This window comes from Streptomyces sp. TOM-9 (assembly GCF_056858595.1).
In genome coordinates this window covers 5917872-5975542 of the sequence record NZ_JBXEQB010000001.1, presented here as the reverse complement: position 1 = coordinate 5975542, position 57671 = coordinate 5917872, and the positions used below count along the sequence as shown (strand labels likewise).

Genomic DNA, 57671 nt, shown 5'->3' with positions numbered 1-57671 from the left:
GGCGCCCGCCCCCGTCGAGGGCACCGGCAAGGAACCCTCCGAACTCGTCGGGCGCTCCCCGGGCCGGCTCGCCTGGCTGCGCTTCCGCCGCGACCGCACCGGAATGGTCTGCGCGGGCGTCGTGCTCTTCTACCTCGTCGTGGCGCTGGCAGCGCCGCTGATCTCCAAGGTGTACGGCAAGAACCCGTACGAGCTGTACGGCCAGGACCTCGGCCTGCTGAACAGCTACGGGATCCCGCTCAAGCCCAACGGCGGCATCGACGGCGACTTCTGGTTCGGGCTCGAACCCCAGCTCGGCCGCGACGTGTTCACCCTGCTGATCTACGGGATCCGCACCTCGCTGGGCATCGCCCTCGCCGTGACCACGGTCTCCGTCGTCGTCGGCGTGCTCATCGGGCTCGTCCAGGGCTACCTCGGCGGGCGCACCGACTACCTCATGGGCCGGTTCTCGGACCTGATGCTGTCCTTTCCGCAGCAGCTCTTCTTCATCGCCTTCACGCCGGTGATCGTGGCCCTGTTCGTCTCCCCCCGCGACGAGGAACCGACCTACGTGCGCATCGCGGCACTGGTCATCGTCCAGTTCGTCCTCGGCTGGATGAGCGTGGGCCGGCTGGTGCGCGCCCAGGTGCTGAGCCTGCGCGAGCGCGAGTTCATCGAGGCCGCGCGGATCAGCGGCGCCTCCTCCGCGCGGATCATCCGCAAGGAACTGCTGCCGAACATCTGGTCCACCATTCTGGTCCAGTCGACGCTGCTGCTCCCCGTGAACGTCACCGCCGAGGCGGGCCTTTCCTATCTCGGTGTCGGAATCCTGCCGCCCACCCCGGACTGGGGGCTGATGTTCCAGCAGGCCGCGGCGTACTACGAGTCCGACGTCACCTTCATGTTCTTCCCCGGCATCGCGATGGTGATCTTCGTGGTCGCCTTCAACCTGCTCGGGGATTCGGTCCGGGACGCACTCGATCCCAAGACCGTGCGCTAGGTGTCCAAGCCGCCGCGCCGGGCCCCTGTGGGGGGAGACCGGGCACGTCGGTATCCGCAGTTCGGTTCACTGACAGGCAGGGATCAATGAGAATTCGCAAGGCGCGTTACGCCTCCGCGTTCCTGGCGTTGGGGGCTCTGACGCTGTCCGCCGCGTGCAGCAGCGGTGGCGGCGGGGGGACGGGCACCGGCGGCGGCGAGGGCAAGCAGGCCACCGTGCAGAACTTCGGCATCGGCACGGCCGCCGACTCCAAGGGCCCCGCCCCGGAGGTCCCCGGGGCCAAGAAGGGCGGCACGGCGTACGACCTCGACCAGGCGGGCTTCGACTACCTGGACCCCGGCCAGCAGTACGTCAGTGACCAGTTGTCGGTGCAGTTGCTCTACAACCGCTCGCTCACCGGCTACAAGATCGACGCCAAGACCGGCAAGACGATCCTGGTCGGCGACCTCGCCACCGACACCGGCAAGTCCTCCGACGGCGCGAAGACCTGGACCTTCACCCTCAAGGAGGGCCTGAAGTTCGAGGACGGCACGCCGGTCACCTCCAAGGACGTCAAGTACGGCATCGAGCGGCTCTTCGCCGACTACCAGACACAGGGCCCGCAGTACATCCAGAAGTGGCTCTACGGCGCCGACTACCGCAAGGCGTACACCGGCCCCTACGAGGGCAAGGAGATCCCCGCCGACAAGATCGACACGCCGGACGACAAGACCATCGTCTTCCACTTCCTGGAGGCGCACGCCGACGCGCCCTACGCGGCCGCGATGCCGAACATCTCGCCGGTGCCGAAGGCCAAGGACGACAAGCAGAAGTACAACAACCACCCCGTCGCCACCGGCCCGTACAAGATCGCCAGCTACAAGCCGGGCAAGGAGCTGGTCTTCGAGCGCAACACCAACTGGGACCCGAAGAGCGACCCGATCCGCAACGCCTACCCGGACAGCTGGAACTTCCAGCTGGGCATCGCCGAGCCGGGCCTGACCAACCGGCTCGCCGCCGAGGACGGCAACGACAAGTACGCGGTGAACCTGTCCGGTTCCTCCGACCCGTCGAAGATGCAGACGCTGACGACGGACGCGCAGTACAAGTCGCGGACGGTGAACCAGTACCAGCCGTACGTCGAGGTCATCAACATCAACACCAAGCGGATCACCGATCCCAAGGTCCGTCAGGCGATCATGTACGCCTTCCCGATGACCCAGGTCCAGCAGGCCTTCGGCGGCGGCGCCCAGGGCGAGCTCGGCACCACCCTGCTCAGCCCGACGGTCGCCGGCTGGAAGAAGTACGACCCCTTCGGCAAGCTCGACAAGCCCACCGGTGACATCGAGAAGGCCAAGGAGCTGCTCAAGGAGGCCGGCGTCACCGGCAAGGTCAAGCTCTCCTACGCCTACGCCAACACCCCGCGCTGGCAGAACGTGTCGCTGACCATCGAGAAGGCCCTGGAGAAGGCCGGCTTCGACGTCCAGCGCAAGGCCATCGACCCGACCTCGTACTACACGGTCGTCGGCAAGCTCGACACTCCGTACGACATCTACCGCACCGGCTGGGGCGCGGACTGGCCCAGCGCCTCGACCGTGGTCCCGCCGACCATGGACGGCCGCAACCTCGCCGACGGCACCAACAACTACTCCTTCCTCAACGACGACCACGTCAACTCCGAGATCGACCGCATCCTGGCGATCACGGACATCGGGAAGCAGAACGACGAGTGGCGGACCCTGTCCGAGTCCGTGCTGAAGAACGACACGTCGCAGATCCCGTTCATCTTCGACAAGTACTTCAACATCCACGGCTCGGGCCTCGGCGGCGTCACCTACAACGAGGTCTACGGGACCATCAACCCCAACACGATCTTCGTCAAGCAGTAGTCCCCGCGCAGACACGCCGGTCCCGGCCTCTCCCCGGGCCGGGACCGGCGCCCCGACGGAACCGACGGAGAGCCTGACCCATGCTGCGTTTCCTGGTACGCCGTGTGCTGGGCGCGCTGGTCATCCTGCTGCTGATCAGCGCCATCACGTACTTCCTCTTCTTCTTCCTGCCGTCCGACCCGGCGCTGCTGTCCTGCGGCAAGAACTGCAGTCCGCAGAACGTGGCCCTGATCCGCAAGAACCTCGGCCTGGACCTGCCGATCTGGACCCAGTACTGGCACTTCATGGTCGGCATCTTCGCCGGCCGCGACATGCCCATCGGCCACTGCCCGGCGCCGTGCTTCGGCTACTCCTTCGCCGACCAGCAGCTCGTCTGGGACACGATCGCCGACCGCTACCCGACCACGCTGTCACTGGCGATCGGCGGTGCCACCGCCTTCCTGGTCATCGGCGTCGGTCTCGGCCTCATCTCGGCCTGGCAGCAGGGCAAGGCCTTCGACCGGATCGCCAGCGGCGTCTCGCTGGTCGGCAACTCCGTGCAGATCTACTTCCTCGGCCCGATCGCCATCGGCCTGTTCGCCAGCAGCTGGCACGTGCTGGACCGCGGCCACGACCCCGACTGGTCGCACGACCCGTGGGGTTCGGTGCAGGGGCTGATCCTGCCCTGCATGGTGATGTCGGTGATCTTCTGGTCCAACTACAGCCGCCAGACACGCTCGCTGATGGTGGAGCAGATGTCCGAGGACCACATCCGGGCCGCCCGCGCCAAGGGCATGTCCTCCCGCTACGTGTTCCTGCGGTACGCGCTGCGCGGGGCCGCCGCCTCCATCATCACCATCTTCGGCATCGACCTGAGCTCGGTCCTCGGCGGCGCGATCATCACCGAGGTCACCTTCGGACTGCACGGCCTCGGCCTGCTGTCCGTGCAGGCCGTGCTCCGCAGCGACCTGCCGCTGGAGATGGCCGTGATGCTGATCGGCGCCACGATCATCGTCGTCTGCAACATCGTCGTCGACGCCGCCTACGCCCTCATCGACCCGCGGATCAGGCTTTCGTGAGCCGGGACGCTCGCCGGCACGCAGAGGAGAAGCACCGTTGAACATCCTCACCAAGACCGAGGCGGGGCCGCCCGGGCCCGGGGACCCCGCGCCGTCCGGGCCGTTCCTGTCGGTCCGTGACCTGTACGTGCAGTTCGCCACCGAGGACGGCGTGGTCAAGGCCGTCGACGGACTCTCCTTCGACCTGGAGCGCGGCAGGACCCTGGGCATCGTCGGCGAGTCCGGCTCCGGCAAGTCGGTCACCAACCTGGCGGTCCTCGGTCTGCACAACCCCCGCAACACCACCATCCGCGGCGAGATCGTGCTGGACGGGCAGGAGCTGACGGGCGCCCCCGAACGGACCCTGGAACGACTGCGCGGCCGGAAGATGGCGATGATCTTCCAGGACTCGCTGACCGCGCTCTCCCCGTACTACACGGTCGGCCGGCAGATCGCCGAGCCGTACATGAAGCACATGGGCGCGTCCAAGAAGGCCGCCCGGGAGCGGGCGGTCGAGATGCTCGCCCGGGTGGGCATCCCGCAGCCGCGGCTGCGGGTGGACGACTTCCCGCACCAGTTCTCCGGGGGCATGCGGCAGCGCGCGATGATCGCGATGGCGCTGGTCTGCGACCCGGCGCTGGTCATCGCGGACGAGCCGACGACCGCCCTGGACGTCACCGTGCAGGCACAGATCCTCGACCTGCTGAAGGACCTGCAGCGGGAGACGGGCACGGCGATCGTCATCATCACCCACGACCTGGGCGTGGTGGCCAACACGGCGGACAACGTGATGGTGATGTACGCGGGGCGCTGCGTGGAGCGCGGCACCGTGCGCGAGATCCTGAAGACGCCCGAGCACCCCTACTCGTGGGGCCTGCTGGCCTCGATCCCTCGGCTGTCGGCGCCGGTGGACCTGCCCCTGTCCCCGATCCCCGGCACCCCGCCCAGCCTGCTCAACCCCCCCTCGGGGTGTCCCTTCCATCCGCGGTGCACCTTCACCGAGGAGGTCGGCGGCGGGCGCTGCGCCGCCGAGCGGCCCGGCATCCCCGAGGGCGAGCGGCGCGGCTCCGCCTGCCACCTGGGCCAGGACCGGAAGCGGGAGATCTTCGCCGGGCAGATCCGGCCGCGGCTGGGCGGAGGTGTGCGGTGAGCGTTCCCCAGCAGAACGACGCGCCGAGGGAGACCATGACCCCGCTGCTCGAAGTGACCGGCCTGCGCAAGTACTTCCCCGTGCGGAGCGGCTTCCTGGTCAAGCGCCACGTGGCGGACGTGCGGGCCGTGGACGGGATCGACCTCGCCGTCGCCGAGGGCGAGAGCCTGGGCCTGGTCGGCGAGTCGGGCTGCGGCAAGTCCACCACCGGGCGGCTGGTGACCCGGCTGCTGGAGCCCACCGCGGGACGGATCGACTACCGGGGCCGGGACATCACGCACGCCTCGCGCAAGGAGCTGGCCCCGATCCGCTCCGAGATCCAGATGATCTTCCAGGATCCGTACGCCTCGCTCAACCCGCGGCAGACCGTCGGGCACATCGTGTCGGCGCCGCTGGAGATCAACGGGATCAACCCGCCGGGCGGCCGCGAGAAGCGGGTCCGCGAGCTGCTGGAGACCGTGGGCCTCAACCCCGAGCACTACAACCGCTTCCCGCACGAGTTCTCCGGGGGCCAGCGGCAGCGCATCGGGGTGGCCCGGGCACTGGCGCTGGGGCCCAAGCTCATCGTGGCGGACGAGCCGGTGTCGGCGCTGGACGTGTCGATCCAGGCCCAGGTGGTCAACCTGCTGCAGCGCCTGCAGCGGGAACTGGGGATCGCCTTCCTCTTCATCGCCCACGACCTCGCGGTGGTGCGGCACTTCTCGCAGCGCGTGGCCGTGATGTACCTCGGGCGGATCGTGGAGGTCGGCGACCGCCGGGACATCTACGAACGGCCCCGCCACCCGTACACCCACGCCCTGCTGTCCGCCTCCCCCGAGCCGGACCCGGACGAGCGGGAGGCGAACGAGCGGATCCGGCTCGCCGGCGACGTGCCCTCGCCCGTCTCCCCGCCGTCCGGCTGCCGCTTCCGCACGCGATGCTGGAAGGCACAGGACAGGTGCGCGACCGAGGAACCGCCCCTGGTACGCCTGGAGGGGAACCGGGAGGGGCACCTGAGCGCGTGCCACTTCCCCGAGGAACCGACGACCGCGGCACGCGGCGAGGACGTCGTCCTCGACCCCGCGCTCGCCGCGCTCGAGGAGACGCCCGCCGACAGGACCCCTTGACCCGGGCCGACTGACGTCTCCGTTCGGAGCCCGGCCCGCGCCCACACCCCTGCACCACCGGGCGCGGGTCGTGCCTTTCCGTGGCTCGGTTCGCCTCCGGTGCGCCCCAGCCGACGTTGGGGGCACCCCCAGCCGCCGGGCTGGGGGAAGTCGACCATGCTCGGTCCCTCGTTCCTCGGGACCTCCGCGTGCTCTCCCTTTCGGCACCGGCCGCGCCCCTTCGGCTCACTCGCCGGCCGTGCCTTTCCGTGACTCACCCGCCGGCGGCTCGGGCGGCACCACCGTCTTCTCCTCGGCGAAGTGGCACGCGCTGTCGTGCGCCGCCGGGGAGTCCACACCGCGGAACACCGCGGGCACCGCCAGTTCCGGCACCTCCAGCGTGCAGCGCTCCTGCGCCTTCCAGCACCGGGTGCGGAAGCGGCAGCCGGACGGCGGGTTGGCCGGCGACGGGACGTCACCGCTGAGGATGATGCGCTCGCGGTGCTCGCGCGCCCCGGGGTCGGGCACCGGCACCGCCGACAGCAGCGCCTGGGTGTACGGGTGGGTGGGGTGTTCGTAGATCTGGGTGCCGTCGCCGGTCTCCACGATCCGCCCGAGGTACATCACCGCCACCCGGTCCGAGATGTGGCGGACGATCGACAGGTCGTGCGCGATGAAGACGTAGGAGAGGTCGAACTCGTCCTGCAGCCTCTCCATCAGGTTGATGACTTGCGCCTGAACCGAGACGTCCAGCGCCGAGACGGGCTCGTCGGCGACGATCACCTCGGGCCGCAGCGCCAGGCCGCGGGCGATGCCGATGCGCTGCCGCTGGCCGCCGGAGAACTGGTGCGGATAGCGGTTGATGTACTCCGGGTTCAGGCCGACGACGTCCAGCAGCTCCTGCACCCGGCGGCGCCGGTCGCCCTTCGGGGCCACCTCGGGGTGGATCTCGTACGGCTCGCCGATGATGTCGCCGACGGTCATCCGCGGATTGAGCGAGGTGTACGGGTCCTGGAACACCATCTGGATGTTCCGGCGCACGGCCTTCAGGGCCCTGCCCGACAGCTTGGTGATGTCCTGCCCCTTGTAGAGGATCTGCCCTCGGGTGGCCCGTTCCAGGTGGACCAGCAGCCGGGCCACGGTGGACTTGCCGCACCCGGACTCGCCGACGACGCCCAGGGTCTCGCCCCGGTACAGGTCGAGGTCGACGCCGTCGACCGCCTTCACCGCGCCGATCTGCCGTTTGAGGAGGATCCCCTGGGTGAGTGGGAAGTGCTTGTACAGCCCGCGCACCTGGAGCACGGGCTCACCGCTGGTGCTCACCGAGGCACTCCCTCCAGAAGTGGCAGGCGCTGCCCCGCCGCGCGCTGATCCGGTACAGCTCCGGCTCGTCGGTGGCACACACCTCCTGGGCCAGGGGGCAGCGCGGATGGAAGGCGCAGCCGGTGGGGATGCGCAGCAGGTTCGGGGGCAGGCCCTTGATCGCGTAGAGCTCCTGGCCCTTCTGATCCAGGCGCGGGATCGACTCCAGCAGGCCCTTGGTGTACGGGTGCGCGGGCCGCCGGTAGATCTCGTGGACCGGCGCGGTCTCCACGATCCGGCCCGCGTACATCACCGCGATGTGGTCGGCGACGTCGGCGACCACGCCGAGGTCGTGGGTGATCAGGATCAGGCCCATGCCGTACTCGCGCTGCAGCTCGGCCAGGAGCTCCATGACCTGCGCCTGCACGGTGACGTCCAGGGCAGTGGTGGGCTCGTCCGCGATGATCAGCTCGGGCTCCAGGGCGAGCGCCATCGCGATCATGATGCGCTGGCGCATGCCGCCGGAGAACTGGTGCGGGTACTGCCCGACGCGTTCGCGCGCCGCGGGGATCCGCACCCGGTCCATCAGCTCCACCGCCCTGGCCCGGGCGTCCTTGCGGGACATCCCCCGGTGGACCCGGAACATCTCGCCGAGCTGCTCGCCGACGGTCAGGACGGGGTTGAGGGCGGACAGCGCGTCCTGGAAGATCATCGCCATCCTGGCCCCGCGCACCTTGCGGCGCTCCTCGGCGCCCATGGTGAGCAGGTCCTCGCCGCGGAAGAGGATCTCGCCGCGGGTGACGAACCCGGGCGGCGAGTCGAGGATGCCCATGACGGCCTGCGCGGTCACGGACTTGCCGGAGCCGGACTCGCCCAGCACGGCGAGCGTCTGACGGGGACGCACCGCGTAGGAGACCCCGTTGACGGCCCGCGCGACGCCGTCCCGGGTGCGGAACTCCACGTGCAGGTCGCGTACGTCGAGCAGGGGCGGCTCGTCCCGGGCCGCGGCGGCCATCGTTCCTCCGTCCATCAGCGCAGCTTGGGGTCGAGGGCGTCGCGCACCGCGTCACCGAGCATGATGAAGGCCAGCACCGTCACGCTCAGCGCCCCGGCCGGCCAGAGCAGCATGTGCGGTGCGTTGCGGATCTGGGTGGAGGCCTGGGAGATGTCGATGCCCCAGGAGACGGTGGGCGGTTTCAGCCCGACGCCGAGGTAGGACAGGGTGGCCTCCAGGGAGATGTACGTGCCGAGCGCGATGGTCGCCACGACGATGACGGGCGCGACGGCGTTGGGCGCGATGTGCCGCAGCAGCAGACGGGTGGTGCCGGCGCCGAGGGCGCGGGCGGCCTGGACGTAGTCGTTCTGCTTGGCGGTGATCACCGAGCCGCGGGCGATGCGGCCGATCTGCGGCCAGCCGAGCAGCACGATGAAGCCCACCACCGGCCAGACGGTGGTGCTGGTGACGACGGACAGGAAGACCAGGCCGCCGAGGACGATCGGGATGCCGAAGAAGATGTCGCTCACCCGGGACAGCACCGCGTCGGCCCAGCCGCCGTGGTAACCGGCGAGGCCACCGAGCAGCGCGCCGAGCAGGGCCGCTCCGAGGGTGGCGCAGACGCCCACGGTGACCGAGGCGCGCGCCCCGTGGACGACCCGGGTGTAGACGTCGCACCCCTGGGTGTCGAAGCCGAAGGGGTGGCCGGGGGCGGAGCCCTTCTGGGAGTTGTCCAGGTTGCAGCTGAGCGGGTTGCCGGGGGCGATGAGCTGCGGCCAGACGGAGATGACGACGAGGAAGAGGATCACCAGCGCGGCGATCACGAAGACCGGGTTGCGCCGCAGGTCCCGCCAGGCGTCCGACCACAGGCTGCGCGGCCGGTCCGCCCCGGGGAGGGCGGCCGGGGCGGGCCCTGCCGTACCGGGGCCGGGCGCCCGCTCCAGGGTGCGTGCCTCGTCCTGCCCCAGGCCCATGGCGGCTCCCGTCCCGCCGGCCGGCTCCATGGCCTCGTCGGGGTGGTTGCGCGGCTCAGGCATAGCGGATCCTCGGGTCGAGGACGGCGTAGAGCAGGTCGACCAGCAGGTTCGCGAGGAGGAAGACGATGACCAGGATGGTCACGAAGCCCACCACGGTGGCCGAGTCGAGCCGCAGGATGCCCTGGTAGAGCTGGTAGCCCACGCCGTGGATGTTGAAGATGCGCTCGGTGACGATGGCCCCGCCCATCAGTGCCCCGATGTCGGTGCCGATGAAGGTGACCACCGGGATGAGGGAGTTGCGCAGCAGGTGACGGGTGATCACCCGGCGGCGCGGCAGCCCCTTGGCGACGGCGGTCCTGACGTAGTCGGCGTGGACGTTCTCCACGACGGAGGTGCGGGTGAGCCGGGTGACGTAGGCGAGCGAGGTCAGGGCCAGCACGAACGCCGGCACGATCAGTTCGTCGAACCGGGCCTCGGAGGAGACCGAGGGCGCGATGAGGTTCCACTTGACACCGAGCAGGTACTGCAGCACGTAGCCGGTGACGAAGGTCGGCACGGAGATGACGACGAGGGTGCCGAGCAGCGTCGCGGTGTCGGCGGGACGGCCGCGGCGCAGCCCGGTGAGGACGCCGAGGGTGATGCCGATGACGATCTCGAAGAGGATGGCGAGGACCGTCAGCCGCAGCGTGACCGGGAGGGCGGTGGCCAGCAGCTCGGTGACCGGCTGGCCGTTCCACGCGACCCCGAAGTCGCCGCGGAAGATCTGCCCCATGTAGTGCAGGTACTGCTGCCACAGCGGGTGGTCCAGGTACAGGTCGTGGCGGATCTGCGCGGCCGTGGCGGGGTCGCAGGCGCGGTCCCCGCACCGGGCCTGGACCGGGTCGCCGAGCGCGTACACCATGACGAAGATCAGCACGGTGGTGCCGACGAAGACCGGGATCATCTGCAGCAGACGGCGGATGACGTACCGTCCCATGGGCGTCAGCTGACCTTGATCTGGTTGTAGACGGGGACGCTGAAGGGGTTGAGGGCGACGGCGGAGAGCCGCCCGGACCAGCCCGCGCTGCCGTTCTGGTACCACAGGGCGATCGCCGGGACCTGCTGCGGCAGGATCCGCTCGGCCTGCTGGAAGGTGTCGACGGCCTTGGCGGTGTCGCTCTCGGCGTTCGCCCGGTCGACGAGCTCGTCGAACTCCGGGTCGCTGAAGTGCGCGTCGTTGGACGAGGCGCCGGTGTAGTACAGCGGCTGCAGGAAGTTCTGGATCAGCGGGTAGTCCATCTGCCACCCCGCCCGGAACGGGTTCTTCATCTGCTTGTTGACGATCTGGTTGCGGAAGTCGGCGAAGGTGCCGACGGGGTCGCCGACACAGGCGCCGTCCTTGCCCAGCGCGTTGTTGATGCTGTTGCAGACCGCGTCGACCCAGTCCTTGTGGGAGCCGCTGTCCGCGTTGTAGGTGATCCTCATGGTGCCTCCGGGGAGGCCGCCGCCCTCCTTGACCAGCTGCCTGGCCCGGGCGGGGTCGTAGTCGCACGTGCGGCCGCAGAGGGTGTCGTCGAAGCCGCCCTCCGCGCCGAGCACGGGTGAGGTCCAGTCCCGCGCCGGGATACGGGTGTTCTGGAAGATCTGCCGGGTGATCTGCTTGCGGTTGATCGCCATGGAGATTCCCTGGCGGAGCTTCTCGGAGTTCTCGCCCGACCAGGCCTTGTCGTAGAGCGGGAAGGCGAGGGTCTGGATGATGCCGGCCGGGGTGTTGAGGTAGCGGCCGTCCAGGTCGCCCTTCACGTTCTTCAACTGGGAGGCGGGGACGTCGTCGACCAGGTCGAGGTTGCCGGCCTGCAGGTCGGTGTAGGCGGTGATGTTGTCCGTGTAGACCTTGAGGTCCACGCCGCCGTTGACGGCCGCGTCGCCGCCCTTGTACCCGTCCCAGGTGCGCAGGTGCATGCCCTGGCCCTTGGTGTAGGACTCCACGCGGTACGGGCCGTTGCCGATCGGCTTGCGCAGCCAGGCGGCGTGGTCGGTGAAGAAGGCCCGGGGCAGCGGCATGAAGGCGGCGTAGCCGAGGGTGTCCGGCCAGGTGGAGAACTTCTGGTTGAGCTTGACGGTGAAGTTCAGGTCGTCCTGCCTGGTCAGGCCGGAGAGCTTCCCGGCGGCCGGCCTGCCGGACTCCGGGTGGACCTTGTCGTAGCCCTCGACGTACCGGAAGAAGGAGGCGTTGATCTGCTTGTTCGTCACCAGCGCCCCGTAGTTCCAGGCGTCGATGAACGAACCGGAGGTGACCTTCTCGCCGTTGCTGAAGGTCCAGCCGTCCTTGAGCCTGATCCTGAACGTCCGCTGGTCGGTGGTGGTGATCGCGTCGGCGATGACGTTCTCGGCGGCCGCCGTCCTCGGGTTGTACTTCTTCAGGCCGCGGAAGATCATGTCCAGCACCTTGCCGCCCTGCACCTCATTGGTGTTGGCGGGCTCCAGCGGATTCTGCGGATCGGTCCACGAGGCGCTGAACACCCCGGAGGCGCCGGTCGATCCGCCGCCCGCGCCCCCACCCCCGCAGCCGGTGGCCACCAGGGCGGCCACGGCCGCGCCCGCGGCCCACCTCGCCGCGCTCCGTCGCATCGGATGCCTCCTCGGGGAGCTCTCTACGCCATGAAGGACACGAGACTCACCATGACATCGCAAACCCGTACATATTGCACAGCGGCTCACCGGCCCGGGGGTTCCCGAGGCGGGACAGAGGGTTTTCCCTATGCGCCGGCCCGTCAATGAGGGTTATCCCGATAGTCGGGTTAAATTTCGACCAAAAAAATAAAGGATCCATCACGACGAACCGGCGCTCGTTGACGCGGCCATAATTCGGTTGCGAAAGTCCCATCAACCCTTCAAGCCCGGGTGGAATGCGCACGACCTGCGCAGACGGCCCGGGTGCAAATGTTTCGGCCGTGCTACACAACTATGTCAGACGCGGCCGGCGAAGAAAGTTCAACCTTGTTATTTGTTCGAAACGAACCGACTGAGAGTGTGAGCCGTGGGCCGTTACCTGCTGCGCCGACTGATCAACCACGTGGCGCTGGTTCTCATCGCGGCTTCCCTCACGTACTTCCTGGCGGCGATCAGCCTCAACCCGCGGGCCAACTTCGCAGGCCGCAACCCCCCGGTGGCCGCGTCCTCGGTGACGGCCACCCTGAACGACTACAACCTCAACCCCGACACCCCGGTCGTGGTCCGCTTCGCCCACTGGGCGAACGGCGTGGCCCACGGGGACCTCGGACGGACCGTCACCGGCGGTGAGGTCAACGACGAGTTCGGCCGGCGCGTCGGGGTGAGCACGCGCCTGCTGCTGATCGCCACCATCCTGGGGTCCATCGGCGGCGTCCTGGTGGGCGCCTGGGGGGCCATCAGGCAGTACCGGACATCGGACCGGGTCACCACACTGGCCTCGTTCTTCGTGCTGGCCATGCCGGTGTTCGTGATCGCGGTGACCTTCAAGCTCTGGGCGATCGACATCAACGACGCCGTGGGCCACAAGGTCATCGAATACACCGGCGAGTATGATCCCGGCCTGACCGGGACAGGGGAGATCCTCGCCAGCCGGCTGCAGCACCTGCTGCTGCCCAGCCTGACCCTGATCGTCATCCAGGTCGCCCTCTACAGCCGCTACCAGCGCAGCACCATGCTGGACGTCCTCGGGAGCGACTTCCTGCGCACCGCCCGGGCCAAGGGCCTGTCGCGGCGGGCGGCGCTGATGAAGCACGGCCTGCGCACCGCGGTCCTCCCGGTGGTCCCGCTGCTGGTCTACAACGTCGTCCTGCTCTTCACCGGCGCGACCTTCACGGAGAAGATCTTCGGCTGGCACGGCATGGGCGAGTGGCTGGTCAACTCCATCAGCACGAACGACGTCAACGCGGTCGCCGCCGTCGGCATGTTCACGGCGTTCGTGGTCCTGATCGCCGGCCTGCTGTCCGATGTGCTCTACGCGGCGCTCGATCCCCGCGTACGGGTGCGCTGAGACCCACCGCACCCCTCCGCCGCCCCGAAACCGCGTTCCCAGGAGCCTCCACCCATGGCCGTCCAGACCCCCTCCGTACAGCCTCCGGCGCAAGTGCCCGCCGCCGCGCCGGGCGACCAGCCCGCCAAGCGACGCGCGAGCAGCCGGCTCCGGCTCACCGCCGTCCGCTTCGCGCGCAACCGCATGGCCCTGTTCGGCCTGGTCATGCTGGTCCTGCTCTTCCTGATGGCGTACGTCTCACCGCTGTTCTACAAGTGGGACTACACCGAACTCGACTTCACCGCCTTCCAGAAGCCGCCGTCGGCGAGCCACTGGTTCGGCACCGACCAGACCGGCTCCGACCTCTTCGCACTCACCGCGCGCGGTATGCAGAAGTCGCTGGTCATCGGCATCCTGACCGGTCTCATCTGCACGTTCGTCGCCGCCGCGGTCGGCGCCAGCGCAGGCTACTTCGGCGGCTGGACGGACCGTTCCCTGATGTGGGTGGTCGACCTGCTGCTGGTCATGCCCAGCTTCCTGATCATCGCGGTGCTGTCGCCCCTGTTCCAGGGCACCACCTGGCTGGTGTTCGTGGTGCTGCTCGCGGCCTTCAGCTGGATGATCACGGGCCGGGTGGTCCGCAGCATGACGCTGACCCTGAAGGACCGTGAATTCGTCAAGGCCGCCAAGTACATGGGCGTGCCCGCGCCGGTCATCATCTTCCGGCACATCCTGCCGTCGATGGCCTCGATGCTGATCATCGACGGGACGATCCAGGTCGGCGCGGCGATCATCGGCGAGACCAGCCTGTCGTACTTCGGCTTCGGCGTGCAGTCCCCCGACGTCTCGCTGGGCACGGTCATCGCCACCGGCACCCCGGCGGCCCCGTCCTTCCCGTGGCTGTTCTACTTCCCGGCCGGCTGCCTGGTGCTGATCTGCCTGTCCATCGCCTTCATCGGCGACGGCCTGCGCGACGCCCTCGACCCCAACTCCAGCGGCGCCAAGGCCCGCGCACCCCGCACCACCAAGAAGAGCACGTCCAAGGAAGGACGCACGTCGTGAGCGAGACGCCCCCCGCCCTTGAGGTCACCGACCTCCACGTCTCCTTCCCGAGCGAGGCCGGGCCGGTCAGGGCCGTGCGCGGCGTGTCCTTCTCCGTGCGTCCCGGCGAGGTCCTCGGCATCGTCGGCGAGTCCGGTTCCGGCAAGTCCGTCTCCTCCCTCGCGGTCCTCGGACTGCTCCCGGAGACCGCCGACATCAAGGGCTCGGTCAAGCTGCACGGCCGCGAGCTGCTGGAGCTGGACGACCGGGACATGACCGAGATCCGCGGCAAGGACATCGCGATGGTCTTCCAGGACCCGCTGTCCGCGCTGACCCCGGTCTACTCCGTCGGCAACCAGATCGTCGAGGCGCTGCGGATCCACCAGGACCTGGACAAGGACACCGCCCGCAAGCGCGCGATCGAGCTGCTGGACCTGGTGGGCATCCCGGACCCGGCGCGGCGCGCCGACGCCTTCCCGCACGAGTTCTCCGGCGGCATGCGCCAGCGCGCGATGATCGCCATGGCGATCGCCAACGACCCCGAGGTGATCATCGCCGACGAGCCGACGACCGCCCTGGACGTGACCATCCAGGCGCAGATCCTCGACGTCCTGAAGAAGGCCCAGGAGGTCACCGGCGCCGCCATCGTCATGATCACCCACGACCTGGGCGTGGTCGCCGGCTTCGCCGACCGGGTCCAGGTGATGTACGCGGGCCGCCCGGTGGAGACCGGGACCGTGGACGACGTCTACTACACCCCGCGCATGCCGTACACCATCGGTCTGCTCGGCTCGATCCCCCGGCTCGACGACGGCGGGCGGCACGCGCTGACCCCGATCGACGGCAACCCGCCCTCGCTGGTGGACCTGCCGACCGGCTGCCCCTTCGCGGCCCGCTGCCCCATCGCCATCGACGTGTGCCGGCGCATCGAGCCCGAGCTGACGGTGCGCGAGGGGGGCAACCACCCCACGGCCTGCCACCGCAGCCACGAGCTGGTGGCGGGCGGCTCCCTCGACCCCGCGACCATCTACCCGGTACCGCCCGTGCCCGAGGCCCCGGCCGACTCCGTGCCCCGCGCGGACCGCGCCCCGGTGCTGGAGGTCGACGGGCTGGTCAAGCACTTCCCGCTGCTCCACGGCGCGGTCATCAAGCGCAAGGTCGGCGAGGTCCGCGCGGTCGACGGCATCAGCTTCGACATCCGCGAGGGCGAGACGCTCGGCCTGGTGGGCGAGTCGGGCTGCGGCAAGACCACGACACTGCTGGAGATCCTCGACCTGCCCTCCGGGCAGTCCGGCACGGTCACCGTCTTCGGCAAGGACATCCGGGGCCTGAAGGGCGCCGACCGCAAGGCGCTCCGCCGCGACCTCCAGGTGGTCTTCCAGGACCCGATGGCCGCGCTCGACCCGCGGATGCCGGTCGGCGACATCCTCGCCGAGCCCATGAAGACCCACGGCTGGTCCCGGGACCGCATCGCCGCCCGGGTGCCGGAACTGCTGAACCAGGTCGGCCTCGACCCGGACCACGTGGACCGTTTCCCGGCGGAGTTCTCCGGCGGGCAGCGGCAGCGCATCAGCATCGCGCGGGCGCTGGCGCTGGAGCCCAAGCTGGTCGTCCTGGACGAGCCGGTCTCGGCCCTGGACGTGTCCATCCAGGCCGGTGTGCTCAACCTGCTGGACGAGCTCAAGGCGCGCATGAACCTGAGCTACCTCTTCGTGGCGCACGACCTGTCCGTCGTGCGGCACATCGCCGACCGGATCGCGGTGATGTACCTCGGCCGGATCGTCGAACTCGGTTCCGCCGAGGCCGTCTTCGAAGCACCCTCCCACCCGTACACCCAGGCGCTGCTCTCCGCGGTGCCGCTGCCCGATCCCCGCAAGGAGCGCGATCGCAGGCGCATCCTGCTCACCGGTGACCTTCCCAGCCCCGCGGACGTGCCGACCGGCTGCCGATTCCGCAACCGCTGCCCGAAGTTCGCCTCCCTCGACGAGTCCGACCGCGGCCGGTGCCGCGAGGAGGACCCGGCACCGACCGGACTGGCGGGCGACCACACCGCGGCCTGCCACTTTGCCGCCGCCGTCACCGTCGTGTGATTTCCCACCCCGTAAGAGGAGAGAGAGTCCGTTGAACAGAACACGTATGTCCGTCGCCGTGGTGGCGCTGGCCACGGCGAGCGCGCTGACCCTGACCGCGTGCGGCGGCGGGGACGGGAAGAGCGACGCCGCGTCCAAGAAGAACTCGGTGCCCAAGTCGAGCGTCAACAACATCAAGGCCACCGACCGCGACCAGCTCAAGCAGGGTGGCACCCTGAACTGGCCGCTGGGCGAGATCGCCGAGAACTTCAACTACAACCAGATCGACGGCACCCTGGCCGACGGCTACGACGTCGAGCGCGCCGTGATGCCGATCATCATGATGTCGGACGCCACCGGCACGGTCACCCCGAACCCGGACTACCTGACCTCCGCCGAGGTCGCCGACACCGCCGGCAAGCAGGTCGTCACGTACAAGATCAACCCCAAGGCCAAGTGGTCCGACGGCACCCCGCTGTCCTGGAAGGACTTCGAGGCCAGCTGGAAGGCGCTGAACGGCAAGGACGCCAAGTACAAGATCTCCTCCAGCACCGGCTACGAGCTGATCAGCAGCGTCGCCAAGGGCGCCAACGACCAGGAGGCCGTGGTCACCTTCTCCAGCCCCTACGGTGACTGGAAGGGCCTGTTCAGCCCGCTCTACCCGGCCAAGGTCGTCGGCACCGCCGACGGCTTCAACACCGGCTACCTGGGCAAGTTCCCGGTCACCGCGGGCGCCTTCAAGTTCCAGGGCATCGACAAGACCACCAAGACCCTGACCGTCGTGCGTGACGACAGCTGGTGGGGCAACAAGGCCATTCTGGACAAGATCATCTACCGCGCGCTGGACTCGGACGCCACCGCCGGCGCCTTCGCCAACGGCGAGGTCGACTTCTTCAACGTCGGCCCCGACTCGGCTGCCTACAAGCAGGCCAAGGAGGTCAAGGGCGCCGACATCCGCAAGGCGGCCGGCCCCAACTACCGCCACGTCACCTTCAACGGCGCCCGCGGTGCGCTGAAGGAGGTCAAGGTCCGCCAGGCCATCATGTCCGCCCTGAACCGGCAGGCCATCGCCGAGTCCGACCTGCAGGGTCTGGACTGGGACGCCAAGCCGCTGAACAACCACTTCTTCGTCACCAACCAGAAGGGCTACAAGGACAACTCCGCCGGCATCGGCACCTTCGACCAGGCCAAGGCCAAGAGCCTGCTGGACGAGGCCGGCTGGAAGCAGAGCGGCGAGTTCCGCACCAAGGGCGGCAAGACCCTGGAGCTGGACTTCGTCATCCCGGCGAACGTCAGCACCTCCGCCAACGAGGGCAAGCTGATGCAGCCGATGCTCAAGGCGGTCGGCATCAAGCTGAACATCAAGTCGGTGCCGCTGCAGGAGTTCTTCGACAAGTACGTCAACACCGGCAGCTTCGACCTGACGGCCTTCTCCTGGCTCGGCACGTCCTTCCCGGTGTCGTCGACCAAGTCGATCTACGCCAAGCCCGTGGGTGACAACATCCAGCAGAACTACACCGGCGTCGGCAGCGACGAGCTGGACGCGGCCATGAACAAGGCCGCCGCCGACACCGACCCGGCCCAGGCGATCGACGACGCCAACGCCGCGGACCTGCTGATCTGGCAGCAGGCCAACCTGCTGCCGCTGTACCAGCGTCCCGACATCTACGCGGTGAAGAAGGACCTGGCCAACATCGGCGCCTACGGCTTCCAGGACCTGCGCTACGAGAACATCGGCTACCTGAAGTAAGCCGCGCCGGCTCCCGGCACCGCGTCCGCCCCGTCACCGCACCTCGGTGGCGGGGCGGACCGCTTTATATGCGTGGCCGAAGCGGGCGCCGCCATGGGACCGTTGACGGCCCCGCAGGCCGCGGCCGGGTCTCCCGGCAGGACAGGATCCCCGCCATGCCCCTCGCGCGCTCCCGGCCCTTCGCCGACGTCTTCGCCCATTTCGGGGTGGCCGAGGGCGACCGTCCCGCCCGCTCGGTCCACCCGCACTCGCCGGTCTTCCGCTGCCGTGTGGCCGGTACGGAAGCGGCACTGAAGAAGGCCGCCTCGCCGCAGACCGCGGCGGCGGCCGTCGCCGGCTGGACGCGCGCGCTGGCGGCCCGGGGCGTCCCGGTGGTCACCCCGCTCGACGGGCCGGCCGCGAACCCGGCCCGGATCGGCGAGGGGGACTGGGTCGCCTACCCCTGGGTGGAGGGCAGGCCCTACCGCGGTACGGAGGCGGACATCGAGGCCGCGGGCGACCTGCTGGGACGGCTGCACGCCCACAGCGCCGACGGCCCCGCCGCGGTCCCCGCCTTCACCTGGCCCGACCACGAAGCGGCGGACCTCGAAGCCGAGCTCGACGCGCTGCGCCCCGCCCTGGCCCGCCACGCCCCGGCGGTCCGGGAGGCCGCGACGGCCCGGCTGGAGCCGTGGTCGCGGACCCTGATGACGCACCTGCTGCCCGCCCTGCGCGACGCGGGCCTGCCCCGTGTCGTCGCGTCGATGGACTTCAAGGCGAACAACCTGGTCTACGCCGAGGGCGGCCCGGTCCTGATCGACCCGGAGAACGCCGAGTACGCGCCCCGGCTGCTCGACCTCGCGCTGGCGCTGCTGCTCTTCCACACCGAGTCCCCGGGCGCCCCGCCGCGGCCGTTCACACCCCGTGAATGGGCCGTCTTCCACGACGCCTACCGCCGCCACTGCACGCTGACCGCTGCCGAGGTGGCCCTGTGGCCGGTGGCCGTGCGCTACATGCAGGTCGAGTGGGGCATCTGGACGCTCCTGGACGCCACGGAGAACGACGACTGGGCCGACCCGCACCAGGGGGCCTTCCTCACCGCTCTCGCGCTCGCCGGGCCGGACGGCCGCCCCGTACGGCCGTGAACGCCCGAGGGGCGCCCGCACGGCGATCGTGCAGGCGCCCCTCGTGGGTGGTGCGGGTGGTGCTCAGTTCACCGCGTGGACGACGTCCTTCTCCTCGGCGAAGTGGCACGCCGACTCGTGCGCGGCCGGGGTGTCCTCGCCCTTGAAGCGCTGCGGGATGGCCAGCAGCGGCTCCTCGGTGGCACACCGGTCCTGTGCCTTCCAGCACCGGGTGCGGAAACGGCAGCCGGACGGCGGGTTGGCCGGCGACGGGACGTCACCGCTGAGGATGATGCGCTCGCGGTGCTCGCGCGCCTCCGGGTCCGGCACCGGCACGGCCGAGAGCAGCGCCTGGGTGTACGGGTGGGTCGGGTGGTCGTAGATCTCGGTGTCGGTACCGATCTCGGCCATCTTGCCCAGGTACATCACGCCGACGCGGTCGGAGATGTGGCGGACGATCGACAGGTCGTGCGCGATGAAGATGTAGGAGAGGTTGAACTCGTCCTGCAGCTTCTCCATCAGGTTGATGACCTGCGCCTGCACGGAGACGTCCAGCGCCGAGACCGGCTCGTCGCAGATGATGATCTCCGGGTTGAGCGCCAGGCCGCGGGCGATGCCGATGCGCTGCCGCTGGCCGCCGGAGAACTGGTGCGGGTACCGGTTGATGTACTCCGGGTTCAGGCCGACGACGTCCAGCAGCTCCTGCACCTTGCGGCGCCGGTCGCCCTTCGGTGCCACCTCGGGGTGGATGTCGAAGGTCTCGCCGATGATGTCGCCGACCGTCATGCGCGGGTTCAGCGAGGTGTACGGGTCCTGGAACACCATCTGGATGTTCCGTCGCACGGCCTTCAGGGCGCGGCGGGACAGCTTGGTGATGTCCTGCCCCTTGTAGAAGACCTCGCCGGCGGTGGCCCGCTCCAGGTTCATCAGCAGCTTGGCGACGGTGGACTTGCCGCAGCCGGACTCGCCGACGATGCCCAGGGTCTCGCCCTGGTACAGGTCGAAGGAGATCCCGTCGACGGCCTTGACGGCGCCGATCTGCTTCTTGAAGAGGATGCCCTGGGTCAGCGGGAAGTGCTTGACCAGGTTGCGCACCTGGAGGATCGGCTCGCCGCGCTTGACCGGCTGGGCGATCGCGGCCTCGACCGCCGCCACCTCGTCGGAGACGGCCTCGTCGTTCTTGGTGACGTCAGCCATGGATCGTCTCCTTCCAGAAGTGGCACGCACTGCCGCGGCCCGGCAGCTCGCTGCCGTCCTGCTCGGTCACCCGGTGCAGCGTGGGGATCTCGGTGCGGCAGATGTCCTGCGCCATCTCGCAGCGCGGGTTGAACGCGCAGCCGGTGGGGATGCGCAGCAGGTTCGGGGGCAGGCCCTTGATCGCGTAGAGCTCCTGGCCCTTCTGGTCCAGGCGCGGGATCGACTCCAGCAGGCCCTTGGTGTACGGGTGCGCGGGCCGCTTGTAGATCTCGTGGACCGGCGCGGTCTCGACGATCCGGCCCGCGTACATCACCGCGATCTTGTCCGCGACGTCGGCGACCACGCCGAGGTCGTGGGTGATCAGGATCAGGCCCATGTTGTACTCGCGCTGCAGTTCCGCGAGCAGGTCCATGACCTGGGCCTGCACCGTCACGTCGAGCGCGGTGGTGGGCTCGTCCGCGATGATCAGCTCGGGCTCCAGGGCCAGCGCCATCGCGATCATGATGCGCTGGCGCATACCGCCGGAGAACTGGTGCGGGTAGTCGTTGACCCGCTCCTTCGCCGCCGGGATGCGGACCCGGTCCATCATCTCGATGGCCTTGGCCTTGGCTTCCTTCTTGGACAGGCCCTGGTGGACCCGGAACATCTCGCCGAGCTGGTAGCCGACGGTGAGCACCGGGTTCAGCGAGGACAGCGCGTCCTGGAAGATCATCGCGATCTTGCGACCACGGATCTTCCGGCGCTGCTCGCCGGACATCTTGAGCATGTCCTGGCCCTGGAAGAGGATCTCGCCCTGCGGGATCCGCCCGGGGGGCATGTCCAGGATGCCCATGATCGCCTGCGCGGTCACGGACTTGCCGGAGCCGGACTCGCCCAGCACCGCCAGCGTCTCACCGGCCGACACCGTGTAGTTCACACCGTTGACGGCCTTGGCGATGCCGTCACGGGTGTGGAACTCCACGTGCAGGTCGCGCACTTCCAGCAGCGGAGCGGCGGCATCCCCGGTACGGGGTGCGGGCACGTCCGCGGTCTTGTCGATGGTGGTCACGTACGCCTCCCTCAGCGCAGCTTGGGGTCGAGGGCGTTGCGGACCGCATCGCCGAGCATGATGAACGCCAGGACCGTGATGCTCAGCATGATCGACGGGTACAGCATGATGTGCTGAGCCGTACGGATCTGCGCGGCACCGCCGGAGATGTCCTGACCCCAGGAGACCACGGACGTGGGCAGGCCCAGTCCGAGGTAGGACAGAGTGGCCTCGGCCGAGATGTAGCCGCCGAGCGCGATGGTGGCGACGACGATCACCGGGGCGACCGCGTTCGGCAGGATGTGCTTGAACAGGATCCGTGTGGTGCTCGCGCCCAGAGCCTGGGCGGCGTGCACGTAATCCGCCTGCTTGATGGTGATCACCGAACCGCGCATGACACGGGCGATCTGCGTCCAGCCGAGGAAGGCCAGCGCACCCGACACCACCCAGACCGTGCGGTCGGTGAAGGAGTTCAGGACGACCAGCGTGCCGAGCAGGAACGGGACCGCGAAGAAGATGTCGGTGATCCGGGACAGGATCGTGTCGACCATGCCGCCGAAGTAACCGGCGATCATGCCGACCAGGCCGCCCAGCACGGTGACCAGGACGGTCACGCTGACGCCGACCGTGATCGAGGCCCGGGTCCCGTAGATCACACGGGCGAAGACGCTGCGGCCCTGCCCGTCGTAGCCGAGCCACTCCGCGGAGAACACGTGCCCGTACTCGGGCTTGCCCAGGTAGTGGTTCCGCAGGTCGGCGTAGGTCGGCGAGGCGCTGGTGAACAGGCCCGGGAAGACCGAGATCACCAGCAGGAGCAGGATCAGGATCCCGGAGACCACGAAGTAGGGGTTGCGGCGCAGGTCCCGCCAGGCGTCGCCCCACAGGCTGCGCGCCTTCTCCGCCGTGGGCGCCGGCCCGGTGGCGGAAGCGGTGTCCGCGGCCGTGGCGGCCATCGGGTCCGCGTTCTCGACGGCGGTCTTGGTGACGTCAGGCATAACGGATCCTCGGGTCCAGGACCGCGTAGAGCAGGTCGACGATCAGGCTGGTGACGAGGAAGACCAGCACGAGGACGGTGACGAGACCGACCAGCGTGGTCCCCTCGCGGCGCAGGATGGACTCGTAGATCGTGCCGCCGACACCGTGGATGTTGAACAGGCCCTCGGTGACGACCGCACCGCCCATCAGGGCGCCGATGTCGGTACCGAGGAAGGTGACCACCGGGATCATCGAGTTGCGCATCAGGTGCACGCCGACCACGCGGCGCCGGGGCAGGCCCTTGGCGATGGCGGTCCGCATGTAGTCGGCGCGCAGGTTCTCGGCTATGGAGGTACGGGTCAGGCGCGCCACGTACGCCAGCGAGAGGCTGGCCAGCACGATGGCCGGCATCAGCAGCTGGCTGTAGTTGGTGGAGTCCTGGACGTTCGGCGTCATCCATCCGAGCTGGAAGGCGAAGACCAGCTTGAAGATGAAGCCGAGGACGAAGACCGGGACCGAGATCAGCAGCAGGGTGAAGATCAGCACCAGCGAGTCGGCGAGCTTGCCCGCGCGCATGCCGGCCCAGACACCGAGGGCGATGCCCACGACCAGTTCGATCGCGAAGGAGAGCCCCGCGAGCCGCAGCGTCACCGGGAAGGCGTCCCCGAGCACGTCACGCACCGGACGACCGCTGGCAATCTGGTTGCCGAAGTCGAAGTGCAGGATGATGCCCGTCATGTAATCCCAGTACTGCTTCAGGATCGGCTGGTCCAGACCGAGGTCATGACGGATCCGCGCCACGGTCGCCGGGTCCGCGCCCTTGTCGCCGAAGAGCGCCCGCACGGGGTCGCCCGGCAGGGCGTAGACCATGAAAAAGATGAGCAGAGTCGTCCCGATGAACACCGGGATCATCTGGAGCAGTCGCCGCGCGACGTAACGCCCCATCGTGCCTCCATGTCAGTCGCTGTGGCAGCAGAGATGGGCCCTTCCCCCGTCCTCCTCTTCGGGAAGACGGGAGAAGGGCCCCCCAGCCGTTGCCTGCACCCCGCGCGTCCGACGTCTCCGTCAGTCCCGCACCGGCGTGCTCACTACGCGATGGTTACTTCTTGACCTCGACGCCGGTGAGGATCGGGTCACCGTTCTGCGCGTACTGGACGTTCGAGACGTTCTCCGAGTAGCCGGCGTTGACCTTGTAGTACCAGAGCGGGATGGCGGGCATGAGCTCGACCATCTTCTTCTCGGCGGCCTGGTACTCCTTGACCGACTCGTCGAGCGTGGCCGCGGTGTCGGCCTTCTTGATCAGCTCGTCCAGCTCCTTGTTGGAGAAGCCGGACTGGTTGCCCGCCGAGGTGGTGCCGTAGAGGTCACGGATGAAGTTGGCGTTCACGGGGTAGTCGAGCACCCAGCCACTGCGGTAGATCGACTTGACCTCGTGGGCCTCGCGGGCGTCCAGGTCGCTCTGGAAGTCGGCCTTGGAGTCGCCGGCGCACTTGACACCGGTCGCGTTGGTGATGCTGTTGCAGACGGCCTCCACCCACTCCTTGTGGCCACCGTCGGCGTTGTACTGGATGGAGATCTTGTTGCCGGGGACGCCGCCGCCGGCCTTGATGAGCTCCTTGGCCTTCGCGGGGTCGTACTTGAAGACGTCGCCGCCCACGTTGTCCTGGTAGCCGAGCACGCCCTTGGCGACGAAGCCGGTGGCGGGCTCACGGGTGCCCTGGAGCACCGTCTTGGTGATGGTGTCGCGGTCGATCGCCATCGACAGACCCTGGATGACCTTGGGGTCGACGTTCTTCCACTGCTTGGAGTAGAAGGCCGGGACGATGGACTGGATGGCGGAGTACGCCTGGTCCACGGCGCGGTCACCGAGGTCGTCGCGGTAGACCGGGAGGTCCTTCGGCGCGATCTGACGCAGGACGTCGACGTTGCCGGACTTCAGGTCCTCGTACGCAGCCTCGAGGCCGGTGTAGTTCTTGAAGATCACACCGCCGTTCTTCGCCTTGTCCGGGCCCTTGTAGCCGTCGAAGCGCTTGACCTCGATCTGCTTCTTGTGGTCCCACTTGACGAACTGGTACGGGCCGTTGCCGACCGGGTTCTCGCCCGCGGCCTTCGGGTCCTTGTAGAAGGACTCCGGCAGCGGCGAGAACACCTCGTAACCGAGCTTGTACACGAAGTACGGGATCGGGGTGGTGAGCTCGATGGTGAAGGTCTTGTCGTCGACGACCTTCAGGCCGGACATGGCGTCGGCCTTCGGCTTCGCACCCTCCTTCTCGGGGTGGACGTCCTCGAAGCCCTTGATGTCCGCGAACCACGACGCGTTGGTCTGGGCGTTGTTGATGTTCGCGGCCCAGTTCCACGCCTTGACGTAGGACTCGGCGGTCACCGGGGTGCCGTCGTGGAACTTCCAGCCGTCCTGCAGCGTGACCGTGTAGGTCTTGTTGTCCTTGGTGTCCACCGACTTGGCGTTCACCATGACGATGTTGCCCTTGGGGTCGTAGTCCACGAGCTGCGAGAACAGCGAGCGGACGACGATGCTGCCGTTGGACTCCATGGTGTTGGCAGGCTGCAGGGGGTTCTGCGGCTCGCCGACCTCGACGGAGAACTTGCCGTTGGGGTTGACGCCGCCAGCGTCGTTGCTGCTGCCCTTGTCACCACCGCCGCCACCGCAAGCGGTAGCAGCCATAGCGACGATGATCGCACCTGCGACCCAAGTGGCGCTCTTGGCACCGCGCATGGGTTTGCCTCCTCAGGAGTCACTGTTCTTACGTGAAAGGGCCGGCCTCACTGACACCCCTGACAGTGATACCGGTCACCTGTGCTCGTGAGTCGGCGCTCCCCATAAGCGCTTGGACCCATTGACCCGAGCTCAACGGCTCCAACTATCGGTCACGTTGGGCCTACGAACCACACACTTACGATCTCGTTTTGGTCACAACCGGTCCAAAACAATCCCGCAATTCGGACATTTGGATTGTAGACAGACACCGACGAAACGGACTTGTAACACAAGTACCGGTGAACGTCGTCCGGTATCCGGACGTCGCCGGACTGAAATCCGGTTGCCCTCAAAGCGCGTAGATTCCACGCGAATGTACGTGCCTGACGGGCCGACAGGGAACGAGCTGTCGCGCCCACGCCACTGGCGCAACCGCGACACATCGCCGCCCCGGGAACCGAACCGCGCACGACGGCCGGAGCCCCGGTGAGTTCGGTCACAACCGGCCCCGGAAAGGGCCCTCGATGTGACCGCCCTCACGGAAAACGGCGCTCCACGCACACCGTGATCGACGTGGATGTCCCGTGATGTCCCATCCGCACCGCACCGCAGCCGTCCGGGAGCGGCCGCGAAGCGGCCCGGCGCCCCCGTGGGACCGGGGACGGCCGGGCCGGTGTCCGTGCAACCGCCGAGGGTGCGGTCCGCGCCGTCGGCGCGGACCGCAGGGGCCTCAGCGCTTGGCGCGGGAGGCGGTGCGGCCGCGCTCCTTCTGGTCCAGGACGACCTTGCGGATGCGGACCGTCTCCGGGGTCACCTCGACGCACTCGTCGTCGCGGCAGAACTCCAGCGACTGCTCCAGGGAGAGCTTGCGCGGCGGGACGATCGCCTCGAACGAGTCGGCCGACGAGGACCGCATGTTCGTGAGCTTCTTCTCCTTGGTGATGTTGACGTCCATGTCGTCGGCGCGGGAGTTCTCGCCGACGATCATGCCCTCGTACACCTCGGTGCCCGGGTCGGTGAAGAGCACACCGCGCTCCTGGAGGTTCGTCATCGCGAAGGCGGTGACGGCACCGGCACGGTCGGCGACCAGGGAGCCGTTGTTACGGGTCACCAGGGGGCCGAACCACGGCTCGTGGCCCTCGTGGATGGAGTGGGCGATACCCGTGCCGCGGGTGCCGGTCAGGAACTCGGTACGGAAGCCGATCAGACCGCGGGAGGGCACGACGAACTCCATGCGGACCCAACCGGAGCCGTGGTTGGACATGTTGTCCATCCGGCCCTTGCGGGTGCCCATGAGCTGCGTCACGGCGCCCATGTGCTCCTCGGGCACGTCGATGGTGATGCGCTCGACCGGCTCGTGGACCTTGCCGTCGACCTCGCGGGTGACCACCTGCGGCTTGCCGACGGTCAGCTCGAAGCCCTCCCGGCGCATGGTCTCGACGAGGATGGCCAGGGCCAGCTCACCGCGGCCCTGCACCTCCCAGGTGTCGGGGCGCTCGGTCGGCAGCACGCGGAGGCTGACGTTACCGATCAGCTCCCGCTCCAGGCGGTCCTTGACCAGGCGGGCGGTGACCTTGCGGTCCTTGACCGCCGACTTGTCGGCGCCCTTGCCGCCGGGGCCACGGCCGACCAGCGGCGAGGTGTTCGCACCGATGGTCATGGAGATCGCCGGCTCGTCCACCGTGATCAGCGGCAGCGCGATCGGGTTCTCCGGGTCCGCCAGCGTCTCGCCGATGGTGATGTCGGCGATGCCGGCGACGGCGCAGATGTCGCCCGGGCCGGCCTTCTCGGCGGGCTTGCGGGTGAGCGCCTCGGTCATCATCAGCTCGGTGATGCGGACGTTCGCGATCGAGCCGTCACGCTTGATCCACGCGACCGTCTGGCCCTTCTTGAGCTCGCCCTGCTCGACGCGGAGCAGCGCGATACGGCCCAGGAAGTTGTCGGCGTCCAGGTTGGTGACGTGCGCCTGCAGCGGGGCGGCCTCGTCGTACACCGGGGCCGGGACGTGCTCCAGCAGCGTGGAGAAGAACGGCTCCAGGCTGTCGCTGTCGGCCGGGACGGTGCCGTTCTCCGGCTTGGTCAGCGAGGCCACGCCGTCCCGCGCGCAGGCGTAGACGATCGGGAACTCGATCTGGTCCTCGTCCGCGTCCAGGTCCAGGAACAGGTCGTACGTCTCGTTGACGACCTCGTCGATCCGGGAGTCCGGGCGGTCGGTCTTGTTGATGCAGAGGATGACCGGCAGCTTCGCGGCCAGCGCCTTGCGCAGCACGAAGCGGGTCTGCGGCAGCGGGCCCTCGGAGGCGTCCACCAGCAGCACGACCGCGTCGACCATCGACAGGCCGCGCTCGACCTCACCGCCGAAGTCGGCGTGGCCGGGGGTGTCGATGATGTTGATCGTGATGGGTTCGCCGCCACCCTTGGGGTGGTACTTCACGGCCGTGTTCTTCGCGAGAATGGTGATGCCCTTCTCGCGCTCCAGGTCGTTGGAGTCCATCATCCGGTCGTCCAGATGCTGGTGCGCGGCGAAGGCTCCGGCCTGCTTGAGCATGGCGTCCACCAGCGTCGTCTTGCCGTGGTCGACGTGGGCGACGATGGCGACATTACGAATGTCGTTACGCGTGGGCATACTGGGGCGCTTCTCCCGGGTAGGTAGGTGGGGCGGCGTGCCCTCGTCGGCACACCTAGCCCGCCGGGCGAGTCAAGCCACGGCCTCACCCCATGGTACGGGGCCCGGGCGGCAAGGGCCGCCCGGGCATGATCGTCCCGGGTCGGTCGGGGCCGGGCCGCCTCCCCGATCCGCAGGGCGGGGGGAGGACGGCACGTCGCGCAGGGGAAGCGCGGGCCCGGCCACCGTGACGGACGTCACGGGTGTGGCCCTACTTCCTGAAGCCGATGTCCTGGAAGCGCGGCGTCGCGAAGCCGAAGGCACCCGCGTTGAGGACGTCCTTGCGCAGGGCGACCAGCTCGGGGCGCTGGTAGAGGGGGATGGAACCGGCGGCCGCCCAGATGCGGGCGTCGGCGCGGGCGGCGAAGTCCCGGGCCTCGGCCGGGTCGAGCTCGCCGGCGGCCTGGTCGAAGAGCTGGTCGATGAGGTCGGTGCCGACCCGGGGATAGTTCTGCTCGACCACCAGGGAGCCGTCCGGCGCGGGCTCGGGCTTGGCGAAGATCGGGCGGGTGTCGGTCGCCGGGAAGGCCGTGCCGGGCCAGCCGTACAGGGCGAGGTCGAAGTCGCCGGCCGCGATGTGGTCGCGGAAGAAGCTGTCGTCGGAGACCCGCTGCAGCTCGGTGCGCACGCCGATGCCGGAGAGCATCGTGGCGATGCGCTCGCCGACCGTGTTCAGGGTCGCCGAGGACTTGGGCAGGACGAAGCGCAGCGTCAGCGCCTTGCCGTTCTTGCGCAGCACCGTCTTGGCCGGTTCGACGACGCTGACCTCGACCTTGTGCGCGGGCGCCGCCTGGTTGCGTTCCGCCGCCCCGGCACCGCCGCCGCCCGCCCCGGCCCCGGGGTCCAGGGCGGTGCGCTGCCAGCCCGCGTCGGCGAGCAGGGCGCGGGCGGCCTTCGTGTCGGACGTGCCCAGGGCCGAGCTGTGGTCGGCGTACCCGGCCTGGGTGAGCAGCAGCAGGTGGTTGCCGAGCGGTTCGTCGGGCAGGCCGAGGGGCGCCAGCACCGCCTTGGCGATGGCCCGGCGGTCCACCGCGCGGGCCACGGCGTGCCGCACCTGCTCGTCGGCGAGCGGCCCGGTGGAACCGTTGAGGGCGAGCTGCGTGTAGGAGGCGGCGCGCGTCCGGTAGACGGCCACGTGCTTGCCGGACACGTCACGGTCGACCTCGGCCACGTCCAGCGCGCCGGAGGCCAGGTCGGCGGCCCGCTGGTGGGCGGGCGCGGCGGCGAGGACCAGCTGGGACAGCTTGGCCCGGTCGCCCCACCACTTGGTGTTGCGGACCAGCGTGACGGACTTCCCGCTCGCGCCGCGGACGGCGAAGGGCCCGCCGGCCACCGGCAGCTCGCGGCGCGCGCCCTCGTTGAAGGCCTTGGCGGTGCCGGTGACGGCCTTGGGGTACAGCGGGGTGAACAGCGACTGCCAGTCCGCGTACCGCTTGTCGAAGGTGACCTTCACCTCGTGCGCGTCCTTGCCGGCCTTGACCGAGGAGATCCGGTCGTACCCGGCGTTGCGCGCGGTCCAGTAGGCGTCCTCGGTGCCGCGCAGCGCCTTCCACTGGGCGGCGAAGTCGGCGGCGCCGATCGGGCGGCCGTCGCTCCAGACCGCCTTGGGGTTGAGCCGGTACGACACGACCTGCTGCGGCTCGCTCCGCACCACCTTGGCCGACCGCAGCAGATCGGTGTCCAGGTACGGGCGGCCCTTCCCGTCCAGCCGGAAGGCGGCGGGCAGCACGGCCGCGGCGACCAGTGCGGTGGCGTCGTTCGCCCCGGACTGGAACGCGTTCAGGGTGCCGGGCGCCGCGTCCACGGCCCAGCGCAGGGTGCCTCCGTCGCGCACCCCGTCCCGGGGCGCCGAGGCGAGGTCGGTCCCTGCGAGGGGGTCGTCCTTGCCGGCGGAGCACCCGGCGGAGGCGGCGACCGCGGCGGCGAGTGCCACGGCGGTCGCGGAGCGGATCAAGGTGGCGCTGCGGGCCATGCGTGCGTACCTCCGCGAGGGGGCCATGATCACAGGACGGCCTATTTGCCGCTTATCGCACCTACTGAAAGCCATTCCGCGACCGCGGACGCCGTCGACACGTCGCGCACCACCGCGTCCCACCCGCCCGGCGCAACGCCTGAGCGGGCCCCCGGCCCCGTGGGCCGGACGCCACCCCCGCACGGGTGCGCGGCCTTCGGGGGAATCACGCGCCACGGCGCGTTCGCACAGGGCGCGCGCCACCCGTAGGTGGGACAATCCCTGCAGATCTCTTCCCAAGCGCGACTGTGACGCGCGACACTCGCTTGGCGTTAGCGTCGTGCACCCGCAACGTGGCGGAGGTGAGGACAGCCATGTCCCTGCAGGACGAACTTGCATCGGTACAACGCCGGCTGGATGAACTGGGCCGGGCCGTGTCCAAGCTGGAGCAGCACGTCGGCGACAGCCTGGACATGAGGCGTGTCCGTGCCGACACCAAGCACCTCAGCGACGACCTCGCGCTGCTGCGCGACAGCGTCGGCACCACCCCGGCCGGGCAGAAGGCGCGGCAGGAGATGGTGACGATCCCGGATACGCCGTACGACCCCAGTCTCTGGTCCGGCGCGGAAGACGAAGGGCTGGGGGCGCCGGACCGCCGAGCGCCCTAGGAGTAGTCCTTGGCCACCGACACACAACCGCCCGCTCCACCGACACCACCCGCTCCACCCGCGCGCCACGGCGTCCTTTCCGCCGGGCGCGCGGCCATTCCGGCACGACATCTGCGCACCGACCGCTGGTGGCTGCAGCCGCTGCTCACCGCGCTCGGCCTGGGCGCCTTCGTCGTCTACTCGACGTGGCGGGCCTTCGCGAACGCGCACTACTACGCCGAGCCGTACGTCTCGCCGTTCTACTCGCCCTGCCTGGGCTCGAACTGCGTGGACATGCCGCTCGGCGCACGCTGGCCGCTGTTCGGCGACTGGTGGGGGCTGTCCCCCGCCCTGCTGGTGCTGATCTTCCCGCTGGGCTTCCGGCTGACCTGCTACTACTACCGCAAGGCGTACTACCGCGGCTTCTGGGCCTCGCCACCCGCCTGCGCGGTGGCCGAGCCGCACGAGAAGTACACCGGTGAGACGCGGTTCCCGCTGGTCCTGCAGAACATCCACCGGTACTTCTTCTACTTCGCCATCCCGGTCGCGGGGATCCTGAGCTACGACGTCGTGCTCGCCTTCCGGGACGAGCACGGGGCGTGGGGCCACATGGGCCTCGGCACCCTGGTGCTGCTGGTGAACATCGCCCTGATCTGGGCGTACACCTTCTCGTGCCACTCCTGCCGGCACATCGTCGGCGGCCGGCTGCGGCACTTCTCCCGGCATCCGGTGCGCTACCGCATGTGGACCTGGGTGGGGAAGCTCAACTCCCGCCACATGCTGCTGGCCTGGCTGTCGCTGGTGAGCGTGGCGCTCGCCGATCTCTATGTCTACCTGGTCGCCAGTGGGGCGTTCGACGATCCGAGGTTCTTCTGATGGCACAAGTCGAACGGCACGCGTACGACGTCGTCGTGGTCGGCGCGGGCGGGGCGGGGCTGCGCGCCGCCATCGAGGCGCGCGAGCAGGGCATGCGCACCGCCGTGATCTGCAAGTCGCTCTTCGGCAAGGCGCACACGGTGATGGCCGAGGGCGGCATCGCCGCGAGCATGGCCAACGTCAATCCGCACGACAACTGGCAGGTCCACTTCCGCGACACCATGCGCGGGGGCAAGTTCCTCAACCAGTGGCGGATGGCGGAGCTGCACGCCCGCGAGGCACCGGACCGGGTGTGGGAGCTGGAGACCTGGGGCGCGCTCTTCGACCGCACGAAGGACGGGAAGATCTCCCAGCGCAACTTCGGCGGTCACGAGTACCCGCGCCTGGCGCACGTCGGCGACCGTACGGGCCTGGAGCTGATCCGCACCCTCCAGCAGAAGATCGTCTCGCTGCAGCAGGAGGACCACCGGGAGCACGGTGACTACGAGGCCCGGCTGAAGGTCTTCCAGGAGTGCACGGTCACCCGGGTGCTCAAGGACGGCGACCGCGTCTCCGGGATCTTCGGCTACGTCCGCGAGTCGGGGCGCTTCTTCGTCGTCGAGGCGCCGGCCGTGGTGCTGGCGACCGGCGGCATCGGCAAGTCCTTCAAGGTGACGTCGAACTCCTGGGAGTACACCGGCGACGGGCACGCACTGGCGCTGCTGGCCGGGGCGCCGCTGATCAACATGGAGTTCGTGCAGTTCCACCCGACGGGGATGGTCTGGCCGCCGTCGGTGAAGGGCATCCTCGTCACCGAGTCGGTGCGCGGCGACGGCGGGGTGCTGCGGAACTCCGAGGGCAAGCGGTTCATGTTCGACTACGTCCCCGACGTCTTCAAGGAGAAGTACGCGCAGAGCGAGGACGAGGGCGACCGCTGGTACGAGGACCCGGACAACAACCGCCGGCCGCCGGAACTGCTCCCCCGCGACGAGGTGGCCCGCGCCATCAACTCCGAGGTCAAGGCCGGCCGTGGTTCCCCGCACGGCGGGGTGTTCCTGGACGTGTCGACCCGGCTGCCCGCCGAGGTCATCCGGCGCAAGCTGCCCTCGATGCACCACCAGTTCAAGGAGCTGGCGGACGTCGACATCACCGCCGAGGCCATGGAGGTCGGCCCCACCTGCCACTACGTGATGGGCGGCGTGGACGTCGACCCGGACTCGGCGGCGGCGACCGGGGTGCCCGGGCTGTTCGCGGCCGGCGAGGTGGCCGGCGGCATGCACGGCTCCAACCGGCTGGGCGGCAACTCGCTCTCGGACCTGCTGGTCTTCGGGCGCCGGGCGGGCCTGCACGCGGCGCAGTACGCGGCCGGGACCGGCGGCACGCGTCCGGCCGTCGCGGAGTGGCAGGTCGACGCCGCCGCGGCGGAGGCGCTGCGGCCGTTCAGCGCGGAGGCCGGGGCCGTGCCGGACGGGGTCCCGGAGAACCCGTACACGCTCCACCAGGAACTGCAGCAGACCATGAACGACCTGGTCGGCATCATCCGCCGGCAGGGCGAGATGGAGGAGGCGCTGACCCGGCTGGACGCGCTGCGGGTACGGGCCCGGCGGGCCGGCGTCGAGGGGCACCGGCAGTTCAACCCGGGCTGGCACCTGGCCATCGACCTGCGGAACATGCTGCTGGTCAGCGAGTGCGTGGCCCGGGCGGCACTGGAGCGCACGGAGTCCCGGGGCGGCCACACCCGCGACGACCACCCGGAGATGGACCGCCGCTGGCGCAAGCTCAACCTGGTCTGCGAACTGGCCGAACCGGCGGACGCGTTCGGCGAGGTGTCGGTCACGCGGCGCGAGATGGACCCGATCCGGCCCGACCTGCTCGCGCTCTTCGAGAAGGACGAGTTGCTGAAGTACCTGACGGACGAGGAGCTGGACCGGTGAGCACGTACACGGCGCACTTCAGGGTCTGGCGTGGCGACGCGGACGGCGGCGGGCTGCAGGACTACCGGGTCGAGGTCCACGACGGCGAGGTGGTCCTCGACATCATCCACCGGCTGCAGGCGACCCAGGCGGGCGACCTGGCGGTGCGGTGGAACTGCAAGGCAGGCAAGTGCGGCTCGTGCAGTGCGGAGGTCACCGGCAGGCCGCGGCTGATGTGCATGACCCGCATGTCGGTGTTCGGCCGGGACGAGACCATCACGGTCACGCCGATGCGGACCTTCCCCGTGGTGCGGGACCTGGTGACGGACGTGTCCTTCAACTACGAGAAGGCGCGGGAGGTGCCGTCCTTCGTCCCGCCCGAGGGCGTGGCGCCGGGCGAGTACCGGATGCTCCAGGAGGACGTGGAGCGCTCGCAGGAGTTCCGCAAGTGCATCGAGTGCTTCCTGTGCCAGGACACCTGCCACGTGGTCCGTGACCACGAGGAGAACAAGAAGGCGTTCGCCGGTCCGCGCTTCCTGATGCGGGTGGCGGAGCTGGACATGCACCCGCTGGACGCGGCGGAGGAGCAGGGACTGGACCGCAAGCGGTCGGCCCAGGACGACCACGGGCTCGGCTACTGCAACATCACCAAGTGCTGCACCGAGGTCTGCCCCGAGCACATCAAGATCACCGACAATGCGCTCATCCCCCTCAAGGAGCGCGCGGTGGACCGCAAGTACGACCCGCTGGTCTGGCTCGGCAACAGGATCCGGCGCAGGAGCTGACCCCTGGGGTACTCCCCCGCGGTGGAGGCGCTGCTCAGAAGAGGCTGAGCAGCGCCTCTATCGTGTCCTCGCCCGTGCTGCCCTCGCCGTCCGAGGGCAGGTCCAGCTCGAACCAGACGGTCTTGCCGCGGTGGGTGCGACGGGAACCCCAGCGGGTGCTGAGCAGGGAGACCAGCTGCAGTCCGCGGCCGCCCTCGTCGGTGGCGCGGGCGCGTCGGCGGCGCGGCTGGGCGAGCGCGTCGTCCCAGACCTCGCAGACCAGGGTGCGGTCGCGCAGCAGGCGGAGCCGGATGTCGCCCTGACCGTGCCGCAGGGCGTTGGTGACCAGTTCGCTGACGAGCAGTTCGGTGGTGTCGACCAGCGCGGCCAGGCCCCAGGCGACCAGGCAGTCGCGGGCCAGCTCGCGGGCACGGGCCACCGAGCGGGGGTTGGGCTCCAGCGTCCAGTCGCCCACCGAATCCTCGGGCAGGCCGTGGACGCGCGCCATGAGCAGGGCGATGTCGTCCTCGCCGTGGGCGGTGTCGAGCCGGGCGAGTATGTGGTCGCAGACGTCCTCCAGCGGGCGCTGGGGTTCGTCGAGCGCGGCACGGAAGGCGCGCAGGCCCTCGTCGAGGGGGTGGTTGCGGGACTCGACGAGACCGTCGGTGTAGAGGGCCAGGAGGGCGCCGTCCGGCAGGTCGACCTCGACCTCCTCGAAGGGCTCCCCGCCGACGCCCAGCGGCATGCCGGTGGGCACCTCCAGCATCATCGCCTGCTCGCCGGGTTCGACCAGGACCGGCGGCAGGTGGCCGGCGTTGGCGATGGTGACCCGCCGGGTGATGGCGTCGTAGACGGCGTAGACGCAGGTGGCGAGGTAGACCTCGGACAGGTCCGAGCCGTCGGCCTCCTTGCCGCGCCGGTTGCTGCGGCCGTCACCGCTGCCCCCGAGGCCGCGGGCGACCTCGTCGAGGGCGGAGAGCACGTCGGCGGGCTCGATGTCCAGGAGCGCCAGGGTGCGTACGGCGGTGCGCAGCTCGCCCATGGCGACGGCGGCGCGCAGTCCGCGGCCCATGACGTCGCCCACGACGAGCGCGGTGCGGTGGCCGGGGAGCTCGATGACGTCGAACCAGTCGCCGCCGACCTCGGTCTCCATGTTGCCGGGCAGGTAGCGGCAGGCGATGTCGAGTCCGGCGGCCTCGGGGTTGCCGGGCGGGAGGAGGCTGCGCTGCAGGATGAGGGCACGTTCGTGCTCGCGCCGGTAGAGCCGGGCGTTGTCGATGAAGACGGCGGCGCGGGCGGCGAGTTCCTCGGCGAGCATCCGGTCGCGCTCGGAGAACGGTTCGCTGCCCTTGGCGCGGGCGAACTGGACCAGGCCCAGGACGGTGTCGCGGGCGACGACGGGCACGGCGAGGGTGGACTGCACCAGGCCCCCGCCGAGTTCGCCGAGCTCCACCTCCGGGTCGCCGCCGTCGGCGCCTATGACCTGGGTCTGGGCGGTGCGCAGGGCGCCCGCCCAGGGGGAGTTGAAGGGGTAGCGGTGGACGGCGCCCACGGAGACCGGGCCGCCCGTGTGGCCGCCGTCCAGGGGGGCGACGGGCGCGTCGGAGACGGCGCTGGCGAAGGCGACCCGGCGGACCTCGCCGCTGCCGTCCGCGGTGCCGACCGGGCCCTCCTCGCCGACCAGGAGCGCCTGGTAGAGGTCGACGGAGGCCAGGTCGCAGAAGTGCGGCACGGCGACGTCGAGCAGTTCGCGGGCGGTGGTCTCCAGGTCCAGGGAACTGCCGATGCGCCGGCTGGCCTCGTTGAGCAGGGCCAGGTTGCGCCGGGTGTGCGCGGCCTCCCGCTCGGCGCGCTGGCGTCCCGTGACGTCCTGGGCGAGGCCGGCGACGCCGATGGGGCGGCCGCTGCCGCTGTGCAGCCGGTACAGCGAGATCGCCCAGCGCCTGCGGTTGTTGGCCCCGGACCCCGAGGAGACGGTGCCGACGATCGTCATGTCCAGCACCGGGTCGCCGCTGTCGAGCACCTGCTTGAGCGCGGCGGTGAGCCGGTCCGCCTCGACGCGGGAGAGGAAGTCGTGCGGGGTGCGGCCCCGGTGGTCGCCGGGGCTGCGGCCGAAGACGGTGGCGAAGCGCTGGTTGACGCGGAGCAGCTTGAGGTTGGTGTCGAAGAGGATGAAGCCCATCGGCGACTGGCCGAACACCGCCTGCGAGGAGGCGAGATCGGTCTCGATCTGACGCAGGACGCGGACGTCCACGGCGATGCAGAGCGCCCCGCGCCTGCCGGTCTCGCTCCGCGAGGGCATGACGTAGACCTCGGCCAGGCCCTCCTGGCCGGCCTTGTCGCGGTACGGCACGGTGCCGATCCACTCGCGCCCGTCGAGGATCTCCGCGATACGCTCGTGCGCCCGGGTACGCCGGTCCTCGGGGACGAAGGCGGTGATCGGGTCCTGGCCCAGCGCCTCGGCGGCGGGTACGCCGAAGAACTCCTCGGCGCGCTCGCTCCACTGCTCGATCCGCCCGTCGGGGCCGAGGGAGAACGAGGCCACCCGGATGTAGTCGTAGAGGGAGCCGGGCGGACTGGACTGCCAGGCGCTCTGTGTCACGGCCTCAGGGTTCCGGGGCCCAACAACCCCCGACGGCTCATCGTTCACGCCCGACCCCTCCAGCTCACACATACGGACCGGCTGGTGCCGAGTATTCAGCATTACCCCCGTTCCGCACATGCACTTGTCGATCACAGCATCATCTCGAGGCGTACGAATTCCGCCGACGCCCCACTTCAACTACCCTGCTCCGGCCCGCCGAACCGTGCGTGACCGGTCATCCGCGCGGGCCGCCCGCGGCGGTCGCCGGGGCGGGGAGGGCGAGCTCGAACCAGACCGTCTTCCCCAGCGGTCCGTGCCGCGTGCCCCAGCGACGGGAGGTGTGGGCGACCAGTTGCAGCCCGCGGCCGCCCTCGTCCTCCTCGCCCGCGGAGCGCCGGCGGGGCGGGTCGGGCAGCGGGTCGGAGACCTCGACCAGCAGCGAGGTGCCGCGCACCATGCGCACGCCGATGGGTCCGCGGGCGTACCGCAGGGAGTTGGTGACCAGTTCGCTGACGAGCAGCACGGTGACGTCGGTGAGGTCGCGCAGCCCCCAGTCCCCGAGGGTCTCCCGTACCTGCCGCCGGGCACGGCGGACGGCGCTCGGCTCGGCCGCGAACGTCCAGTGGGCGGTGCTGCCCTCCGGGAGGCCGCCGAGGCGGGCCATGAGCAGGGCCACGTCGTCGGGTTCGCGGCCGCGGGCGAGGGTGGCCAGCAGGTCGTCGCAGGCCTCCTCCAGGGAGCGCAGCGGACGGCGGGCGAGCACCGACCGGAGCCGGTCCATGCCGATCCCGATGTCCTCGCCGCGCGCCTCGACCAGGCCGTCGGTGTAGAGCACGAGGACGGAGGAGTCGGGCACGTCGAGCTCGACCGGCTCGAAGTCCACGCCGCCGACGCCCAGCGGCACCCCGGCAGGGGAGTCCAGCAGCCGGGCCCGGCCGCCCCCGTGGGCGCCGGGCTCCACCAGGACCGGCGGCGGGTGCCCGGCGCGGGCCACGACGAGCCGCCGGGTGGAGGGGTCGTAGACGGCGTAGACGCAGGTCGCGGTCCAGCCCTCGGCGGTGCCCGCGGCCAAGTCGTCGCCGAGGTCGTCGACGCGGCGCAGCAGTTCCTCCGGCGCCATCTCCAGGGCGGCCAGGGTCCGTACGGCGGTGCGCAGCCGGCCCATCGTGGCGGCGGCGCGCAGCCCGTGGCCGATGACGTCCCCGACGACGAGCGCGACCCGGCCGCCGGCGAGCGGGATGACGTCGAACCAGTCGCCGCCCGCCGCCGCCCCGGTGCTGCCGGGGACGTAGCGGAAGGCGAGGTCGACGCCGGGCGGCTCGGGCACGCTCTGCGGCAGCAGGCTGCGCTGCAGCATCAGGGCGCCCTCGCGTTCGCGGATGTAGAGGCGGGCGTTGTCCAGGGCGGCGGCGGAGCGGTCGCACAGTTCCATGGCGAGGGCGACGTCGTCGGCGTCGAAGGGCTCGCGCCCGCCGGCGCGGCTGACGACCAGCAGCCCGAGGACGATGCCGCGGGCCCGCAGCGGGGCGACCATCAGCGAGTGGATGCCGAGGTCCAGGGCGGCCTGCACCTTGGGGTCGCCCGGGAAGGTGGCGACGGTGTCGCGCAGTTCCTCCGCACTGCGCACCAGGGCCGGCCGCGCGCTGTGCAGCACGGAGCCGAAGACCGACGCCCGGTCGACCCGGATGACCTTGCCGATGCCGATCATCCGGTCGACCAGGGGGCCCTCCTTGGCCGCCCCGATGCCGAGCTGGCGCATCTCGGTGCGCTCCCCGTACGGGGCGCCGGGCAGTTCCCCGCCGTCCGGCACCGCCGCGTGCAGGATCACCCCGCTGTAGTCGCTGAACCGCGGCACGACGGTCCTGGCCAGTTCCTCGGCGATCCGCCGTACGTCCAGCAGGTCCGCCAGGCGTGAGCCGACGTCGTTGAGCAGCGCCAGCCGGCGCCGGGCCCGCTCGATCTTCTCGGCGCTCTGCTGGCGCTCCGTCACGTCCATCACGGTGCAGCTGATGCCCAGCACCCGGCCCGCCCGGTCCTCCAGCCGGTGGTACGACACCGAGCGCCACCCCCCGGCCGGTCCCGGCACCACGACGTCGATGACCGCGCGCCCGGTGGCCAGCACGTGCCGCTGGAGGGTGGCGAGCTCGTCGGCGGCCCCGGCGGCCACGATCTCCTCGACGCGGTGCCCGAGGGTGTCCTCGGCGGGGACGCCGTTCATCCGAGCCAGGGCCTCGTTGACACGGACGTAGCGCAGCTCGGTGTCGAAGATCGCGACGCCCAGGGGCGAGGAGCCGAAGAGCGAGTCCAGTGCCGCCAGGTCGTGCTCCATGCTGCGGATCCGGCTGGCCTCGGCGATCGACACCAGGACGAAGGGCCGGCCGTCGCCGTCCACGAGGAGCGAGGCGCGCGCCTCGACCTGCACCTGGTGGCCGTCGCGGTGCCGGACGGAGAGGATGCCCTCCCAGCGACCGGTGCGCAGCAGCTCGGCGAGGATGCGTTCGGCGGGACCGGGGCGGGGCACGGAGGCCGTCCGGCGGGCGGCGGGCGGTGTCCTCCACGGCCGGCCGTCCTCGCCCGGGCCGATCAGGGCGGAGACCCGGCGGCCCACGATGTGCTCGCCCGCCCAGCCGAGCATCTCCTCGGCGAGCGGGCTCCAGAGCAGGACGCGGCCGGAGGTGTCGAGCATGACCACGGCCAGCCGCAGGGTGTCCAGGAGCGTCCCCGAGGCGGTGGGCCCGCCCGGCACAGGTCCCGCGGGTCCGGGATGGAGACCGGCGTGGGCGCGCCCGTGCCCGGCCGGGGACTCGGGGGGTCCCGGGTCCTCGCCCTTGCCTGTGCCGTCCTCGCTCCCGCTCACGTGTGGGGACCCCAGACCATTGCAGGGCCGCCGGCTCAGGGCCGGCCGACCGTCGGCGGATCAATCCCCCCATACCCGATATTCCGCGCCGCATATCCGTCGTGGCGCGCCGTGGGGCGGTCCCGGGGGGCGGGTCGGTCAGCCCGGGGTGGGCCCCTGGACGGCCCGGGCCGCCGCCCAGGCGGCCGCGGGACGGTCCTGGTCGAGCCAGTCGACCTCGTCGAGACGGTCGGGGGTGAGCCAGCGCAGCTCGTCGTGGTCCTCCAGCGGCCGGGGCTCCCCGGACAGGATGCGGGCCGTCCACACCTGCAGGACGTAGCCGCGCCCCAGTGGCCATTCGCCGGGGACCCGCTCCAGCGCCTCGGCCTCCACACCCAGTTCCTCGCGCAGCTCACGGGTCAGCGCCTGCGGCGCCGTCTCCCCGGGTTCGAGCTTGCCGCCGGGCAGCTCCCACCGCCCCGCCAGCTCCGGCGGCGCACTGCGCCGCGCCGCGAGCAGCCTGCCCCGGTCGAGCACGGCCGCGCCGACCACCACCGTCACGTCGTGCGTCGTCATGGGCGGCACCCTATCCGTGGCGGCCGTCCGTGGCGGACGGGCTACGACGCGCGGCGGTCGATCCGCTCGATGAGGTAGAGCTGCTTGTGGCCGCGCGCGTCCAGGGTGTCGGCGACACGTTCGGCCTCCTGCCGGGTGGCGTAGCGGCCGACCCGGTATCGGTTGCCGTTGTCGTCCTGACGTATGACGACCCAGACCAGCTCGCTCATCGGATGTCCTCCAGGTGCGCCACGTTGGCCCGGTCGTCGTCCTCGCCGCTCGGGACGCCGGTGAACCAGGCGTCGAGGATCTCCTTGAGCAGGGGCTCGCTGGTCAGACGCAGGCTCAGGGCGAGGGCGTTGGCGTCGTTCCACTTGCGGGCGCCGTCCGCGGAGTAGGCGTCGACGCACAGGGCGGCACGGACGCCGGACACCTTGTTGGCGGCGATGGCGGCCCCCGTGCCCGTCCAGCAGCACACGACGGCCTGGTCGGCGCGGCCCTCCGCGAGGTCCCGGGCGGCGCTCTCCGCGCTCCACGCCCAGTCCCTGCGGTCGCCGGCGCGCAGGGCACCGTAGGCGATCACGGTGTGGCCGCGGCGGCGCAGTTCGTCGACGACCAGCCGCGCAACGGGCTCGTCCATGTCCGAGGAAACGGCGATGCGCATATGCCGGAGCCTACGCCCGAACGTGACGCGCCGGACACGTTCGGGCAGTATTCGACTCGATCGGGCCATGTTCGATTGGGAGTTGACTCAGAAGGGGCTCTTGTCCGCGCCTCCCGCGCATCGGCGCGCGCCCCGGCGCCGCCCTCCACGCCCCGCGCACCGCCGGCGCCCCGCGCCCACGCGGCCCACCAGCGGACTTGCGGACGCCGGCGCGGATGCGGCGCGCCCGGCCGCCGCCGCCCGGCGCCCGGGCGGCGTCACTTCACCGGCATCCGGTACGACACCCGGTAGCGGTCGGCCGGGATGACGATGTCCGCGGTCTCGACGGGGAGCCCGGAGGCGTAGTACGTCCGGTGGATCTCGATGACCACGTGACCGGGCACCCCGCCCAGCACCGCGGTCTCCTCGGCGAGTCCCGGCCGGGCGCCGACGTCCTCGGCCACGTTGTCGACCACGACGTCGAGCGCGGCCATGCGCTCCACCACGCCCTGGCCGGCCAGCGGGCCCTCCTCCGGCAGCAGGACGGGCGAGCGGCCGGTCACCGACAGCGGCTCCCAGGAGGTGGCCATCATCATCGGCTCGCCCTCCGTCCGGTAGAGGTAGCGCGTGCGCATCACGCGGTCGCCCGGCTTGATGCCGAGCCGCTCCGCGACGCGCGCGTTCGCCGCCTCCTGGAAGCTGTTCGACTCCCAGGTGCCCTTGAAGCCCTCGTCGGCCTGCTCCTGCCGGAACGGCGTCGCCTGGCCGTTGCCCGGCCGGTAGCCGGTGCGCACGACCAGCCGCGGGTCGGGACGTTCGCGCACGTACGTGCCCGAGCCGGACCGGCCCTCGACGAAGCCCTCGGCCATCAGCACCTTGCGGGCCTCCAGGGCGACGGTGTCCGACACCCCGTACTCCGCCCTGATGCGGGCCTGCGAGGGCAGGCGGGTGTGCGGAGGGAGGCTGCCGTCGAGGATCTTGCGGCGGAGATCCTCGGCGACGCGCAGGTACGCGGGCTGCTCACCGAAAGGCACGTGCCCCTCCCTCGGGTTGACTGTGTGCAACAGCTTGACAACTCAGGGTTGCCACCCGCAAGCCTTCCGCAAGGCTTTACCCGTGTCGCGTCACCCGGGCAGCAGATCGAAGGCCGCGAGCACCACCCGTGCGTGCTGCTCCGCCTGCTGGCGCACCGGGATCCAGCGGGCCCGGTGCGCGGTCTCGTACGCCTCGCACCAGTCCGCCACCAGCCCCTCCAGCAGTTCACGCACGGCCACCAGCGGGGTCGGCCCGTGGTCCACGGTACGGACCACCCGCAGCAGCATCGCGGCGGCGCGCAGCGGCAGTCGCTGCGCGTAGATCTCGACGCTGCTGACCCGGGCCCGGGTCATCGCGGGCAGCGGCGGCGCGGCCGCGGTGCGCAGGGCCGGGTCCCAGTCCGCGGCCAGCGCCGGGCCGACCGCGACGATCTCCCGCGCCGCGCGCAGCAACGGCCCGCCGTCCCCGGGCAGGTGCGGGCCCACCTCCCCGATGAGCCCGCCGACCAGCAGGCTGGCACGGCGCAGCGCCTCCCCCGCCGTGCGCAGCGCGCCGTCGGCACCCGGGTGCGGCGAGGTGTCGGCGGCGCGGTCGCACGCCCACATGGGCACCTCGGCGATCGCGGTGACCCCGCCGTACCGGTGGGCGTACGTCCAGGTCGAGTGGGAGGCGTCCTCGCGCGGGCCGCCGGGCGGCGGCAGCACGTACACCCCCGGGCCGGGGCTCGGCCAGTGGAAGGCGTCGGAGGAACCGGCCTCCAGGGGGATGTCGAACTCGGCGGCGGACTTGGCGATCCGCTCCGCGAGCCGCGGGATCTCCCGGGTCACCTGGATGAAGGTGCCGCCCACGTCGATGCCGTGCAGCGAGCACTGCAGCACCGGCCGCAGCTCGTCGATGACCCCGATCAGCGCGCGGGTCTCGGGCAGCGCGCCCTCCAGCGTGCCGTCGTCCGGCAGCCACTCGGGCTGCTCGGCGGCGCGCGGGCGGAAGAAGTGCCGGTAGTGGCCGAGCATGGTGAACCGGGCGTCGGGGACGGCCTCGTTGAGCCGGGCGCCGTCCGGGTCCGCGCAGAGCAGGAAGTGCCAGGCGGCGTCGGCCCCGTCCCGCAGCACGGGGTCGGCGGTGACCCGCCGGGCCAGCAGCAGCACGGTGGCACCACCGACCATCTCGTTGGCGTGCGGGCCGGCCACCACCAGGACGTTGCGCGATCCGTGCCCGACCGAGAGCAGCAGCAGCGGCTCCCCGGCCCGGGAGAGGCCCACCGTCCGCAGCCGGCAGACGTCGGGCCGGCGCAGCGCCAGGGCCCTGGCCGCCGCGGCGACCTCGTCCACGGTCGGGTAGCGCTCGCCGACAGCGGTCTCCCCCGGAGATGTCATGCAGCCCCCCGCATCGGTCCCTACGGTCAGGTTCGGATTGTTCCAATCCGTACGGAGCCGGGGCTAGAGCGCGTCGGGCGGCTGTCGGACCCGACACGGCGAAGGGGTACGGCTGCTGACGCAGCCGTACCCCATCTCCGCCCGGCGGGTGCCGGTGCGCGGTCAGTGCCGTCCGGCGGCCTGACGGCGACGGGTCGCGAGGACCACACCGCCACCGGCGGCCAGCAGCACGGCCGCGGCGGCCGAGATCATGCCCACGTTGCTGCTGCCGGTCTCGGCGAGGTCGCCCGAGCCGCCGTTGGGGGACTCGGAGGCCGCGGCCTCGACGGACTCGGACGCCGAGGCGGACGCCGAGGCCGAAGCCGACTCCGAGGCCGGGGCGGTGGCCGAGGGGGTGTCGGTCGCGGCGGGGGTGGTCTCCTCGCCGCCGGCCGGGGTGGTCTCGCCACCGGCGGGGGTGGTCTCGCCGCCCGAGGGGGTGGTCGGGGTCGAGGTGGCGGGGGTCGAGGGGACGGTCTGCGTGGTGCAGTCCTTCGTGCCGCCGTTCCACCAGGCGATCTTCTTGTCGCCGATGACCGCGTGGTCCGGGCCCTCGGGCAGGTCGCCGTGCTCGTAGCCGTCGTTGGCGTCCAGGACGCCGTCGTACTTCTTGTTGCCGTAGTACAGGTCGATCTGCGCGAAGCAGGTGACGTCCGGCACGGCCACGTCGAGGGTGTCGGTGCCGGTGGTGATCTTCACGGTGTCCCAGTCGTGGAACACCTGCTTGCCGGAGGTCTGGAAGGTGGCGCCGTGGGTGCGGTAGGAGGCGAGGGACACGGTGCAGGACGAGGAGCCGTCCGCGACCCGGACCTTGACGTGGACCTTGCCGTCCTCGCCGGGCTTGAGGTTGACGTCGTCGACCTTGACCGACGGGTACCAGACCGTGCCGTCGAGCGAGAACTCGCAGCGGTCGGTGGAGGTCTTGGTGCCGCCGCCCTGGCCGGGCTTGTAGCCGTGGTGGCCACCGCGGTCCCAGCCCTTGCCGCCCGGGCAGTCGCCGGCCCAGGCGGAGGTGGCACCCACGGCGGTGAGGGCGACGGCCGCGGCGCTCACGCCCAGCAGCCGTCCGACGGTGACACGTCGCGATATGGACATGCAGAACCCAATCTTGGCGTTGCGTGGCCCGGCGGGCGCGACTGACGGCAGCTCTCCCCGTACGTGAGCAGGCCGAGGCGTCACCGGGCGAGTGGTCGAAGTGCACACGGGACTCATCGGCCCCAGTGGCACCACGCATCGTCGTGGCTCTGTCAATGGGCTGTCAACCTGGGGCGACGCAAAGGCTCGTGGACCGAGGTCTCGATCCGGTACACCGCGGTCATCGCGCCGAAGGCCAGCACCCGCACCAGATCGGCGTCGTAGGGGTCGGGATCGGCGATCCGCCAGGCCTCGGCGTCCGCCTCGGTGATCCGGTACGGGGCGAGGGCGGCGAGCAGCGCCAACCGTGCGCCGGGGCGTTCGGCGGCGGGCACGGCGGCGAGCGGGGCTGCGGTCCAGTCGCCGCCGAGCGGCGGATGCGCGCCGTCCCAGGCGTCCACCGCGGCCACGACCGCCTCCCGGGCCGCGTCGCCGAGCCGCTGCCCGCCCACGGCGGCGGCCCGCGCCAGCGCGGCGAAGGCGGTGCCCACCGGGGCGTCCGCGGCCCACTCCGGCGCGGGCCCGGCCGGGCCGCGCAGCAGGGGCAGGCTGGCCCCCGGCGGCAGCGGCCTGCGGACGGTACGGGCCAGCGCCCGGCCGCCCAGGCTGCGCACCAGCCGCAGCCGCTGCAGTCCGCCGGGGAGCAAGTCCCCGGTCAGAAGGGCGGACACCATCCGGTTGACGAAGTGGAAGGCGAGCGCGGTGCCGATGAACTCCGGCGCGTCCCGCGGGTCGAAGGGGTGCGCCGCGGCCGCGGGCGCGCCGGGGGTCGCGGTCGCGCCGCCCCAGGCGACCAGCGCGGCCTGGGCGGGGTCGTCCGGCCTGCCGCCGCGGGCGACCGTCTCGGCGAGGCGGTGGTCACCCGTGGCGTGCAGCAGGACGGTGTGCGCGTCCACGCAGAAGGGGCAGCGGTTCGCCGCCGACACCCCCAGGGCGACGAGTTCCTTGTCGGTGCGCGGCACGCGGCCGGCCAGCAGAGACTCGCGCAGCACGGCCCAGGTCGCCGCGAGCAGGTCGGGGGCGGCCGACAGCGCGACGAAGGTCGGCGCGCGGCCGATGCCGAAGTCGGCGGCGAGCTGGGCGTAGACCTCGGCGGTACGGCCCGTGGCGTCGCCGGGTGGCGCGGGAGTGGTGAGACGGAAGGGCGTGGCCATGGCCGGGCCTCCTCGCTGACGGCTCGTGGACGGCGATTCTCGACGGGTCGATGGTGGCCGACCGGGGGCCCGCCGGTCGTCCTCCGGGGGAAGGGGGATGTCACTGCTCCGGGCGCCGGGGCCGTAGGCGGGACTACTCCACCGGGAGTAGCCGCGGAGCCGTCTTCGGGGAGGACGTGCCGCCCCGCGGGGCGGCGTAGGGTGCGGGCATGGGTGGCACGCTGATCGGGCGTCAGGGGTGGGCCGGGCTGCGGGGGTGGCGGGGCGTCGCCTTCGACGCGGTGATCGGCGTCGTCCTGGCCGTCGACGTCCTGCTGCTGCCCGGGGTGCCGCGCCCCTCGAACGCCCTCGACCTGGCACTGGGCCTGGTGGGCGCGCTGGCGGTCGCCGGGAGCCGCCGCCGGCCCACGGCGGCGCTGCTGCTGTGCACCGGCTGCATGCTGGCGTACGCGCTGCGGGTGCACCCCGGCCCCTCGGCGGCGTTCCCCGTGCTGGTCGCGGTCCACATGGCGGTCAGGTCGGGCGGGAAGCGGCTGCCGGTGCAGCTGTCGGCCCTGGCGTTCCTCACCGGCTACCTCGCCTCCGGGCAGCCCGCGCCGACCTCGGCGCAGTCCACCGCGCTGCTGCTCGGCTGGTTCCTGGCCTCGGTCGCCATGGCCGTGGTGGGCCGGCACCGCCGGGCCTACCTGGAGCAGCTGGAGCGGCGGGCGCTGGACGCCGAACGCACCCGCGAGGAGGCGGCGTTGCGCCGGGCCGGCGAGGAGCGGCTGCGGATCGCCCGGGAGCTGCACGACTCGCTCACCCACAGCATCTCGATCATCAAGCTGCAGGCCGGGGTCGCCGTCCACCTGGCCCGCAAGCGCGGCGAGGAGGTGCCCGCCGCGCTGCTGGCGATCCAGGAGGCGAGCGGGGAGGCGATGCGGGAGCTGCGCGCGACCCTGGAGGTGCTGCGCGGCACCGGCGGCGGCCACGGCCTGGACCGGATCGAGGACCTGGTGGAGCGCTCGCGCACGGCCGGACTGCCCACCAGCGTCACGGTCGGCGGACGGGAACGGCCGCTGGCCGACGGGGTCGACCGGGCCGCCTACCGGATCGTGCAGGAGGCGCTCACCAACGTCACCCGGCACGCCGGTCCCGAGCCCCGGGCCACCGTCCGCATCGAGTACGGCGACCGGGAACTGGTCGTCCAGATCGACGACGACGGCACCGCGGCCCCCGGGGACGGCCCGGTGCCCGGGGTCGGGCTGACCGGGATGCGGGAGCGGGTGACCGCGCTCGGCGGGCGGCTGCACGCCGGGCCGCGGCCCGAGGGCGGCTTCTGCGTGCGCGCCGAACTCCCCCTGGACGCACTGCCGGCGGCCGACGGCAGGACGGCGCCCGGGGCGGCCGGGGCGCCGCTGGAGGAGGTGTCGTGATCCGCGTGCTGATCGTCGACGACCAGGCGCTGATGCGGGCCGGGTTCCGCGCCCTCCTCGACGCCGAGGACGGCATCGAGGTGGTGGCCGAGGCGGGCGACGGTCAGCAGGGCGTCGAACTCGCCCGGCGGCACGTGCCCGACGTGGTGCTCCTCGACGTCCAGATGCCCGTGCTCGACGGGATCGGCGCGACCCGGCTGATCGCCGCCGATCCGCGGCTGGCGGGCGTCCACGTGGTCATCCTGACCAACTACGGCCTGGACGAGTACGTCTTCGACGCGCTGCGCGCCGGCGCCAGCGGATTCCTGCTGAAGGACACCGAACCCGCCGACCTCGTCCAGGCCATCCACGTCGCCGAGCGCGGCGACGCCCTGCTCTCCCCCGCCATCACGCGCAGGCTGATCGGCGAGTTCGTCGCGCGGCCGCCCGACGCCACGCACGCGGCCGGCCTGGAGGCGCTGACCAACCGGGAGCGCGAGGTGCTCGCGCTCGTCGCCCGCGGGCTCAGCAACGACGAGGTCGCCGGGCGGATGGTCATCAGCCCGCTCACCGCCAAGACCCACGTCAGCCGGGCGATGACCAAGCTGGGCGCCCGCGACCGCGCCCAACTGGTCGTCTACGCCTACGAGTCGGGGCTGATCACACCGAAGGGTTCGCCGCCGCGACCGTCGTGGCCAGCCCCAGCGCCTCCCGCGCCCTGACGGCCTCCGCGTGGCCGCTGTGCGAGTCCGCGGCCTCGTAGTGCTCGTAGTAGGCGTCCGCGTCCTTCGCCGCGGCGGCCTTCGCCCAGTGCGTGCGTGCCTTCCCGGCCTCCGCCACGAGCGCGGCGACCGGTTGCTCGGCGCCGGCCGGCCAGTCGTGGGCGTCCAGCGCCCGGGCCTCGGCGGCGAGGGCGACCGAGACCTCGCCGGCCCAGGTGCGGTAGCCCTCGAGGTCGTCCTCGACGTACTCCTCCTCCGGCCCCTTCGCCATGGCCTCGTTGAGGACGTTGGCGGCCTTCAGATAGGCGACCTGGTGCGCGTCGAGCGTGCTCGCGTCCTGCCGCATGGAGCCCTTGAGCGCGCCCTTCTCCTTGCCGAACATGCAGGTCACCTCACGGTCCCCGAGCTTCCAGGTCTCCCGGTCCGGGGCGTAGTAGTACACCCTGACGTCCGCCGGCACCGCCCAGCTGTCCATGGCGTAGGCGTCGGAGAGCCGTTGGCAGCGGTCCTCCACGAGGTCCCTGAGCTCCGTGTCGCCCGGGTAGCCCTGGGGCCCGGGCAGCCGGAAGGTCCCGACCACCTCGCCGGCGTGCCCCTGTGCGCAGGACACGGTGTCCATGTCGGCGGTCGGGGCCTCCAGGTCGCCGCCGGGGGTGTCGAAGCAGTCGCCCCGGCGCAGCGAGAAGGCGCCGTCGTCCCGCGCCCCTTCCCTGACGCCCTCCTTGAAGCTCTTGACGAACGCGGCGGCCCCGCCGGCGAGCACCAGGGCGCACAGCAGCGTGCCGACGGCCGACAGCACCAGGCCGGTGACGGCCATGCCCTTGCCGCGCGCGCCCGTCCGTTTGATCTGCACCAGCGCGATCGTCCCCAGCACGACGCCGACCACCGGCAGCATGCACAGCAGCCCGGTCACCAGCGCGGCGACGGCGAGCCCGTTCAGCGGCGCCCGCTGCGCCGCGGGCGGGAGCGCCGGCTGGAGGGGGTAGGACGGATACGGCGGAGGCTGCACGGAACGGCTCCTCACGGGCGGGTGGCGTGGCGAACGGCCGCGCGAATATATCCCGGCCTCCGCGACCCTCTGTCGGCGGCCACCGTTAGGGTTCTGCCAGCCGGGCGCAGACACCCGAGGGGGAGCCACGATGTCCGCCGAAGCGGCCGAACAGGCCTGGGACCGCATCGACTTCTGGCTGGGCGCCCACGCCCCGGCGACGTTCGCCATGCTCCACCCGCCGGCGCCGCAGGAGGAGATCGCCGCGGTGCAGCGGCGCATGGGCGTCACCTTCCCGCCGGACCTGGTGGCCACGCTGCGCCGGCACGACGGGGCGGACGAGGACTTCCTCCTGCCGACGCACGACGGCCTGCTGGGCACCCACGGATGCGAGGAGCGGTCCGGTTTCCTGCGCGGCATGCTGGCCGAGGTCCTCGACGAGGACGATGACGAGGAGGGGAACGACGGCGCCTACTGGCACCACCGCTTCGTGCAGTTCGCCTCCTACACCATCACCGCGGACGGCCTGACCGTGGACTGCCGCCCCGGCGCGTCCTTCGGCGCGGTCGGCCGCTTCTTCGACGGGTCCGGCACCGACTTCGGCCACGCCCCGTCGCTGGGCGCGTACCTGGGCGACGTCGCCGACAGCCTGGAGCGCGGGCTGCCCTTCCAGGGCGGCCGGACCTGGCCCGTCGTCAGCGACGGCGTCCTGGAGTGGGACGACTCCGAGCGCGCCCACCCCGCGTGGGGCGATCCCTCGGAGCCGCTGCCCTCCCCCGACGACGACTCGCTGCCGCCGCTGCCGCCGCGCGGCTCCGAGGAGCCGCTGCGCGCCGTCCACGTGCGCAAACTGGGCGGTCTCGGCGCACTCGTGGCCACGCTCCCCCGCGCCACGGTCGCCACCGCCGCGGCCCGGCAGATGCGCCGGCTGGCCGAAGAGTCCGGCCTGGCAAGGTACCCCGAGGTCGCCGCGGCCCTGGACACCCTCGACGGCGGCCGCGCCGTCGGACTCACCGGCACCGGTCCGCTCGGGCTCAGGCTGCGCCAGGTCCGCCGTGAGGCGTCCGCCCACCACGACGGCGTCCGCACACAGGCCGTGATGTGCCTCGTACTGCTGCTCACCGACCTGCCCCACCGGGCGCTGGTGAGGACCGCCGACGTCCGCTCCCGGATCTCCCCCGGCTGGCGCGCCGCGCTCCACGCCGACCTCGGCTCCCCTGCGCTGCCGCCGGAGCCGGAGGCCGCCTTCTGGACGGCGCTGGACAACCCCGCGATCGACGCGGGCCGTCAGGGGGCGGGCGCATGACGACACGACGGACGGTACTGGCCGCGGGTGCGGCGGTGCTCGCGGCCGGGTGCGGCTCGCGGCGTCCGCAGGCGGAGCGGCACGAGGCCGCGCAAGGCCCGGTACGGACGGACACCGCCCCGCTGGAGCGGCGTTTCCCGCTGCTGGGTCGGCTCCACGGCGCCCACTGGCTGGGGTACGACCTGGTCGCGGGCGACGACGGCAGGTCGGTCCCCGGTCCTTCGGACGTGCGGGTGGTCGGCGTCGCCGCCCTCACGGACGGCCGGGTCGCCGCGCTCACCGCCCACCGCGACTTCCGCCCGGCGAGCCTGCCCGTGCTCCCGGGCCGGCTGGCCGGCTTCCTCCCGGCGGACGCACGGTGGCTGCGGAGCGGGTCCTTCGACGCCGAGATCACCGCGGACGCCTACAGCGGCTCGTTCCTGCTCTCGCAGGCCCGGGGCCTGGTCTGCTTCGACAGCGTCAACCCGGTGGCCGCCGCCCCGTCCCCGTAGACCGGGGCGGGGCGGCTCAGGACGTGCAGAGCGTCTGCTCCAGCACCTCGTTGACGGCCTTGGCCTGTTCCTCGGTGAGCTGGTGCCCGGCACTGCCGAAGCGCGACTGCGCGGCGGCCACCGCGTTGCCGCCGCCGGTGATGGTGGCGCACTGCTGACGCGCGTTGGCAACGGCCTTGTCCGCGTCGGCGGCCAGGGCCGGGTCGACGGCCTTGAGCGCGGCGAGCAGCGCCGCGCGCCGGACCCCGGTCGGCTCCTCGGGGATGCCCTCGCCGATGTCCGGCACCTTCGAACCGGACGCCGCGACGGACGGCGTGCCACCGGCGTCGGGCTTGCTGCCGGAGTCGTCGGTGCCGGAGCTGCAGGCGGGGACCGCTACGAGCACGGCCGCGAGGAGCACTCCGGTGCTGAGGCGTGTACGCATGCCCGCCATGGTGGCGTGCGGCACCCGCCGGCACCCCCCGGTGCGCGGTTTCCGTCGCCGTGCTGTGACCTGCGGGAGGCCGGTCAGCCGCCCGTCACCTTGCGCAGCAGCCGCCGCACCCGCGACGGCGCGGGGGCGGCCTCCCCGTCGAGGGCGCGCTGGAGCTGGGCGAAGTGGTCGGCTCGGGTCTCCGAGAGGTACGGGTCCTTCAGCAGCGGCTTGGCGATCTTCCAGGCGCGCTGGTGGTCACCCGCGTAGTGGCACACGTACGCCTTGGCCAGCTCCAGGACCTGCTTGAAGGGGACCCGTCCGGTGTGGTCGACGTCGACCTGGTCCTGCACCGCGGTGATCAGGGCCAGCTTCTCGTCCACCGTGTAGTCGTCCTTGGCGATGCGTTCCAGCAGCTCGGCCGGGACCGGCCGGACGACCTCGAAGGCGAGGGTGGAACGGATCGGCGCACCGGCGATCTCGACGTACGGGAGCAGGGCGCCGGTGCTGTGGTGCAGCCACGGCAGGCGGGGGCTCGCGAAGTCCTGGTGCAGCACGACCGCACCGGGCTCCAGGCGCGGGAGGAATCGTTCCGCCACGCACCGGAACACCCGCGCCGTCTTGGCGATGTCGACGTGCAGGAACTCGATGGGGCTCTTGTCCTCCGGGTCGGAGGTGGTCCATATGTCGCCGGCGTGGACCTCGATGAACCCCATGAACGGGGCCAGCGCCGCCTCGAAGTCCTCCCGGAAGGAGCTGTCGCCCTCCGGCGCCTTGCCCGCCTTGAAGAACCGCTGCGTGGCGAAGGTGCCCTTGCCCACGCGGAAGAAGTCGAAGGCGTGCAGCCGGCCCTTCTGCTCGTCGAACGCGGGGTTCTCCCGCAGCCCCTTGGCGATGGCGTAGGTGGAGCCGCCGCCGCCCGAGCCCAGCTCGACGAGGGCGCCGGTGCCGTTCACGTGGTGACGCGCCACCAGGTAGAGGAACTTCTGCTCCCAGACGCTCATCTGGGCGTACGGGATCTCCTCCGGGAGTACCACGTCGTCGAACATCGAGTAGAGCCTGCCGAGGGACGCCATCGTTTCCTCACATCTCAAAGCCGGGATGCGCCGATTCCACCCCGCGTCCCACACATCCCAAAAGGACCCGCACACACTGTGCATCCCCGCGACCGAAACGATTCACCATCCGGCGGCCTCCCGTACATCCACTGACCATCGCCTGGCATGTACGCACGAAACGACGAAGGGCCGGACCCCGAGGGGCCCGGCCCGTGGCGCGGGGGGAACGACCGGTCAGACGTTGAAGCGGAACTCCACGACGTCGCCGTCCTGCATGACGTAGTCCTTGCCCTCCATGCGGGCCTTGCCCTTGGCGCGGGCCTCGGGGATCGAGCCGGCCTCCACCAGGTCGCCGAAGGAGACGATCTCCGCCTTGATGAAGCCCTTCTGGAAGTCGGTGTGGATCACACCGGCGGCCTCGGGGGCGGTGGCGCCCTTCTTGATCGTCCAGGCGCGGGCCTCCTTGGGGCCCGCGGTCAGGTACGTCTGCAGGCCGAGGGTGTCGAAGCCGACCCGGGCGAGGGTGGCCAGGCCCGGCTCCTCCTGGCCCATGGACTGCAGCAGTTCCAGGGCCTCGTCGTCCTCGAGCTCGATGAGCTCGGACTCGATCTTGGCGTTGAGGAAGATCGCCTCGGCCGGGGCGACCAGGGCGCGCTGCTCGGCCTTGAAGGCCTCGTCGGTCAGCTCGTCCTCGTCGACGTTGAAGACGTACAGGAAGGGCTTGGTGGTCATCAGGTGCAGCTCGTGCAGCAGCCGGCCCTTCTCCGTGCCGGCGGTGATGCCGGCGGAGAACAGGGTGCGGCCGTCCTCGAGGATCTGCTGGGCCTCCTGGACGGCGGCGAGCACCGGCGCCTTCTCCTTCTGGAGGCGGACCTCCTTGGTCAGCCGCGGCACGACCTTCTCGATGGTCTGCAGGTCGGCGAGGATCAGCTCGGTGTTGATCGTCTCGATGTCGTCCTTGGGGGACACCTTGCCGTCGACGTGGACCACGTCCGGGTCGACGAAGGCCCGGATGACCTGGCAGATCGCGTCGGACTCGCGGATGTTCGCGAGGAACTTGTTGCCCAGGCCCGCGCCCTCGCTGGCGCCGCGGACGATGCCGGCGATGTCCACGAAGTCCACGGTCGCCGGGAGCTTGCGCTGCGAGGCGAAGATCTCGGCGAGCTTGTCCAGACGGGGGTCGGGGACACCGACGACGCCCACGTTGGGCTCGATCGTGGCGAACGGGTAGTTGGCCGCCAGCACGTCGTTCTTGGTCAGGGCGTTGAACAGGGTCGACTTGCCGACGTTCGGCAGGCCGACGATTCCGATCGTGAGCGACACGTGACGACTTCCCGTAGCGAGAGGTGGGTGGAATGGGCCGCCACGCCCGGGCGGGCGACCGGCGGACCGATCCACCAGTCTACGGAACGCACCGGCCCCGGGACGGGCCGCGCCCCCAGTGGCCCCCTGTCGCGGTGAAAAGTCGTGTCCTGCCCCTGTTTCCCCCCTCCTCGGCGCCTACGTTGGGTGCGTGGAGCAACACAGTGCGCGCACACCCCACAAGAACAGCGGTGCACCCACCGCCGCCTCCCCGCTGCCGCGGCCGGTCCGCCCGCAGCGTCGCCCGCAGGGCGCGACCGCCGTCCGGGGCGGTCTGCCCCGGGGGCCGCTGCTGCTGCGGGTGGCCCGGCTGCGCCGGACGGAGCCCCGGCTGACCGGACTGGGCACGGGCGTCTTCATCACGCTGACCGCGCTCGCCGGCGGCGCCGCGGACTCGCTGATCACGGGCGAGCCCGGCACCCTCTTCGGGGTCGTCTTCCTGCTGGCCTGCCTCGCCGCCGGGGCGTTCGTACGGCCGTACGACCTGTCGGCGGCGCCGGTCAGCGCGCCCATCGCCTTCACCATCGCGCTGGCCGTGACGGCCGGCGGCGACGGCGGGGGCTTCACGGGCCACCTGATGGGCCTGCTGACCGGCCTCGCCACCCAGACGGGCTGGTTGTACGGGGGCACGGTCGGTGCCGCGGTGATCGCGGCCGGGCGGAAGGTGGCCTATGTGATGCGCGAACGGCGCCGCTGAGCGCCGCCCTCCACCGGCCGCCTCCCGCCGGCCGCCGCGGTCAGGAGCGGACGGCGGCCGCCGCCATGCCCGCGCCGACGATGCCCGCGTTGTTCTGCAGCGCGGCCGGCACGATCTCGGCCCTGATGCCGGTCAGGAGCGGCAGGAACCTGTCGGCCTTGCGGCTGACCCCGCCGCCGAGGATGAACAGCTCGGGCGAGAAGAGCATCTCGACGTGGGTGAGGTACTTGTGCAGGCGCTTCGCCCAGTGCTCCCAGGTGAGGCCCTCGTCGTCCTTGGCCTTGGTGGAGGCCTTCGTCTCGGCGTCGTGGCCGTGCAGTTCCAGGTGACCCAGTTCGGTGTTGGGCAGCAGGTTGCCGTCGACGAAGACGGCGCTGCCGATGCCGGTGCCGAGGGTGAGCACGATGACCGTGCCCTTGCGGCCACGGCCCGCCCCGTACTCCATCTCGGCCATGCCCGCGGCGTCCGCGTCGTTGAGCAGGGTCACCGCGCAGCCGACCTTCTGGGACAGGAGCCCGGCGGCGTCCATGTCGATCCAGCCCTTGTCGACGTTCGCCGCCGTGCGCGTCATGCCGTGCGTGACCACTCCGGGGAAGGTGGCCCCGACGGGGCCCGTCCACCCGAAGTGGTCGACGACCTGCTTCACGCACTCCGCGACGGCGTCGGGGGTCGCGGGATGGGGAGTGAGCACTTTGAAGCGCTCCTCCGCCACGTCACCACGCCCGAGATCGACCGGGGCACCCTTGATGCCCGATCCGCCGATGTCCACACCGAAAACGCTCATGCCCCAACGCTACGACGTGGCACGGTCGGTCACCCCTCGGAGGTGCCGCCCCGCATCAGTTCGGCGGCCTCGGCGCGCAGGTCCCGGCGGAGCTCCTTGGGCAGCGAGAAGGTGATCGACTCCTCGGCGGCCTTGACGATCTCCACGTCCTCGAAGCCGCGGGCGGCGAGCCACTCCAGCACCTGCTCGACGAGCACCTCGGGCACGGAGGCGCCGGAGGTGACACCGACGGTGGACACGCCGTCCAGCCACGCCTCGTCGATCTCGTCGGCGAAGTCCACCAGGTACGAGGCACGGGCCCCGGCCAGCTTGGCCACCTCGACCAGGCGCACGGAGTTGGAGGAGTTGCGCGAGCCGACGACGATGACCAGTTCGGCCTCGGCGCCCATCTGCTTCACGGCGAGCTGACGGTTCTGCGTGGCGTAGCAGATGTCGTCGCTCGGCGGCGAGATCAGCAGCGGGAACTTCTCCTTGAGCGCGTCGACGGTCTCCATCGTCTCGTCCACGGAGAGCGTGGTCTGGGAGAGCCAGACGACCTTGGACGGGTCGCGGACCTCGACCTTCTCGACGTCGCCGGGGCCGTCGACCAGGGTGATGTGGTCGGGGGCCTCGCCGGAGGTGCCGATGACCTCCTCGTGGCCCTCGTGGCCGATCAGGAGGATGTCGTAGTCCTCGCCCGCGAAGCGCACGGCCTCCTTGTGGACCTTGGTGACCAGCGGGCAGGTCGCGTCGATCGTGGCGAGCCGGCCCTTGGCGGCCTCCTCGTGGACGACCGGGGCGACGCCGTGGGCGGAGAACATGACGATCGACCCCGGCGGCACCTCCTCCGTCTGCTCGACGAAGATCGCGCCCTTCCGCTCCAGGGTCTGCACGACGTACTTGTTGTGGACGATCTCGTGGCGGACGTACACGGGGGCCCCGTACTGCTCCAGGGCCTTCTCGACGGCGATCACGGCACGGTCCACACCCGCGCAGTAGCCTCGCGGGGCGGCGAGCAGGACGCGGCGGGAAGTCGTAGCGGTCATGTGCCCATCGTACGGGGCCCGGACGGGGCCCATCGCTGCCCCGGGTGGTCCGGACGGGGGTGCGGAGGCGGTGCCGGAGCGCCGCGGGGCGCACGCGCGGACGGCACGGGGGCGGCGCGGGGGGCACGGACCGGGCACGGCGCTCAGCGGCAGCGCCGCGGGCCCCGGGCGGCACGGCGGACGGCGAGCGCCCACCCGGTCGCGAGGGCGGCGCCCGCCAGGGGCAGGCAGCTGAAGCAGCCGCAGCCGGGGCCGTAGCGGCCGACGCGGAGCCCGGCGTGGACGCGCGGCGGGCGTTCGGACGGGGTCCAGCCGTACCGGCCGGGTCGGCGCATGGGAACTCCCGGGACCTGTCGGAGACGCCGGCGTCACCGACGTCGGCGGTTTACCGGCTTGCCCCCAGCCTGCGCGGCGGCCCGGCGGGGGGACAGCGGGGCGTGCCATTCGGGTCGGGCGCGAGGGGCGTCACTGTCCGTGGCGGGGGCTAGTCTCGGCGTATGGCTGTGAACACGTCCGCGGAGGCGCCGATCCCTGTCGGCGAGGTGTCCCGGCTGATCGGCGGCTGGGTCGACCGGCTCGGCCCGGTGTGGGTCGAGGGGCAGATCACCCAGTTGTCACGGCGCCCGGGCGCGGGCGTGGTGTTCCTGACGCTGCGCGATCCGTCGCACGACATCTCGCTCAGCGTCACCTGCCGCCGGGCGGTCTTCGACGCCTTCGACGGGGCGGTCGGCGAGGGCGCCCGGGTCGTGGTGCACGCCAAGCCGGAGTGGTACGCGCCGCGCGGCCAGCTGTCGCTGCGCGCGGCGGAGATCCGCCCGATAGGCGTCGGCGACCTGCTGCTGCGGCTGGAGCAGCTGAAGAAGCGGCTGGCGGGCGAGGGCCTGTTCGCATCGGAGCGCAAGCGGCCGCTGCCGTTCCTGCCGCAGCTGATCGGGCTGGTCTGCGGCCGGGCGTCGGCCGCCGAGCGGGACGTGCTGGAGAACGCGCGGCTGCGCTGGCCCGCGGTCCGCTTCGAGGTGCGCAACGTGCCCGTCCAGGGCGCGTACGCGGTGCCCCAGGTGATCGAGGCGGTGCGCGGGCTGGACGCGCACCCCGAGGTCGACGTGATCATCGTGGCGCGGGGCGGCGGCAGCGTGGAGGACCTGCTGCCGTTCTCGGACGAGCGGCTGGTGCGCACGGTCGCGGAGTGCCGTACCCCCGTGGTGTCGGCGATCGGGCACGAGCCGGACACCCCGCTGCTGGACCTGGTGGCCGACCTGCGCGCCTCGACGCCGACCGACGCGGCCAAGCGGGTCGTGCCGGACGTGGGCGAGGAACTGGCCCGGGTCGAGCAGCTGCGGCAGCGGTCGCTGCGGGTGATGCGCGGGCTGCTGGACCGGGAGGAGCGGGGGCTGGCCGCGGCAGTGAGCCGGCCGTGCATGGCACGGCCCCATCTGATGGTGGACGAGCGCGCCGAGCAGGTCACGGCGCTGCTGGAGCGCTCACGCCGCCATCTGCGGCACCGGCTGGACCGGGCGGAGGACGAGCTGGCGCACACCCGGGCCCGGGTCGTGGCGCTCTCCCCCGCCGCCACGCTGCAGCGCGGGTACGCCGTGCTGCAGCGCGAGGACGGGCAGGTCGTGCGCGCCACGGACGAGGTGGCCGAGGAGGAGAAGCTGCGCGCCCGGGTGGCCGAGGGCGAGTTCACCGTCCGCGTCACGCGCTGACCGCCGGCGCGCCGTTCCCGGGCCGGCCGCCGCGCGCCCGGCCGCCGTGTCGGAGGGCGGCCCTAGGCTGGTGCCATGGCAGATCAGGACACGCTGGGGTACGAGCAGGCCCGCGACGAGCTCGTCGACGTCGTTCGCCGTCTGGAGGCCGGCGGCTCCACGCTCGAGGAGTCCCTCGCCCTGTGGGAACGGGGGGAGCAGCTCGCCAAGGTGTGCCGCGACTGGCTGGAGGGCGCCCGCGCCCGGCTGGACGCGGCCCTGGCGGAGGAGTCCGGCGGCAGCGCCGGGCAGGGGCCGGAGGCCGCGGAGGAGGAATGACCGGGTGA

Annotated in this window: 49 protein-coding genes (1 of these 49 only partly in view); 21 read left to right on the top strand and 28 right to left on the bottom strand. The window is 71.3% G+C overall.

Annotated features, from left to right (window positions below; translation table 11 throughout):
- The 5 genes from AC1VWI_RS27980 to AC1VWI_RS27960 all read left to right on the top strand — a co-directional run.
- On the top strand, positions 1-979 hold the 3' portion of the coding sequence (locus tag AC1VWI_RS27980) for an ABC transporter permease (RefSeq protein WP_499513769.1). 50 nt of this gene lie to the left of the window's left edge; 979 of the gene's 1029 nt are visible here — the last part of the coding sequence; its start codon lies beyond the left edge, outside the window; the stop codon is at positions 977-979.
- Positions 980-1065: 86 nt separating this feature from the next.
- Positions 1066-2847, top strand: coding sequence for an ABC transporter substrate-binding protein (locus AC1VWI_RS27975; protein ID WP_499513768.1), 1782 nt, complete (start codon positions 1066-1068; stop codon positions 2845-2847).
- 80 nt (positions 2848-2927) lie between these two features.
- Complete coding sequence (locus AC1VWI_RS27970; protein WP_499513767.1) at positions 2928-3905, top strand: ABC transporter permease; 978 nt, start codon at positions 2928-2930, stop codon at positions 3903-3905.
- Between the two features lie 37 nt (positions 3906-3942).
- Positions 3943-5034: an ABC transporter ATP-binding protein gene (locus tag AC1VWI_RS27965; protein WP_499513766.1), complete on the top strand. Its 1092-nt coding sequence runs from the start codon at positions 3943-3945 to the stop codon at positions 5032-5034.
- Between the two features lie 35 nt (positions 5035-5069).
- Entirely contained in the window at positions 5070-6140 is a 1071-nt protein-coding gene (locus AC1VWI_RS27960) for an ABC transporter ATP-binding protein (RefSeq protein WP_499516931.1), read from the top strand.
- A gap of 225 nt (positions 6141-6365) precedes the next feature.
- On the opposite strand, the gene AC1VWI_RS27955 is transcribed toward AC1VWI_RS27960, so the two are convergent.
- Genes AC1VWI_RS27955 through AC1VWI_RS27935 form a run of 5 tightly spaced genes read right to left on the bottom strand, consistent with a single transcriptional unit; the run spans position 6366 to position 12002 of the window.
- Positions 6366-7442, bottom strand: coding sequence for an ABC transporter ATP-binding protein (locus AC1VWI_RS27955; protein WP_499513765.1), 1077 nt, complete (start codon positions 7440-7442; stop codon positions 6366-6368).
- Entirely contained in the window at positions 7426-8451 is a 1026-nt protein-coding gene (locus AC1VWI_RS27950) for an ABC transporter ATP-binding protein (RefSeq protein ID WP_499513764.1), read from the bottom strand. The genes AC1VWI_RS27955 and AC1VWI_RS27950 overlap by 17 nt, the downstream gene beginning before the upstream one ends.
- Positions 8451-9452 carry an ABC transporter permease gene (locus AC1VWI_RS27945; protein ID WP_499513763.1) on the bottom strand — a complete coding sequence of 334 codons (1002 nt, stop codon included), beginning with the start codon at positions 9450-9452 and terminating at the stop codon, positions 8451-8453. Before AC1VWI_RS27945 ends, AC1VWI_RS27950 begins: the two co-directional genes overlap by 1 nt.
- On the bottom strand, positions 9445-10368 hold the full coding sequence (locus tag AC1VWI_RS27940) for an ABC transporter permease (RefSeq protein ID WP_499513762.1): 924 nt from the start codon (positions 10366-10368) through the stop codon (positions 9445-9447). The genes AC1VWI_RS27945 and AC1VWI_RS27940 overlap by 8 nt, the downstream gene beginning before the upstream one ends.
- 5 nt (positions 10369-10373) lie before the next feature.
- The gene (locus AC1VWI_RS27935) at positions 10374-12002 is read right to left on the bottom strand and encodes a peptide ABC transporter substrate-binding protein (protein ID WP_499513761.1); all 1629 of its coding nucleotides are present in this window, start codon (positions 12000-12002) and stop codon (positions 10374-10376) included.
- 409 nt (positions 12003-12411) lie between these two features.
- On the opposite strand from AC1VWI_RS27935, the gene AC1VWI_RS27930 reads away from it, so the two are divergent.
- The 5 genes from AC1VWI_RS27930 to AC1VWI_RS27910 all read left to right on the top strand — a co-directional run bounded on the left by AC1VWI_RS27930 (position 12412) and on the right by AC1VWI_RS27910 (position 19355).
- The gene (locus AC1VWI_RS27930) at positions 12412-13392 is read left to right on the top strand and encodes an ABC transporter permease (protein WP_499513760.1); all 981 of its coding nucleotides are present in this window, start codon (positions 12412-12414) and stop codon (positions 13390-13392) included.
- Between the two features lie 54 nt (positions 13393-13446).
- On the top strand, positions 13447-14433 hold the full coding sequence (locus AC1VWI_RS27925) for an ABC transporter permease (protein WP_499513759.1): 987 nt from the start codon (positions 13447-13449) through the stop codon (positions 14431-14433).
- Positions 14430-16502, top strand: a complete 2073-nt coding sequence (locus tag AC1VWI_RS27920; RefSeq protein ID WP_499513758.1) for an ABC transporter ATP-binding protein — start codon at positions 14430-14432, stop codon at positions 16500-16502. The genes AC1VWI_RS27925 and AC1VWI_RS27920 overlap by 4 nt, the downstream gene beginning before the upstream one ends.
- Before the next feature lie 31 nt (positions 16503-16533).
- Entirely contained in the window at positions 16534-18231 is a 1698-nt protein-coding gene (locus tag AC1VWI_RS27915) for an ABC transporter family substrate-binding protein (RefSeq protein ID WP_499513757.1), read from the top strand.
- 155 nt (positions 18232-18386) lie between these two features.
- A complete protein-coding gene (locus AC1VWI_RS27910) occupies positions 18387-19355 on the top strand; it encodes a phosphotransferase enzyme family protein (RefSeq protein ID WP_499513756.1) in 969 nt (322 codons plus the stop codon).
- 63 nt (positions 19356-19418) lie between these two features.
- On the opposite strand, the gene AC1VWI_RS27905 is transcribed toward AC1VWI_RS27910, so the two are convergent.
- The 7 genes from AC1VWI_RS27905 to AC1VWI_RS27875 form a co-directional block, all read right to left on the bottom strand.
- Positions 19419-20531, bottom strand: coding sequence for an ABC transporter ATP-binding protein (locus AC1VWI_RS27905; protein WP_499513755.1), 1113 nt, complete (start codon positions 20529-20531; stop codon positions 19419-19421).
- Entirely contained in the window at positions 20524-21579 is a 1056-nt protein-coding gene (locus AC1VWI_RS27900) for an ABC transporter ATP-binding protein (RefSeq protein ID WP_499513754.1), read from the bottom strand. The genes AC1VWI_RS27905 and AC1VWI_RS27900 overlap by 8 nt, the downstream gene beginning before the upstream one ends.
- 11 nt (positions 21580-21590) lie before the next feature.
- Complete coding sequence (locus AC1VWI_RS27895; RefSeq protein WP_499513753.1) at positions 21591-22553, bottom strand: ABC transporter permease; 963 nt, start codon at positions 22551-22553, stop codon at positions 21591-21593.
- Positions 22546-23478, bottom strand: a complete 933-nt coding sequence (locus AC1VWI_RS27890; RefSeq protein ID WP_499513752.1) for an ABC transporter permease — start codon at positions 23476-23478, stop codon at positions 22546-22548. The genes AC1VWI_RS27895 and AC1VWI_RS27890 overlap by 8 nt, the downstream gene beginning before the upstream one ends.
- A gap of 154 nt (positions 23479-23632) precedes the next feature.
- On the bottom strand, positions 23633-25267 hold the full coding sequence (locus AC1VWI_RS27885; RefSeq protein WP_499513751.1) for a peptide ABC transporter substrate-binding protein: 1635 nt from the start codon (positions 25265-25267) through the stop codon (positions 23633-23635).
- 712 nt (positions 25268-25979) lie between these two features.
- Complete coding sequence (typA, locus tag AC1VWI_RS27880) at positions 25980-27875, bottom strand: translational GTPase TypA (protein WP_499513750.1); 1896 nt, start codon at positions 27873-27875, stop codon at positions 25980-25982.
- 250 nt (positions 27876-28125) lie between these two features.
- Entirely contained in the window at positions 28126-29886 is a 1761-nt protein-coding gene (locus AC1VWI_RS27875) for an ABC transporter family substrate-binding protein (protein ID WP_499513749.1), read from the bottom strand.
- Positions 29887-30239: 353 nt separating this feature from the next.
- On the opposite strand from AC1VWI_RS27875, the gene AC1VWI_RS27870 reads away from it, so the two are divergent.
- The 4 genes from AC1VWI_RS27870 to AC1VWI_RS27855 are packed head-to-tail and all read left to right on the top strand — an operon-like array spanning position 30240 to position 34065.
- Complete coding sequence (locus AC1VWI_RS27870) at positions 30240-30533, top strand: Rv0250c family protein (protein WP_499513748.1); 294 nt, start codon at positions 30240-30242, stop codon at positions 30531-30533.
- Positions 30534-30542: 9 nt separating this feature from the next.
- The gene (sdhC, locus tag AC1VWI_RS27865; RefSeq protein ID WP_499513747.1) at positions 30543-31388 is read left to right on the top strand and encodes a succinate dehydrogenase subunit SdhC; all 846 of its coding nucleotides are present in this window, start codon (positions 30543-30545) and stop codon (positions 31386-31388) included.
- Complete coding sequence (locus AC1VWI_RS27860; protein ID WP_499513746.1) at positions 31388-33301, top strand: fumarate reductase/succinate dehydrogenase flavoprotein subunit; 1914 nt, start codon at positions 31388-31390, stop codon at positions 33299-33301. The genes sdhC and AC1VWI_RS27860 overlap by 1 nt, the downstream gene beginning before the upstream one ends.
- Positions 33298-34065, top strand: a complete 768-nt coding sequence (locus AC1VWI_RS27855; RefSeq protein WP_499513745.1) for a succinate dehydrogenase/fumarate reductase iron-sulfur subunit — start codon at positions 33298-33300, stop codon at positions 34063-34065. The genes AC1VWI_RS27860 and AC1VWI_RS27855 overlap by 4 nt, the downstream gene beginning before the upstream one ends.
- Positions 34066-34099: 34 nt before the next feature.
- Here AC1VWI_RS27855 and AC1VWI_RS27850 read toward each other — a convergent pair whose 3' ends face one another.
- From AC1VWI_RS27850 to AC1VWI_RS27810, 9 genes are all read right to left on the bottom strand, one after another.
- Complete coding sequence (locus tag AC1VWI_RS27850) at positions 34100-36718, bottom strand: SpoIIE family protein phosphatase (RefSeq protein ID WP_499513744.1); 2619 nt, start codon at positions 36716-36718, stop codon at positions 34100-34102.
- A gap of 145 nt (positions 36719-36863) precedes the next feature.
- On the bottom strand, positions 36864-39485 hold the full coding sequence (locus AC1VWI_RS27845; RefSeq protein WP_499513743.1) for a SpoIIE family protein phosphatase: 2622 nt from the start codon (positions 39483-39485) through the stop codon (positions 36864-36866).
- A 138-nt stretch (positions 39486-39623) separates the two neighbouring features.
- On the bottom strand, positions 39624-40040 hold the full coding sequence (locus AC1VWI_RS27840) for a (deoxy)nucleoside triphosphate pyrophosphohydrolase (RefSeq protein WP_499513742.1): 417 nt from the start codon (positions 40038-40040) through the stop codon (positions 39624-39626).
- A gap of 41 nt (positions 40041-40081) precedes the next feature.
- Positions 40082-40249: an SPOR domain-containing protein gene (locus tag AC1VWI_RS27835; RefSeq protein ID WP_361808082.1), complete on the bottom strand. Its 168-nt coding sequence runs from the start codon at positions 40247-40249 to the stop codon at positions 40082-40084.
- Positions 40246-40683 carry an RpiB/LacA/LacB family sugar-phosphate isomerase gene (locus tag AC1VWI_RS27830; RefSeq protein ID WP_499513741.1) on the bottom strand — a complete coding sequence of 146 codons (438 nt, stop codon included), beginning with the start codon at positions 40681-40683 and terminating at the stop codon, positions 40246-40248. The genes AC1VWI_RS27835 and AC1VWI_RS27830 overlap by 4 nt, the downstream gene beginning before the upstream one ends.
- 257 nt (positions 40684-40940) lie before the next feature.
- Entirely contained in the window at positions 40941-41696 is a 756-nt protein-coding gene (locus tag AC1VWI_RS27825) for a GntR family transcriptional regulator (protein WP_499513740.1), read from the bottom strand.
- 90 nt (positions 41697-41786) lie between these two features.
- Positions 41787-43073 (bottom strand): M14 family zinc carboxypeptidase, encoded by a 1287-nt coding sequence (locus AC1VWI_RS27820; RefSeq protein ID WP_499513739.1) that lies wholly within the window; start codon positions 43071-43073, stop codon positions 41787-41789.
- A gap of 162 nt (positions 43074-43235) precedes the next feature.
- Positions 43236-44207 (bottom strand): LAETG motif-containing sortase-dependent surface protein, encoded by a 972-nt coding sequence (locus AC1VWI_RS27815; protein WP_499513738.1) that lies wholly within the window; start codon positions 44205-44207, stop codon positions 43236-43238.
- 152 nt (positions 44208-44359) lie between these two features.
- On the bottom strand, positions 44360-45400 hold the full coding sequence (locus tag AC1VWI_RS27810; protein WP_499513737.1) for a carboxymuconolactone decarboxylase family protein: 1041 nt from the start codon (positions 45398-45400) through the stop codon (positions 44360-44362).
- Positions 45401-45609: 209 nt separating this feature from the next.
- On the opposite strand from AC1VWI_RS27810, the gene AC1VWI_RS27805 reads away from it, so the two are divergent.
- Positions 45610-46815 (top strand): sensor histidine kinase, encoded by a 1206-nt coding sequence (locus AC1VWI_RS27805; protein WP_499513736.1) that lies wholly within the window; start codon positions 45610-45612, stop codon positions 46813-46815.
- A complete protein-coding gene (locus AC1VWI_RS27800) occupies positions 46812-47516 on the top strand; it encodes a response regulator (protein ID WP_499513735.1) in 705 nt (234 codons plus the stop codon). The genes AC1VWI_RS27805 and AC1VWI_RS27800 overlap by 4 nt, the downstream gene beginning before the upstream one ends.
- Here AC1VWI_RS27800 and AC1VWI_RS27795 read toward each other — a convergent pair.
- Entirely contained in the window at positions 47455-48525 is a 1071-nt protein-coding gene (locus AC1VWI_RS27795) for a DUF4190 domain-containing protein (protein WP_499513734.1), read from the bottom strand. The genes AC1VWI_RS27800 and AC1VWI_RS27795 overlap by 62 nt on opposite strands.
- 130 nt (positions 48526-48655) lie before the next feature.
- Between AC1VWI_RS27795 and AC1VWI_RS27790 the strand changes: the two genes are divergently transcribed.
- On the top strand, positions 48656-49810 hold the full coding sequence (locus AC1VWI_RS27790; RefSeq protein WP_499513733.1) for an SMI1/KNR4 family protein: 1155 nt from the start codon (positions 48656-48658) through the stop codon (positions 49808-49810).
- On the top strand, positions 49807-50301 hold the full coding sequence (locus AC1VWI_RS27785) for a hypothetical protein (RefSeq protein ID WP_499513732.1): 495 nt from the start codon (positions 49807-49809) through the stop codon (positions 50299-50301). Before AC1VWI_RS27790 ends, AC1VWI_RS27785 begins: the two co-directional genes overlap by 4 nt.
- Positions 50302-50317: 16 nt before the next feature.
- Here AC1VWI_RS27785 and AC1VWI_RS27780 read toward each other — a convergent pair whose 3' ends face one another.
- The 3 genes from AC1VWI_RS27780 to ychF all read right to left on the bottom strand — a co-directional run bounded on the left by AC1VWI_RS27780 (position 50318) and on the right by ychF (position 53094).
- The gene (locus tag AC1VWI_RS27780) at positions 50318-50725 is read right to left on the bottom strand and encodes a hypothetical protein (protein ID WP_499513731.1); all 408 of its coding nucleotides are present in this window, start codon (positions 50723-50725) and stop codon (positions 50318-50320) included.
- An 83-nt stretch (positions 50726-50808) separates the two neighbouring features.
- Positions 50809-51789 (bottom strand): class I SAM-dependent methyltransferase, encoded by a 981-nt coding sequence (locus AC1VWI_RS27775; protein ID WP_499513730.1) that lies wholly within the window; start codon positions 51787-51789, stop codon positions 50809-50811.
- A gap of 216 nt (positions 51790-52005) precedes the next feature.
- A complete protein-coding gene (ychF, locus tag AC1VWI_RS27770; protein WP_499513729.1) occupies positions 52006-53094 on the bottom strand; it encodes a redox-regulated ATPase YchF in 1089 nt (362 codons plus the stop codon).
- Positions 53095-53284: 190 nt separating this feature from the next.
- Here ychF and AC1VWI_RS27765 point away from each other — a divergent pair, with 190 nt between their 5' ends.
- Positions 53285-53830, top strand: coding sequence for a DUF6542 domain-containing protein (locus AC1VWI_RS27765; RefSeq protein WP_499513728.1), 546 nt, complete (start codon positions 53285-53287; stop codon positions 53828-53830).
- A gap of 40 nt (positions 53831-53870) precedes the next feature.
- Here AC1VWI_RS27765 and ppgK read toward each other — a convergent pair whose 3' ends face one another.
- From ppgK to AC1VWI_RS27750, 3 genes are all read right to left on the bottom strand, one after another.
- A complete protein-coding gene (gene ppgK / locus AC1VWI_RS27760) occupies positions 53871-54614 on the bottom strand; it encodes a polyphosphate--glucose phosphotransferase (RefSeq protein WP_499513727.1) in 744 nt (247 codons plus the stop codon).
- Between the two features lie 29 nt (positions 54615-54643).
- Positions 54644-55639 (bottom strand): 4-hydroxy-3-methylbut-2-enyl diphosphate reductase, encoded by a 996-nt coding sequence (locus tag AC1VWI_RS27755; protein WP_499513726.1) that lies wholly within the window; start codon positions 55637-55639, stop codon positions 54644-54646.
- A gap of 143 nt (positions 55640-55782) precedes the next feature.
- The gene (locus AC1VWI_RS27750) at positions 55783-55974 is read right to left on the bottom strand and encodes a hypothetical protein (protein WP_499513725.1); all 192 of its coding nucleotides are present in this window, start codon (positions 55972-55974) and stop codon (positions 55783-55785) included.
- A 162-nt stretch (positions 55975-56136) separates the two neighbouring features.
- Here AC1VWI_RS27750 and xseA point away from each other — a divergent pair, with 162 nt between their 5' ends.
- Together xseA and AC1VWI_RS27740 are read left to right on the top strand one after the other, a co-directional pair.
- Entirely contained in the window at positions 56137-57345 is a 1209-nt protein-coding gene (xseA, locus tag AC1VWI_RS27745; protein WP_499513724.1) for an exodeoxyribonuclease VII large subunit, read from the top strand.
- 75 nt (positions 57346-57420) lie between these two features.
- Positions 57421-57663, top strand: a complete 243-nt coding sequence (locus AC1VWI_RS27740) for an exodeoxyribonuclease VII small subunit (RefSeq protein ID WP_499513723.1) — start codon at positions 57421-57423, stop codon at positions 57661-57663.
- The last annotated feature ends 8 nt before the right edge of the window (positions 57664-57671 follow it).

Excerpts from the sequence above, each read along its gene's own strand:
- AC1VWI_RS27975 (WP_499513768.1), top strand. The coding sequence starts at position 1,066 with ATGAGAATTCGCAAGGCGCGTTACGCCTCCGCGTTCCTGGCGTTGGGG.
- AC1VWI_RS27970 (WP_499513767.1), top strand. The coding sequence starts at position 2,928 with ATGCTGCGTTTCCTGGTACGCCGTGTGCTGGGCGCGCTGGTCATCCTG.
- AC1VWI_RS27960 (WP_499516931.1), top strand. The coding sequence starts at position 5,070 with ATGACCCCGCTGCTCGAAGTGACCGGCCTGCGCAAGTACTTCCCCGTG.
- AC1VWI_RS27950 (WP_499513764.1), bottom strand. The coding sequence starts at position 8,451 with ATGGACGGAGGAACGATGGCCGCCGCGGCCCGGGACGAGCCGCCCCTG.
- AC1VWI_RS27945 (WP_499513763.1), bottom strand. The coding sequence starts at position 9,452 with ATGCCTGAGCCGCGCAACCACCCCGACGAGGCCATGGAGCCGGCCGGC.
- AC1VWI_RS27940 (WP_499513762.1), bottom strand. The coding sequence starts at position 10,368 with ATGGGACGGTACGTCATCCGCCGTCTGCTGCAGATGATCCCGGTCTTC.
- AC1VWI_RS27935 (WP_499513761.1), bottom strand. The coding sequence starts at position 12,002 with ATGCGACGGAGCGCGGCGAGGTGGGCCGCGGGCGCGGCCGTGGCCGCC.
- AC1VWI_RS27925 (WP_499513759.1), top strand. The coding sequence starts at position 13,447 with ATGGCCGTCCAGACCCCCTCCGTACAGCCTCCGGCGCAAGTGCCCGCC.
- AC1VWI_RS27910 (WP_499513756.1), top strand. The coding sequence starts at position 18,387 with ATGCCCCTCGCGCGCTCCCGGCCCTTCGCCGACGTCTTCGCCCATTTC.
- AC1VWI_RS27905 (WP_499513755.1), bottom strand. The coding sequence starts at position 20,531 with ATGGCTGACGTCACCAAGAACGACGAGGCCGTCTCCGACGAGGTGGCG.
- AC1VWI_RS27895 (WP_499513753.1), bottom strand. The coding sequence starts at position 22,553 with ATGCCTGACGTCACCAAGACCGCCGTCGAGAACGCGGACCCGATGGCC.
- AC1VWI_RS27890 (WP_499513752.1), bottom strand. The coding sequence starts at position 23,478 with ATGGGGCGTTACGTCGCGCGGCGACTGCTCCAGATGATCCCGGTGTTC.
- AC1VWI_RS27885 (WP_499513751.1), bottom strand. The coding sequence starts at position 25,267 with ATGCGCGGTGCCAAGAGCGCCACTTGGGTCGCAGGTGCGATCATCGTC.
- typA (WP_499513750.1), bottom strand. The coding sequence starts at position 27,875 with ATGCCCACGCGTAACGACATTCGTAATGTCGCCATCGTCGCCCACGTC.
- AC1VWI_RS27875 (WP_499513749.1), bottom strand. The coding sequence starts at position 29,886 with ATGGCCCGCAGCGCCACCTTGATCCGCTCCGCGACCGCCGTGGCACTC.
- AC1VWI_RS27870 (WP_499513748.1), top strand. The coding sequence starts at position 30,240 with ATGTCCCTGCAGGACGAACTTGCATCGGTACAACGCCGGCTGGATGAA.
- AC1VWI_RS27860 (WP_499513746.1), top strand. The coding sequence starts at position 31,388 with ATGGCACAAGTCGAACGGCACGCGTACGACGTCGTCGTGGTCGGCGCG.
- AC1VWI_RS27850 (WP_499513744.1), bottom strand. The coding sequence starts at position 36,718 with ATGTGTGAGCTGGAGGGGTCGGGCGTGAACGATGAGCCGTCGGGGGTT.
- AC1VWI_RS27840 (WP_499513742.1), bottom strand. The coding sequence starts at position 40,040 with ATGACGACGCACGACGTGACGGTGGTGGTCGGCGCGGCCGTGCTCGAC.
- AC1VWI_RS27835 (WP_361808082.1), bottom strand. The coding sequence starts at position 40,249 with ATGAGCGAGCTGGTCTGGGTCGTCATACGTCAGGACGACAACGGCAAC.
- AC1VWI_RS27830 (WP_499513741.1), bottom strand. The coding sequence starts at position 40,683 with ATGCGCATCGCCGTTTCCTCGGACATGGACGAGCCCGTTGCGCGGCTG.
- AC1VWI_RS27820 (WP_499513739.1), bottom strand. The coding sequence starts at position 43,073 with ATGACATCTCCGGGGGAGACCGCTGTCGGCGAGCGCTACCCGACCGTG.
- AC1VWI_RS27815 (WP_499513738.1), bottom strand. The coding sequence starts at position 44,207 with ATGTCCATATCGCGACGTGTCACCGTCGGACGGCTGCTGGGCGTGAGC.
- AC1VWI_RS27810 (WP_499513737.1), bottom strand. The coding sequence starts at position 45,400 with ATGGCCACGCCCTTCCGTCTCACCACTCCCGCGCCACCCGGCGACGCC.
- AC1VWI_RS27805 (WP_499513736.1), top strand. The coding sequence starts at position 45,610 with ATGGGTGGCACGCTGATCGGGCGTCAGGGGTGGGCCGGGCTGCGGGGG.
- AC1VWI_RS27790 (WP_499513733.1), top strand. The coding sequence starts at position 48,656 with ATGTCCGCCGAAGCGGCCGAACAGGCCTGGGACCGCATCGACTTCTGG.
- AC1VWI_RS27785 (WP_499513732.1), top strand. The coding sequence starts at position 49,807 with ATGACGACACGACGGACGGTACTGGCCGCGGGTGCGGCGGTGCTCGCG.
- AC1VWI_RS27780 (WP_499513731.1), bottom strand. The coding sequence starts at position 50,725 with ATGCGTACACGCCTCAGCACCGGAGTGCTCCTCGCGGCCGTGCTCGTA.
- AC1VWI_RS27775 (WP_499513730.1), bottom strand. The coding sequence starts at position 51,789 with ATGGCGTCCCTCGGCAGGCTCTACTCGATGTTCGACGACGTGGTACTC.
- ppgK (WP_499513727.1), bottom strand. The coding sequence starts at position 54,614 with ATGAGCGTTTTCGGTGTGGACATCGGCGGATCGGGCATCAAGGGTGCC.
- AC1VWI_RS27755 (WP_499513726.1), bottom strand. The coding sequence starts at position 55,639 with ATGACCGCTACGACTTCCCGCCGCGTCCTGCTCGCCGCCCCGCGAGGC.
- AC1VWI_RS27750 (WP_499513725.1), bottom strand. The coding sequence starts at position 55,974 with ATGCGCCGACCCGGCCGGTACGGCTGGACCCCGTCCGAACGCCCGCCG.
- xseA (WP_499513724.1), top strand. The coding sequence starts at position 56,137 with ATGGCTGTGAACACGTCCGCGGAGGCGCCGATCCCTGTCGGCGAGGTG.
- AC1VWI_RS27740 (WP_499513723.1), top strand. The coding sequence starts at position 57,421 with ATGGCAGATCAGGACACGCTGGGGTACGAGCAGGCCCGCGACGAGCTC.